Below are 57671 nucleotides of genomic sequence, written 5' to 3' on the forward strand. Positions count from 1 at the left end.
CCGAGTGCGGGTGCGGGGCTTGGCCTCGGTGGCTTCGGCCGTGTCGACCGCTGTTTCGGCGGCGGCCGTTGCCTTGCGGGTCCGGGTGCGGGGCTTCGTCTCCGTCGCCTCGGCCGGGTCGGTGGCGGTCTCCGCGGCTGCCGTCGACTTGCGCGTACGGCGGCGCGGGGCCGTCTCCGTCGGCTCCGGGGCCGACTCGGTGGTCCCCTCGGCCGTGTCGACGGCGGTCTCGGCGGCCGACGCGGTCTTACGGGTGCGGCGGCGCGGCTTGGCGGCGGGGGCCTCGGGCTCCACAACCGTCGTAGCGGCCGTAGCGGCCGTAGCGGCCGTAGCGGTCGGAGTCTCGGCAGTCTCCGTGACGGCCGGAGTCTCCGCGGCGAGCGTCTCCGCCGAAGTGACCGGCGTCTCCGCCGACTTGCGGGTGCGGCGGCGGCGCGGCTTGGCCGGGGTATCGGGGGCGTCGAGCGCGGGGCCCTCCGCCGTCGTGACGGCGGCTTCCGCCGCCTCGGGGACCGTTGCCGTGGCCGGCACCGGCTCCGAAGCCGCTCCGTTGCGGGTGCGCCGACGGCGGCGCGGGGTGCGGGGGCCGGCGGTCTCCTCGGGCGAGGAGGTCTCCGACGCGACCTCGGGCGTGGCCGTGCCGTCGAGCGGCGCTCCGTTGCGCGTACGGCGGCGACGACGCGGCGTACGCGCCGGGCGCTCACGGTCGGCGGAGCGGGACTCGTCCCGGCCGCCACGGCCGGCCCGGTCACCGCGACCGCGTCCACCGCGGCCACCGGTCTCGCCCAGGTCCTCCAGCTCCTCCGCGTCGAGGCCCGCACGCGTGCGCTCGGCACGCGGCAGGACACCCTTGGTGCCCGCGGGGATGTTCAGCTCCTCGAAGAGGTGCGGGGAGGTGGAGTACGTCTCCGGCGGATCGTTGAAGGAGAGCTCCAGCGCCTTGTTGATCAGCTGCCAGCGCGGGATGTCGTCCCAGTCGACGAGGGTGATCGCGATGCCCTTGGCGCCCGCGCGGCCGGTGCGGCCGATGCGGTGCAGGTACGTCTTCTCCTCTTCCGGCGACTGGTAGTTGATGACGTGCGTCACGCCCTCGACGTCGATGCCACGGGCGGCGACGTCGGTGCAGACGAGCACGTCCACCTTGCCGTTGCGGAACGCGCGCAGGGCCTGCTCGCGGGCGCCCTGGCCGAGGTCGCCGTGGACCGCGCCGGCCGCGAAACCACGCTGCTTGAGCTGGTCGGCGAGGTCGGCCGCGGTGCGCTTGGTACGGCAGAAGACCATGACCAGACCGCGGCCCTCGGCCTGCAGTATGCGCGCGACCAGCTCGGGCTTGTCCATGTTGTGCGCGCGGTAGACGAACTGCGCGGTGTTCGCGACCGTCGCGCCCTCGTCGTCCGGCGCGGTGGCGCGGATGTGCGTGGGCTGCGACATGTAGCGGCGCGCGAGACCGATGACCGCGCCCGGCATGGTCGCCGAGAACAGCATGGTCTGACGGCGGGCCGGCAGCAGGTTGATGATCTTCTCGACGTCGGGCAGGAAGCCCAGGTCGAGCATCTCGTCGGCCTCGTCGAGGACGAGGGCCTTGATGTGGTTCAGGTTGAGCTTCTTCTGGCCCGCGAGGTCCAGCAGCCGGCCCGGGGTGCCGACGACCACGTCGACACCCTGCTTGAGGGCCTCGACCTGGGGCTCGTAGGCCCGGCCGCCGTAGATGGCGAGGACGCGTACGTTGCGCACCTTGCCCGCGGTCAGCAGGTCGTTGGTGACCTGGGTGCACAGCTCGCGCGTCGGGACGACGACGAGTGCCTGCGGGGTGTCGGTGAGGTCCTCGGGCTTGGCGCGCCCGGCCTCCACGTCGGCGGGGACGGTGACCCGCTCCAGGAGCGGGAGGCCGAAGCCCAGCGTCTTGCCGGTGCCGGTCTTGGCCTGGCCGATGACGTCCGTGCCGGAGAGGGCGACGGGGAGGGTCATCTCCTGGATGGGGAAGGGGGTGATGATGCCGACGGCCTCGAGGGCCTCGGCGGTCTCGGGAAGGATTCCGAGATCTCTGAACGTCGTAGTCAGGGTGCTGCCTCTTCTGTGTGCGCGGTGCGAGGCGAGCGCGGGGGTCTTTGACGGACCGTGCCGGGGGACGTCGGCTGCCTTACGGGCTTGCCGTAGGGCACGGGACCACTGCCGACGCTCTAGCGCTCGTACCGCTGAGGGGTGTCCCTCCGGACGCCGTACGCAATGTGCCGTACGGATATGGAGGGCTGTCGGGTCGGAGCCGATCGGGCCACCGACCGGGCATCCTCATACGTGCGGCCCGTCGAGTAGTCGGCAGGCGCATTACCACCATACCCCGGAATCTCGCACACGCGGTGGCCGATTTGGTCACGTAGTCGTCGTCACACTGATTGACCAGGGCCTTCCGAGGCTCGGCAAGCGGACTATTGTGCGCTTCATGACGACGCCTGACAACACCTCTGACGCACCTGCCGAGCACACCGGAGTGGCCGCCCAGGACTGGGCCCGGGCCTCCGCGGACCCCCAGTACCGGGCCGCGGTCGTCGACCTCCTCGGGGCGCTCGCCTACGGCGAACTCGCGGCGTTCGAGCGGCTCGCGGAGGACGCGAAGCTCGCGCCGACGCTGGCGGACAAGGCGGAGCTGGCGAAGATGGCGTCGGCCGAGTTCCACCACTACGAGAAGCTGCGGGACCGGCTGACGGAGATCGGCGAGGAGCCGACGCTGGCCATGGAGCCGTTCGTCGCGGCGCTGGACGGGTTCCACAAGCAGACGGCGCCGTCGGACTGGCTGGAGGGGCTGGTCAAGGCGTACGTCGGTGACTCGATCGCCAGTGACTTCTACCGGGAGGTCGCGGCGCGGCTCGACACCGACACCCGCGAGCTGGTGCTGGCCGTGCTGGACGACACGGGGCATGCCGGGTTCGCCGTGGAGAAGGTGCGGGCCGCGATCGATGCCGAGCCGCGCGTGGGCGGGCGGCTCGCGCTGTGGGCGCGGCGGCTGATGGGCGAGGCCCTGTCCCAGTCCCAGCGGGTCGTCGCCGACCGGGACGCGCTGTCGACGATGCTTGTGGGCGGGGTTGCCGACGGGTTCGACCTTGCCGAGGTCGGGCGGATGTTCTCGCGGATCACCGAGGCCCACACGAAGCGGATGGCTGCGTTGGGGTTGGCCGCGTAGCGCTGCCCGCGCCCTTTGGGGCGCGGGCGCTGCGGTCCGTCAGGAACTCGCCGTCCGTTGAGGCCTAATGCCCTACGCCGGCGCCTGGCGGCGGAGTCTTCCCGCGGGGCGCAGGAGCAGGGACAGGGACGCCGCCGAGACGATCGCGGCGCCGGTGAGGACCAGGAGGAAGTTGCCGGGGGCGAAGGCGCTGTGGGTGAGGAAGGCGCCGAAGAGGGCTCCGGCCACGCCGGTCGCGAGGACCAGGGAGCGGGTCGGCAGACGGTGGGAGAGGCGGTGGTCCGCCGCCCACGCGAGTGCCAGACCGAGCAACGCCGAGCCGAGTGCTTCGAACAACAACATGGGGTCCCTCCCACACGGCCACACTGCGTATCACGGTCGTAGCCCGTCATACCCGTGACCTGCGGAATGCAATCCTCCTCTGTGTGTGACTTGTGCTCCACATGTGGAGGAGAAAATCTTGGTGAGAACATGAAGAGGGGCCCGGCGACGCGAAGTCGCCGGGCCCCTCTCGTGCTGTCTGCTCTGCTGTCTGCCTACAGCGCGCCGAAGCCCACCTTGCGCGGGGCCGGCTCGCCGAGCTCGACGTAGGCCAGGCGCTCGGCCGGGACGAGGACCTTGCGGCCGTGCTCGTCCACGAGGGAGAGCAGCTGCGTCTTCCCGGCCAGTGCCTCGGCCACGATCCGCTCGACCTCCTCGGCACTCTGACCGCTCTCCAGAACGATCTCGCGGGGCGCGTGCTGCACGCCGATCTTGACCTCCACGGCTATGTCCCTCCGACGGTCAGTGAAGTGCGCGACCTTTACGCGCCGTACCCAGCACACATTAGCCCGGTGAGGGGACGTACACGGTCCGCGCCTGCACGCCAGGAGCGAACAGGCGACGGGAACAAAGTCGCGTACGCGCGCGTGCGGGTCGGCCGCGTACCCGCGCGTGCCGTCAGTGGTGCTGATCGGTGCCGTGCAGCGGGAAGCCCGCGATGCCGCGCCAGGCCAGCGAGGTCAGCAGCTGCACCGCCTGGTCGCGCGGGACGCTGCGGTCGCTGTGCAGCCAGGAGCGGGCCACGACCTGGGCGAGGCCGCCGAGCCCGGAGGCCAGCAGCATCGACTCCGCGCGCGAGAGGCCGGTGTCCTCCGCGATGACCTCGCAGATCGCCTCCGCGCACTCGTTCGTGACCTTGTCGACGCGCTCGCGCACCGCGGGCTCGTTCGTCAGGTCCGACTCGAAGACCAGGCGGAACGCGCCGCCGTCGTCCTCCACGTACGCGAAGTAGGCGTCCATGGTCGCCCGTACGCGCTGCTTGTTGTCCGTCGTCGACGCGAGCGCGGTGCGGACCGCCAGGATGAGGGACTCGCAGTGCTGGTCCAGCAGGGCCAGATACAGGTCGAGCTTGCCCGGGAAGTGCTGGTAGAGCACCGGCTTGGAGACGCCGGCGCGCTCGGCGATGTCGTCCATCGCGGCCGAGTGGTAGCCCTGTGCCACGAAGACTTCCTGGGCGGCGCCCAGCAGCTGGTTCCGTCGGGCTCGGCGCGGCAGGCGCGTGCCCCGCGGGCGCGCCGCCTCTGTCTGCTCGATGGCTGTCACGCCGCCTCCCAAAATCGTCCACATGCGGTGTGCGCCGCGCGGCCATCGTACTTTTCGGTAACCCTGCTGTGCGCGGTGTGAGCGCAGAATTTCACGGACCGGACGGTGACGAAAGCCGGGCGGAAGGTTTTAAAACGGGTCGGAGCGGGCAGAGGTCCGCCTCCTTCCAGCTCAGCGGCGACGATCGGCGCCCTTGTGTCCCCCTTCAGCGGTAGTCGTCCTCGTCGATCGAGACCACGCGGTGCTGTTCGACGAGGTCGGCCTCGTTCCCGCGGGCCGGGTCCACGTCCTCCAGCGGGTCGTCGCGGTCCCCGGCGGCGTCCGCGTACTGCTCGGCGGCGTCGTTCTCGGGTGCCTCGACGTCGAACTCCGGCGCCTCAAGGGTGCCGTCGTCCTCGAAAGTCTCGGGATCCGTGGGGTCGATGGCCATGGTTGGGCTCCCTTCCTACGAATGTCCCTGGAAGAAGCAGGGGCCACAGCGGGTGCCCTCATAACGAGCCTAGGAGACACCCGATGCGGACGCCATGCGATGCGCATGTCACTTGTGACGGCGAACACATGAACCACTACGTGATCGTCTCGTAACATTGCCGCATGTCTTCGACCGAGCTGCCGTCCGTGCCGGCGACCAATGTGCTCCCGAAGGTGGCGCCCGTCAGGGTCGCCGAGGGCGAGCGGCTCAGGTCGGTCGGGTTGCCCGGAATCACGCTGACCATGCGTTCGAGACCGCCCGCGCGCGAGGGGCTGCCGCCCGCGCTCTACGTCCATGGGCTCGGCGGGTCCTCGCAGAACTGGTCGGCGCTGATGCGGGAGCTGGAGGGCGTGGTCGACGGAGAGGCCGTCGACCTCCCGGGTTTCGGTGACTCCCCACCGCCGGACGACGGCGACTACTCGGTGACGGGGCACGCTCGTGCGGTGATCCGGCATCTCGACGCGGCCGGGCGCGGGCCGGTGCACCTGTTCGGCAACTCGCTGGGCGGCGCGGTGTCCACCCGTGTGGCGGCCCTCCGACCCGACCTGGTCCGGACGTTGACCCTGGTGTCCCCTGCGCTCCCGGAGATCCTCGTCCAGCGTTCCGCGGTGCCCACGGCGCTGATGGCGGTGCCCGGAGTGACCGGTCTCTTCGCCCGGTTCAGCAGGGAGTGGACGGCGGAGCAGCGGGTCGGCGGGGTCATGGCGCTCTGCTACGGCGATCCCGGGCGGGTGACGCCGGAAGGTTTCCGCAATGCGGTCGAGGAGATGGAGCGGCGCCTCCAACTGCCGTACTTCTGGGACGCGATGACGCGTTCCGCGCGCGGGATCGTCAACGCGTACACGCTGGGCGGCCAGCAGAACCTGTGGCGCCAGGCCGAACGCGTCCTCGCTCCGACCCTCCTCGTCTACGGCGCCCGCGACCAACTCGTCGGCTTCCGCATGGCCCAGAAGGCGGCGCGCACCTTCCGCGACTCCCGCCTGCTCACCCTGCCGGAGGCGGGGCACGTGGCGATGATGGAGTACCCGGAGACGGTGGCCCGGGCGTTCGTGGAACTCCTCGGGGAGGCCGGGGAGTTGACGGGTGGCGAGGGAACGGCGGCTGCCGCGCGCGGCCGAGGTCGTGAGTCGGCTCCCGCGGCGGTCGTGGTGGACGGATCGGGCCGTGCGACAGCTGTCGGGAGTGCGGCTGTGGTGGATGGTCGGGGTCGTGGAGCGGCCGTCGAGGATGTCGCTGTGGTGGACGGTTCGGGCCGTGCGACAGCTGTCGGGAGTGCGGCTGTGGTGGATGGTCGGGGTCGTGGAGCGGCCGTCGAGGATGTCGCTGTGGTGGACGGTTCGGGCCGGGAGCCGGTTGCCGAAGCCGTGGCTGTTGTGGACGGCCGGGGTGGTGGGTCGGCTGCCGAGGGTGTGGCTGTCGCCGATGTTCGGGAGCGGGTTGCCGGCGAGGACGAGACCGCTGCCGAGAGCGCGGGGAGCTGAGGGGCGACGTGGGACGCCACAGCCGCCGCGGGGTCTCCGCGGCCGCGAAGGACGACGCAGGGGACATAGGGGCCAAGGGCGGCGCCGGGGGTGTGCGCAAGGGGCGTGGGCCCGGGCCCCAGGCTTCGTCGCCCTCGCCGGGGGCGCAGGCCTCGCCAGGTGCGCAGCGCCCACCCGGTGCACAGGGCTCGCAGGGCCCTCAGGGCGGCTCGTGGGCCCCGCAGGCCGGCGGTGCGGGTGGCCGCGGGCGCGGGGCGCCGGGGCCGCCGTATGGGCAACAGGGAGCGTCAGGGGGAGGCGCGCGAGGGTACGGGGCGCCGCCGCCGGCGGACGGCACGCCTGTGCGCGGGGTGCCGCGATTCCCCGACGGTACGCCCGCTCACGGGGTGCCGAGGATGGCCGACGGTACGCCCGCTCACGGGGTGCCGAGGATGGCCGACGGTACGCCCGCTCACGGGGTGCCGAGGATGGCCGACGGTACGCCTGCTCGCGGGATGCCGAGGCTCGCGGACGGTACGCCCGCGCGTGGCGTCCCGCGTTTTCCGGACGGTACGCCCGCTCACGGGGTGCCGAGGATGGCCGGTACGCCCGCTCATGGAGTGCCGCGGCTTCCTGACGGGACCCCTGCCCACGGCGTGCCGAGGATGGCCGACGGGACCCCCGCCCACGGCACCCCCCAGGTCCGCAGCGGTCACCCCCAGCAGCGTGAACCCGGCGGCGGCTGGGGTGAGTTGAGGGAGCCGGGCGGCCGAGGGGCCGGTGCTGCCGGGCCCGGTGTCAGTATTCCGCGGCAGCGGCACGCGCCTCCCGGCGGGCCGCGGCAGGACTATCTCGACGCCTTCGAGGCGGACGACGACGTCTTCGCGCCCCGTTCACCCCAGTCGCCCCACTACGACGTCTCCGCGCACGCCTCGGAGCCGTACACCTCCGCCACCGACTGGGACCCCGACACCGGCGTGGGCGTCGCCTCCGAGACCGACGGCGACGAGGACGACGCGCCGCCGACCGGCGTGCCCGCGCAGGCCAGGGGGGCGAAGGGGCGGACGTTCACGGGAATCGCGGCCGCCGCCGTCACCACCGTGCTGGCCGTCGTCGTCGCCGGCCAGGTCACGCACGGGCGCGACGACACCGCCACAGGAACACAGTCGGCCACCGGTCAGGCGCGGGACGTGCGGGACTCGGCCACGCAGGCGACGCCCTCCTCGGCGCCGAGCGTCGCGTCGCTGACGTACGACCAGGCGATGGGCGAGAAGTACGCGCTCAGCGCCACGCTCAAGGGCTCCGGGAAGTTCGACGCGGTACCCGGGACCGACAAGGCGCCGGGGAAGGGCCAGAAGTACACCTACCGGGTGGACGTGGAGCAGGGGCTCGGGCTGGACGGCAAGCTCTTCGCCGAGGCCGTGCAGAAGACGCTCAACGACAAGCGCAGCTGGGCCCACGACGGCGCCCGCACCTTCGAGCGCGTCTCCTCCGGCAAACCCGACTTCGTGATCACCCTCGCCAGCCCCGGAACCACGGCCACGTGGTGCGCCAAGTCCGGACTCGACACCACCGAGGACAACGTGTCGTGCGACTCGGCGTCCACGGCGCGCGTGATGATCAATGCGTACAGGTGGGCGCAGGGATCGAAGACATACGGTGATCGGATCCATGCGTACCGGCAAATGTTGATCAACCATGAGGTCGGCCACCGTCTCGGCTACAGCCATGTCACCTGTACCAAGAACGGCCAGCTCGCGCCCGTGATGCAGCAGCAGACCAAGTTCCTCGACCACAACGGAATCCACTGTCTGCCCAACCCCTGGCCGTACCCCGGGAGTTGACGGACGCCGCATACGTCACATTGACATGCCCAGAAAGTTCATACATATTTCTGGGCATGTCGACCCCCCACGCCCCCCGACGCGCCGCCATCGAGCTGGCGCTCATCGGCGTGACCCCGCTCTGCGTGGCCGACATCCACTGTCGCTGACGCTCGCCCTGAGGCGTTCGCGTCGCGATTTTTCCCCTTCCGTGACTCGGTCACGGTTTTCGACGACCTGACGCCCGGGCAGAGGTCTGTTCACTTCTGTCTCACTCCTCGTCAATCTGTCTCAGCATTCGAGCCATTCTGGCTCGATCACGCCGACTCACCCCGAGAGGTCGTCATTCCGATGCGTCAACCGTCCATCAGAGCGCGCCGCGTGGCCGCGGCATCCGTAGGCCTGGTTCTGGCAGCCGGCGCCGCCGCCTGCGGGCCGAAGGACAACGATGCCAAGGGCTCCGGTGGCGACTCCACGCCCCACAAGGGAGGCACCCTGACGGTCCTGAACTCCAGCCCGCAGGAGAACTTCGACCCGGCCCGTCTCTACACCTCCGGAGGCGGAAACGTTCCGTCCCTGGTCTTCCGTACGCTCACCACGCGCAACCGCGAGAACGGCGCGGCCGGCGCCAAGGTGGTCCCGGACCTCGCCACCGACACCGGGCGCCCCAACAAGGACGCGACCGTGTGGACGTACACCCTGAAGAAGGGCCTCAAGTACGAGGACGGCACCGCGATCACGTCCGCCGACATCAAGTACGGCATCGAGCGCTCCTTCGCGCCCGAACTGTCCGGCGGCGCGCCCTACTTGCGGGACTGGCTGGTCGGTGCCGCGGACTACCAGGGGCCGTACAAGGACAAGAAGGGCCTGACGGCGATCGAGACGCCGGACGCGCGGACCATCGTCTTCCACCTGAACAAGCCCGAGGGCGAGTTCCCGTACCTGGCCACGCAGACCCAGTTCACGCCCGTCCCCAAGGCCAAGGACACGGGCACGAAGTACGCGGAGCACCCGATCTCGTCCGGCCCGTACAAGGTCGTCAAGAACGAGAACAACGGTGAGCACATCGTCCTGGAGCGCAACACGTACTGGTCGACCGCGACGGACGCCGAGCGCAAGGCGTATCCGGACCAGGTCGACGTGAAGTCGGGCCTCGACTCGTCCGTGATCAACCAGCGGCTGTCGGCGTCCCAGGGTTCGGACGCGACCGCCGTGACGACGGACACCAACCTCGGCCCGGCCGAACTCGCCAAGGTGACCAGCGACAAGGAACTCGCTTCCCGCGTCGGCACCGGCCACTTCGGCTACACCGACTACATAGCGTTCAACCCGACGGTCAAGCCGTTCACCAACGTCAAGGTGCGCCAGGCGATCTCGTACGCCATTGATCGCTCGTCCGTGATCAATGCCGCCGGCGGCAGCGCGCTCGCCGAGGCCGCGACCACCTACCTGCCCGACCAGAAGTCCTTCGGCTACGAGCCCTACGACCTCTTCCCGGCGGGCAGGACCGGCAACCCGGCGAAGGCCAAGGAGCTGCTGAAGGAGGCCGGTTACCCGAACGGACTCACCGTCACGCTGACCCACTCCAACGCCAAGGACTTCGAGACCAGCCCGGAAATCGCGACCGCCGTCCAGGACGCGCTCAAGAAGGCCGGCATCACGGTCAAGCTGCAGGGCCTGGAGGAGAACGACTACTCCGACACGATCCACAGCGTGAAGACCGAGCCCGGCTTCTTCCTCGCTCACTGGGGTGCCGACTGGCCCTCCGGCGGCCCCTTCCTCGCCCCGATCTTCGACGGCCGGCAGATCGTCAAGGACGGCGCGAACTTCAACACGGGCCTGCTCAATGACAAGTCGGTCAATGCCGAGATTGACGCGATCAACAAGTTGACCGATCTTGACGCTGCCGCCAAGCGGTGGGGTGCACTGGACAAGAAGATCGGCGAGCAGGCGCTGACCGTGCCGCTGTTCCACCCCGTCTACAAGCGACTGGTCGGCAAGAACATCAGGAACGTCGTGATCAGCGACTGGACCGGTGTGCTGGACATCTCGCAGGTCGCGGTGAAGTAGCGCCATGAGCGAGGCACTTGTCGCCGCCGAGGCCGCCGGCACGGGCCCCGAGCCCGTCCCGGCGGGCTCGGGGGCCCGTCAGTTCTGGCGGCGCCTGCGTACGCAGCGCGCCGCCCTCGTCGCGGCGGGAGTCGTCGCGCTGCTGGTCCTGGTCGCCGTCGCAGCCCCGCTGCTCACGGCGATCGAGGGCCAGGACCCGACCACCTATCACCCCTCGCTCGTCGACTCCGCGCGCGGGGGCGTGCCGATCGGCTCCTTCGGGGGGATGAGCGCGGACCACTGGCTGGGCGTGGAGCCGCAGACCGGGCGTGACCTGTTCGCGCGGCTGGTCTACGGGGCGCGGGTCTCGCTGGGGGTCGCGCTGGCGGCCACCGTGATCCAGGTCGCCCTCGGGGTCGTCATCGGTGTCGCCGCAGCCCTCGGCACTGCATGGGTTGATCAACTGTTGAGCCGACTCACCGACATCTTCGTCGCCATGCCGCTGATGATCATGTCGTTGGCACTGCTCGCGATCGTCCCGGCGAGCTTCCCCCGCCCCGTACTGGTCACCCTCGTCATCGGGTTCATCGCGTGGGGCAGCATCTCGAAGGTCGTACGCGCTCAGACGCTCACGCTGAAGGGGCTCGACTACGTCTCGGCCGCCCGGCTCAGCGGCTGGGGCACCTGGCGCATCGCCCGCAGGGAACTGCTGCCCGGGCTCGCCGCGCCGGTCATCACCTACGCCGCGATCCTCGTGCCGGTCAACATCAGCGTCGAGGCGGCCCTGTCGTTCCTCGGCGTCGGTGTGAAGCCCCCGACGCCGTCCTGGGGACAGATGCTCACCGCCGCCGACGTCTGGTACCAGGCGGCCCCGCAGTACCTGCTGCTGCCGGCCGGCGCCCTGTTCGTCACCGTCCTCGCCCTGACCGTCCTCGGCGACGGCGTCCGCACCGCCCTCGACCCGCGCGCGGCCTCGCGCCTGAGCGCCGGCACGGGCCGCAGGCGTGAGGCCAAGGCCGCCGGACGGGACACCAGGGCAGGCAAGGAGGGCACCGTATGAGCGGCTTCGGAGGCTTCCTCCTGCGACGCGCCGTCGGCGCCGTGATCACCCTGCTGGCCATCTCGGTCCTCGTCTACGTCGTCTTCTACGCCACCCCCGGCAACGTCGCCCAGATCACCTGCGGCCCGCGCTGCTCCCCGGAACAGGTGCGCCAGGTCGCCGAGCAGCTCAAGCTCGACGACCCGCTGTACCTGCGCTACTGGCACTTCCTCGTGGGCCTGATCGCCGGTCAGGACTACTCGACCGGCACCTCGGTGGCGCACTGCTCGGCCCCCTGCCTCGGCCTCTCCTACCAGAGCGACCAGCAGGTCCTGGACATCATCCTGACGAAGCTCCCGGTGAGCCTCTCGCTCGTCCTCGGTGCCATGGTGCTGTGGCTGATCCTCGGCGTCGGCACCGGTGTGCTCTCCGCCTGGCGGCGCGGCCGGTTCACCGAGCGGCTGCTGACGGGGCTCACCCTGGCGGGCTGGGCGACCCCGGTCTTCGTGATCGGCCTGGTCCTGATGATCGTCGTCTGCGGCGAACTGCAACTGCTGCCCTTCCCGCAGTACGTGAACCTCACCGACGACCCCGAGCAGTGGGCGTGGAACCTGCTGCTGCCGTGGCTCTCGCTCGCCCTCATCGAGGCCGCCGCGTTCGCGCGGATGACCAGGGCGTCGATGCTGGAGACGCTGGCCGAGGACCACATCCGCACCTTCCGCGCGTACGGCGTCGCCGAGCGGACGATCGTCGTGCGGCACGCGCTGCGCGGAGCCCTGGCGCCCGTCATCGCGCTGAACGCCAACAACGTCGGCTCGGCGATCGGCGGCGCGGTCCTCACCGAGACCCTCTTCGGCCTTCCCGGCATCGGCCAGGAACTCGTCCACGCCGTCAACGTGGTCGACCTGCCCGTCGTCGTCGGCATGGTCCTGGTCATCGGCTTCTTCGTGGTCCTCGCCAACGCCGTCGCGGACGTTCTGTACGCGGTGGCCGACCGACGGGTGGTACTGACGTGAGTCTCGTCCAAGTCACCGATCTGACCGTCGAGTTCGGCGACCTCAAGGCCGTCGACGGCCTCTCCTTCACCCTGGAGCAGGGCGCCGCCCTGGCCCTGGTCGGGGAGTCCGGCTCCGGCAAGTCCACGGTCGCCTCCGCCCTGCTGGGCCTGCACAACGGCACGGGCGCGCGGGTCGGCGGCTCGATCGAGGTCGCCGGCACCGCCGTACACGAGGCGTCCGACGACGAGTTGCGGCGGCTGCGCGGCGCGAAGGCCGCGATGGTCTTCCAGGACCCGCTCTCCTCCCTCGACCCGTACTACGCGATCGGCGACCAGATCGCCGAGGTGTACCGCGTGCACACGCGCGTGTCACGACGAGCGGCACGCGCGCGTGCGGTGGAGGTCCTGGACCGGGTCGGCATTCCGGACGCACAACGCCGCTCCCGTTCCCGCCCGCACGAGTTCAGCGGCGGCATGCGCCAGCGCGCGCTCATCGCGATGGCGCTCGCCTGCGAGCCCGACCTGCTGATCGCCGACGAGCCGACCACCGCCCTGGACGTCACCGTCCAGGCCCAGATCCTCGACCTGCTGCACACGCTGCGCGAGGAGACCGGCATGGGGCTGCTGCTCGTCACCCACGATGTGGGCGTCGCCGCCGAGAGCGTCGGCGAGGTGCTCGTGATGCGGCACGGGCGTGTGGTCGAACACGGGCCGGTGGCGGACGTGTTGGGGTCGCCTGCGCAGGAGTACACGCGGGACCTGCTGGCCGCGGTGCCACGCGTGGACGCCCGGCGCGCGGCGCGGGAGAACGCCTCGTCGGACCCCGGCGCGCAGGACGCTCAGGACGTCGTCCTGGAGGCAACCGGCCTGCGGCGCGAATTCGGCCGCGGAAAGGGCGCGTTCGCGGCCGTCGACGACGTGTCGCTGACCATCCGCCGCGGCGAGACCCTCGGTGTCGTCGGCGAGAGCGGCAGCGGCAAGACGACGCTCGGGCGGATGCTGGTCGGCCTGCTGGAGCCCACAACCGGAGAGGTCCGCTACGAGGGCCACGCGCGCGTGGGCGTGAACCCGGCCGTCCAGATGGTCTTCCAGGACCCTGTCTCCTCCCTCAACCCCCGCCGCAGCGTGGGCGAGTCGATAGCCGACCCGCTCCGCGCGCGGGGCGAGCGCGACGAGAAGCGCATCAGGGGACGTGTGACGGAACTCCTGGAACGCGTGGGGCTCGAAGGGGCGCACTATGACCGCTACCCGCACGAGTTCAGCGGGGGCCAGCGCCAGCGCGTGGGGATCGCGCGGGCGCTCGCGGCCGACCCGCGCGTGATCGTCTGCGACGAGCCGGTCTCCGCTCTCGACGTGACCACCCAGGCCCAGGTCGTCGCCCTGCTCGGTGAACTCCAGCGCGAACTGGGCCTGGCGCTCGTCTTCGTCGCCCATGACCTCGCCGTGGTGCGCCAGGTCAGCGACCGGGTCGCGGTGATGCGCCGGGGCCGGATCGTCGAGTCGGGGCCCGCCGACGAGGTGTACGACAACCCCCAGGACGCGTACACCAAGCAGCTCCTGGCCGCCGTACCGGCACTCGACCCGCAGGTGGCGGCCCGGCGCAGGGCGGCCCGGCGGGAGCTGGCCGCAGCCTGACGTAACGTAACTGCTTGATCTCTTAGCGCGATCGAACGCGACCCGCACGGGAAAGTTACGAGCGTTCACCCCTTTTGGTGGCGCGATGGACAACCGTCCGTCGCGCCACCGCCTTGTCCGCATACGTTCTTCCCGCTGCGAGCCGCCGGGTCAACGGTGGCTCCCCAAACGGGAGATCGGGGGTGCGTACGTGCGCATCGGACTGCTTACGGAGGGTGGCTATCCGTATGTGAGCGGTGACGCCAGGCTCTGGTGCGACCGGCTCGTGCGCGGGCTCGGGCGGCACGAGTTCGACGTCTACGCGCTCAGCCGCAGCGAGCGCCAGGAGGACGAGGGCTGGCTCCCGCTGCCGCCGCAGGTCGGCCGGGTGCGCACGGCGCCGCTGTGGGCGGCCGAGGAGGACGGCGTGGTGTACGGGCGCCGGGCGCGTCGGCGGTTCGCCGAGTGTTACGGCGAGTTGGCGACCGCGCTGTGTGGTTCCCGCTCCCCAAAGGGAGCGGCGGCCGCTGAGGCGGACCGTTTCGCCGACGCGCTGTACGGCCTCGCCGAACTGGCCCGGGACGAGGGCGGCCTGGTGGGCGCACTCCGCTCGGAGTCCGCCGTACGCGCCCTGGAGCGCGCCTGTCGTGCGCAGGGCGCACGACAGGCGGCGCGCGAGGCGCGCGTACCGGATCTCCTCGCGGTCGCCGCACACCTGGAACGCGCCCTGCGCCCCCTCTCGCTCGACTGGTACCAGGACGACGGCCTCGGCGCGGTCGACCTCTGTCACGCAACCTCGGGCGGTCCAGCAGCCCTGCCCGCCCTGCTCACCCACCACTTCTTCGGCGTACCGATGCTCCTGACCGAGTACGGAGTCCGCCTGCGCACGCACTACCTCGCCGCGACGGACGCCCCATCCGCCGTGCGCACCCTCCTCGCCGCTTTCCACGGCAAACTCGCGGCCGAGCTCTACGACCGGGCCGCGATCATCACCCCCGGCAACGCGCACGCCCGCCGCTGGCAGGAGCGCTGCGGAGCCGACCGTGCCAAGCTCCGCACGGTCCACCCGGGCATGGACGCCTCCCGCTTCACCGAGGTCGGCGAGTCCACGGACCGCACGGCCCCCGACACGCTGGCCTGGGTCGGCCGTATCGAACCCACCAAAGACCTGGTGTCCCTCCTCCACGCCTTCGCGGAGATCCGCAAGGAGGAGCCGAAGACCCGACTCCGGATCATCGGCACCGCGTCCGGCCCCGAGGCCGAGGCCTACCTCGGCCACTGCAGGGCCCTCGCCGCCCAGCTCTTCCCCGACGAGGCCGAGGGCCTGCACTCGGTCGGCGACAACCCCGTCTCCTTCGAGGAGATCGGCGGTCCGGAGCTGCCGGCCCTCGCCGACGCGTACGCCGCCGGGGCGGTCACCGTCCTGTCCAGCGTGGTCGAAGGCTTCCCCATCAGCCTGGTGGAGGCCATGTTCTGCGGCCGCGCGACCGTCTCGACGGACGTCGGCGCGGTCGTGGAGGTCATCGGCGGTACGGGGCTCGTCGTGCCGCCGCGCAACCCCAGGGCGCTCGCGGAGGCGTGTGTAGCGCTACTGCGCGCCCCCGAGCGCCGCGCGCGCCTGGGTGCCGCCGCACGCGCCCGCGCGCTCGAACTGTTCACCGTCGACCAGAACATCACGGCATTTCACGGCATTTACCTGGAGATCGTCTCCCGCACCCCGGTGCGCCGGGTCGTCCTCGACGACACCGGAGAACCCCTGCCCTTCGCCGTCCCCGCCGAGGCCCACGTCCCCGGCCGCTGGACCGAGCCGACGGCCCGAGTCGTGGCAAGCGGCGGCCCCGCCTGGGCGGCCGGCGCCCCGGTCCGCGCCACCACCCCCCTCCCGGCCACGGAGGGCGCGCGATGAGCGACCTGGGAGAACTCGACCGACCGGACACACCGCGAGATGTCGGCGCCTGGGACGAGCGCCCGCAGGGGTGGGCGACGGAGAACACCGACGAAGGACCGGGCGCCGACACGCCGGCACCCCCGCGCGTGGACGACGAAACATCGGCGCGCACGCGTGCCGCCACCGAGAAGAACACCGAGCCGCGCCCCGCCCCCCGCCGCTCCGCCGCCGACCCCGTGAAGGCGCTGATGCACCGTCACCGTGACCTGTGCGAACGAGCCGTGGACCCCCTGGAGATCGCGGCCGGCCTGGAGGCGCACGGAATCACGGACCGCACAGCCGCACGCTTCCGCCACCGGGACGTCTTCTCCCTCGCGGAGGAGATGCACGCCCGAGCCACCCACACCGACGAGCCCCCCGCCCCCACCCCACCACTCCCAGCCCCCCGGGCCCGCGCCGACTGGATCCTCCTCACCCTCCTCCCCGGCGCCCTCTGCACAGCGACGCTGACCGGCTTTCACCTCACCCAGGACCAACCTCGCCTGGCCGTAGCGGCGGCAGGAACCCTGGCAATGGCCTTCGCCCTCCGCGCCGCACTCTCCCGCGGCCCCCTGGCCACCACCACCCCCACCGCCACCCCTCCCGGTCCCCACATCCCGACGTATTGGCTCATCGCCTACGCGGTCCTCGGCGACGGCCTCCTCAGCACAGCTCTGACCGGAGGCCCCGACGCTCCACCCGCACTCACCCCCCACACCCCCTGGCCCCTCACCACGGCCCCCCTCCTGGCCCTCACCTGGTCCTGCGCCCCCGCGGCCTGGACCGCGCACCTCCTCACCGCCCACGCCCGCCGCAGACTGACCACCAGCCGAGGCCTGGAGGACTTCGCAGCCGCCGTACGCCCCCTCCTCCTCGGCGCGTTCGCCCTCTACCTGTGCGCTCTGACCGCCCTGCTGGCCCTGTCCGGCACAGCCCTCACCGAGCCGGCCCCCTACGCCCAGGGCATCCCCCTGGGTGCCCTGCTCCTCCTGTCCCGCCTCCTCACCACGCACGGCTCCAGGCATGCCCCGGCGATCGCCCTCACCGCGGCAGCCACAACCGAGGCAATGGCCTTGGCCACGGTCTTCGCGAGCCGCCTCCCCGGGTGCGGCTTCCTCGCCACACCGGTGGAGACCCTCGTCGACGCCGCGGGCCCGGTCGGCGTCCCGGCACTCGCCTGCGGCGCGGCCGCACTGACCCTGCTCCTCCACGCGGCGCGCGCCCTCACCCGCGCCTCGGCCCATGCACCGACGGAGCACCCGTGCTGAGGCGAAGACACACCCCCATGCATCCGCGGCCGCCCGCGGCGGAAAGGCCCCGGGACCGTGGGCGTTCGCCGCACCCGCGTACGCCGGGAAGGGGACGGGGCGAGGGGCGTCCGCCCGCGGTGTCGGGCGTCAGGACACAGCACTTCACCGAGGAACAGCACCGCCCGGCCGAGGACGGACACCCCCCGCCGCGGCCCCGCCCCGCAACGCACCGCAGGCGCTGCACAAGCCCTCACCGAACCCGCGGCTGCGCCGCAGGCATCCCCGGCCCAACCGCCGGAGGCAGGAGCACCACATGACCCCTTCCCTCCTCACCCCCAGTCCCACGCCCAACCTCACCCCAGGAGCCTCCCGATGAGAGTCCTACTGATCGGAGCCAACGGCTACCTCGGCCGCTTCGTGGCAGACCGCCTCCTGGCCGACCCCGCCGTCCAGCTCACCGCCCTAGGCCGCGGCGACGACGCCGACGTCCGCTTCGACCTCGCATCCGGCAGCCCCGGCGCCCTCACCCGCTTCCTCGACGCGGTCCACCCCGGCGTCGTCATCAACTGCGCGGGCGCCACCCGAGGCGGCGCCCGCGAACTCACCCGCCACAACACCGTCGCCGTGGCCACGGTCTGCGAGGCCCTCCGCCGCAGCGGTTGCGGCGCCCGCCTCGTCCAGATCGGCTGCGGCGCCGAGTACGGCCCCAGCCAGCCCGGCTCCTCCACCGCGGAGGACGCCGTCCCGCGCCCCGGCGGCCCGTACGGCGTGAGCAAACTCGCCGCGACCGAACTCGTCCTCGGCTCCGGACTGGACGCGGTGGTTCTCCGTGTCTTCTCCCCGGCAGGCCCCGGCACCCCCGCCGGCTCCCCCCTCGGCCGCCTCGCAGAGGCCATGCGCCGAGCCATGCAGTCCGGCGACGGCGAACTCAAACTCGCCGGCCTCGGCGCCCAACGCGACTACGTCGACGTACGGGACGTCGCCCGCGCCGTCCACGCCGCCAGCCTTTCCGCCGCCCAGGGCGTCATCAACATCGGCTCCGGCCGCGCCATCCGCCTCCGCGACGCCGCCGCCACCCTCGCCCGCGTCGCGGGATACGGCGGCTCCCTCCACGAACTCGACGGCCCACCCGGCGTGTTCGGCTCGCACAGCCCGCTCCGCACCGCGATCGGCCACCCGCGCCCCGACCCCGACCACGGCGCCCCCGTCGCATACCCGTACCCCGACGGCTGTGGCAGCTGGCAGCAGGCGGACGTACGCACCGCCCGCGACCGCCTCGGCTGGCGCCCCCGGATCAACCTCGAAGAGTCGTTGGCCGACATCTGGATGGAGGCGGCATGCCGCATCTGACCAGCAGCAAACCAGGCACCCGGAGCACCGAACTCCGCACCGGCTTCGGCATCCCCGGCTACGCCCACCCCCTCGTCGCACCCGCCGAGTGGGGCGAGCTCACCCGCCCCGGAACCCCCTTGCACTGGGTCGTTCTCAATGTCGCCGACGGCCCCGGCAGTCGCCCCGACCCGCACTGTCTGGAAGCCACAGGCCGCCTCCGCAACGCCGGTGTCAGGGTCCTCGGCCACCTCGACGCCTGCAATGGCGCCCGCACCTTCGGCGAGATGATCTCCGACGCCCATCGCTACATCGACTGGTACCAGGTCGACGGTTTCCTTCTGGACCGCTGTCCGGCCGAACGGGCCTCGCTCCCGGAGATCCGCCGCACCGTCACCACGCTCCGCGGAATCCGTGACGGCGCCCACATCGTCCTCGGCCACGGCACCCACCCGTGCCCCGGTTATGCCGAGAGCGCCGACCAGCTGGTCACCTTCTCCGGCCCGTGGAGCGACTACCGCTGGTCGCAGGTGGCAGAGTGGACCGCCGACTACCCACCCGACCGCTTCTGCCACTTCGTCCACGGAGTGCCCCGCCCGCACCTCGACGAGGCCCTTCGCATCGCCCGCTGGCAAGGCGCGTCGACCATCTACTTCACCGACCGCACGGACCACGGCGGCCGCGTCGACCCCTGGGAGAGCATGCCCGGCTACTGGGACGAAATCGTCTCGCGGATCGATACGGGTGTCTCGGAATGAAGAAGGCCGTGGCAGTGTTACGAGGAGAACAACTGTAGTGATTGACCGATCAACGGAGTCCCCGTGTCGCTGCCACCCCTGGTCGAGCCAGCCTCTGAGCTCACCGTAGACGAGGTCCGCAGGTACTCCCGCCACCTGATCATCCCGGACGTCGGGATGGACGGGCAGAAGCGGCTGAAGAACGCCAAGGTGCTCTGTGTGGGCGCCGGCGGCCTGGGCTCGCCGGCGCTGATGTACCTGGCCGCGGCGGGCGTAGGCACGCTCGGCATCGTGGAGTTCGACGAGGTCGACGAGTCGAACCTGCAGCGCCAGATCATCCACAGCCAGGCCGACATCGGTCGCTCCAAGGCCGAGTCCGCGCGTGACTCCGTCCTCGGCATTAACCCGTACGTGAACGTGATCCTCCACGAAGAGCGGCTCGAGGCCGAGAACGTGATGGACATCTTCAGCCAGTACGACCTGATCGTCGACGGCACCGACAACTTCGCCACCCGCTACCTGGTCAACGACGCGGCCGTGCTGCTCAACAAGCCGTACGTGTGGGGCTCGATCTACCGCTTCGACGGCCAGGCCTCCGTCTTCTGGTCCGAGCACGGCCCCTGCTACCGCTGCCTCTACCCGGAGCCCCCGCCGCCGGGCATGGTCCCCTCCTGCGCCGAGGGCGGCGTGCTGGGCGTGCTGTGCGCGTCCATCGGCTCCATCCAGGTCACCGAGGCCATCAAGGTCCTGACCGGCACCGGTGAACCCCTGGTCGGCCGCCTGATGATCTACGACGCCCTGGAGATGCAGTACCGCCAGGTCAAGGTCCGCAAGGACCCGAACTGCGCGGTCTGCGGCGACAACCCGACCGTCACCGAGCTGATCGACTACGAGGCCTTCTGCGGTGTCGTCTCCGAGGAGGCCCAGGAGGCCGCCGCCGGCTCGACGATCACTCCCAAGCAGCTCAAGGAGTGGATCGACGACGGCGAGAACATCGAGATCATCGACGTCCGTGAGATCAACGAGTACGAGATCGTCTCCATTCCGGGCGCCAAGCTGATCCCGAAGAACGAGTTCCTCATGGGCACCGCCCTGGAGGCCCTTCCGCAGGACAAGAAGATCGTCCTGCACTGCAAGACGGGTGTCCGCAGTGCGGAAGTCCTCGCGGTGCTGAAGTCCGCGGGCTTCTCCGACGCCGTGCACGTCGGCGGCGGTGTGATCGGCTGGGTCAACCAGATCGAGCCGGACAAGCCGGTCTACTAGGCACAGGCCTTCCCGGAAGGGGCTCGGCACCACGGGTGCCGGGCCCCTTACCGCTGCCCGGGCCTCGAAGCCCTCGGCCCGCCCTACTGGGCGCAGACCTTCCCGTCCTTCGGCACCGTCCCGTCCAGCAGATACGCGTTCACCGTCGAGTCGACGCAGTCGCTCCCGTTCCCGTACGCACCGTGCCCCTCGCCCTTCCAGGTGAGCTCCACACCGACGCCCTTGCCGAGCTCGTCGGCCATCTTCCGGGCGCCCTCGTACGGCGTCGCCGGGTCGCCGGTGTTGCCGACCACCAGGATCGGCGCCGCACCGGACGCGCTCACCTCGGGGGTCTCGTACTGTCCGGCCACCGGCCAGTCGTGGCACCAGCCGGCCGTGTCCCATCCGAGGAAGTCCCCGAACACGGGCGAGATCTTCTCGAAGGTCGGCAGCTGCTTCTTCGTCTCCTCGGCGGTCGGCCGCTGCTTGTCGTCCAGGCACGATATGACTCGTTGCGAGTGGGTCGTCGTGCCGTAGTGCCCCGAGGCGTCGCGTTCGTTGTAGCCGTCGGCGAGCTGCAGCAGCTCCGAGCCGTCACCCTGCTCGGCCGCGTCCAGGGCACTGGTCAGGGTCGGCCAGCCGGACTTGCTGTACAGCGGCAGGACGATGCCGGTGAGCGCGAGGGTCTGCGTCAGCTTCCGGCCGGAGGACGTCGGCAGTGGGTTCGCGTCGAGCCGCTTCACCAGGTTCGCGATCTTCTGGCTGCCCCGCTTCGGGTCCTGGCCGGTCGACTTGAGGTAGTCGTCCAGTGCGCGCTGGAAACCCCGGGACTGGTTCTCCGCGTGGCCCACCGAGTCGGCGCTCGGGTCGACGACGGCGTCGAGGATCAGCCGCCCCACGTTCTTCGGGAACAAGTGGGCGTAGACGCCGCCGAGTTCGGTGCCGTACGAGATACCGAAGTAGTGCATCTTCGTATCGCCCAGCACCTGGCGCATCAGGTCCATGTCGCGCGCGGTGTCGGTCGTCGACACATGCGCCAGCAGCTTACCGGCGGCCTTCTGGCAGCCCTTGCCGAAGTCGACGGCGTCCTGGAAGTACGCCTTCTCCTCGGCGGGGGTGTCCGGAGTGGCGTCGATGTCCTCGGCGGCCTGGATCGCCTTGTCGCTGCGGCAGCGCACGCCCTCGCTGGACGCCACACCACGGGGGTCCCAGCTCACCAGGTCGTAGTGCTCGTGCAGCTTCGACACGGTGGCCGCGTACGACGGCATGTAGTCGACGCCCGAGCCGCCGGGACCGCCGAAGTTGAACAGGAGGGAGCCGACGCGGTCGCCCCCGGTCGCCTGCGAGCGGATCAGGGCCAGGCCGATCGTCTCGCCGTCCGGTTTCGACCAGTCCAGCGGCACCTTGAGCGTCGCGCACCGCCAGTCGCTACCCGGCGCGGGGGAGTCCGCGGTGGCCCTGCAGCGACCCCAGGCGAGCTTCTGCGCGGTCAGTGAGGCGGGCAGCGCCGCGGTCGTACCGGAGGAACCGGTCGACGGCGAGGCGGCCGAGCCGGTCCCCGCGCCCCCCTTGTCGTCGCCGGACGACGAGCCGCCGCCACAGCCCGCGACCAGCAGCGCGGCGACGCTCCCCAGCGCCGCCCACCGTACGAAACGTGCCATGTGCGTTCCCCCCGCTTCACAGGCCGTCCGCACCGAGCAGCGAACGGCGGTCAGGCCATAGTAGGCAGATCACGCGAAGCCTGCGGGGGCCTGTGGATAACCTTCTGGCCTGCACTTTCATCCGGAATGAGGGTCTGCTGCTAGGAGCAGACGGTTCCGGCGGCCGGCACCTTTCCGTCCAGCAGGTAGCCGTTCACCGCGCTCTGGACGCACTTGTCCTTGCTGTCGTAGGCGCCGTGCCCCTGCCCCTTGTACGTCAGTTCCACGCCGACGCCCTTGCCCAGTGCGTCCACCATCTTCCGCGCGCCCTCGTACGGCGTGGCCGGGTCCCCGGTGTTGCCCACGACGAGGATCGGCGCCGAGCCGGACGCGGTCACGTCGGGATGGTCGGCGGCGCCGGCCACCGCCCAGTCGGTGCAGCTGACCATGCCCCACGCGAGGAAGTCGCCGAACAGCGGTGAGGCGGCCCGGAACGCGGGCAGCTTCTGCCGCACGTAGTCGACGGTGTAGCGGGCCTTTTCGTCCGCGCAGTTGATGGCGACGTTCGCCGCGGCGATGTTGCTGTACTCGCCGTTCTCGCTGCGTCCGTTCATCGAGTCGGACAGCGCCATGAGGATCTTTCCGTCGCCGTCGTACGCCTCGTGCAGTCCCTCCGTCAGGTACTGCCAGAAGTCCTTGGAGTACAGGGCCTGGGCGATGCCGTTGGTGGCGGCGGTCTGGGTCAGCTCGCGCGGGAAGATGCCGGGGATCGGCTTCTTGTCGAGGTCCTTCAGCAGCTTGGCGATACGGTCCTTCACGTCCTGCGCGCTGTCGCCGATCTTGCACTCCTCGGCCTTCGACGTGCAGTCCTCGGCGAAGTTGTCGAGCGCGAGCTGGAAGCCCCTGGCCTGCCCGAGAGAGCCCTGTTCGGGGTCCTGCGTCGGGTCGACGACCGCGTCGAAGACGGCACGCCCCACATGCTTGGGGAACAAGTGGGCGTAGACACCGCCGAGTTCGGTGCCGTACGAGATGCCGAAGTAGTACAGCTTGTCGTCGCCGAGGACCTGCCGCATCAGGTCCATGTCACGGGCCGCGTCGGTGGTGCGCACCTGCGACAACATCTTCTCGGAGTTCTTCTCGCAGGCCGCGTTGAACGTCTTCGTGTTGCCCAGGAACTCGGTCTGCTCGGCGGTGTCGTCGGGGGTCGCGTCCTGCTGGAAGTAGGGGTCGAGTTCCTGGTCGCTCTCGCACTTCACGGGGGCACTGCGTCCGACGCCGCGCGGGTCGAAGCTGACCAGGTCGTAGCGGGTGCGCAGTTTCGCGTAGTCCTGCCCGAAGGAGGGCAGCGTGGAGACACCCGAGCCGCCCGGCCCGCCGAAGTTGAAGACGAGCGAGCCGATGCGCTCGCTCTTGTCGCCGCTCGCCCTCGCCCGGATCAGCGCGATGCCGATCGTGTCGCCCTTGGGCTTGTTCCAGTCCAGGGGCGCCTTCATGGTGGCGCACTGCCAGGTGCCGCCGTTCGGCAGAGGTGACGGGGCATCACCACCGCCCTCCGCCTGCGAAGGGGCCGGACAGTCCTTCCAGTTCAGCCTCTGCGCCGACAGATCCCCGTCCTTGGAGTCGTCGCTGCACCCGGTCAGCATGGAGGACAGGAGTACGGCGGTGACGGTCAGGGCAGCGGCACGCGCGCGGGGAGGCTTCGGCATGCTCCCATCGTGCGGGCGTGCGGGGCGGGGCGCTCGGGGCACGGGCCGTACGAGGTACGCGCGCGTACCGCCGTCGTACGACATGACGTCGTCCTAGAGCGCGCCCTTGCGCGAGAGCTGGTTGAAGGCGAGCCAGCCCGGCAGCACCGGCAGCCACAGGGTCAGCAGCCGGAACAGCAGCACGGCCGGGGCGGCGACCTCCTTGGGCAGGCCCACGGCGATCAGACCGACCGTCAAAGTCGCCTCCACGGCGCCCACGCCGCCCGGGGTCGGGGCCGCGGATCCGAGCGCGTTTCCGGCGAGGAAGACGACGGCGACGCTGGCGATGCTGAGCGAGGTCCCCTGCTGGCCGAAGGCGCGGATCGAGGCGTCCAGGCACATCACGAAGCAGGCCGTCAGCAGCAGCATGCCGCCGATGCCGGTGACGAGCTTCTGCGGCCGCTGCAGCACGTCCAGCATGCGCGGCACGACACCGGCGAAGAGCGAGCGCACGCGCGTGACGATGAATTTCCGCAGGAACGGCACCGAGGTGACCACCAGGACGAGCACCGCCACCGTCAACAGACCCGCGATGACCGTCCGGGACGGCGACAGGGACGGGGTCTTCTCGGTGCCGGTCAGATAGCCGAACGACAGCAGCATCAGGATGTGGCAGCCGAGCCCGAACAGCTGCGAGGCGCCGACACTGGCGACCGCCAGCCCGGGCCGTACGCCCGCGCGTTGCAGGAAGCGCGTGTTGAGCGCGACACCGCCCACCGCGGCCGGCGCGACGATCTTGACGAAGGACCCGGCGACCTGCGCCGCCACGGCCCGCAGGAACGGCACCCGCTCCGGCACGAACCCCATCAGAGCCATGGCCGCCGCGACGTAACTGGCCGCCGAGAACACGACGGCCGCCGCGACCCAGCCCCACTGCGCGTTCTCGATCAGCAGCCCGAACTCGATGTGGGTGAGCTGCGTCAGCAGGAAGTACGCGCCGATGGCACCGGCGATGAAACTGATCAGCGTCCGGGGCCGCACCCGCTCGAGACGGGCCGGCTCGACCGGGGCCTGCGGGCGGATCAGCAGCACCTGGTGCCGGATCTGCGTGAGCAGATCCTCCTCGCGCGCCTCGTCGATGGCCTCGTCGATCGCCCGCTTCTCGGCCCGCTGCTCCGCGCGCACGGCCTTCTTGTCGGGCTTTTCGAGGACGGGCCTGGCGTGCTCGTCGGCGGCCTCCAGCCGCGCCTGTTTGGCCTGCCGCGAGGCCTCCAGGACCGCGTCCCGCTCGCGCTGGGCGCGCTCCCGGGCCAGCCTGCGCAGGGTCGCGCGGGAGGTGCGGCTGAGGGCGATGGGCTGCAGCATCGGCAGGCAGTCGGCCACGGCGTCCGGGCCGAGCACGGCCACCGCCGAGGCGACCGCGCGCTCGGCGCCCACCCGCAGGCCGAGCGTCACCAGCAGCTGGGAGACGTCCATGCGCAGCAACAGTTCGCCGGCCGCGATCTCGCCGACGCGCAGGTCGGTGAGGATGACCGTGCCGGAACGATCCACCAGAATCGCGTCGCCCACCAGCCGGCGGTGCGCGATGCGCCGGGACTGCAACGCCCGTACCTGATGCCACGTGTCGTGCAGCAGCGCGTCGGTGATCTCGTCGTCCGTCAGGGAGTCGAGCGTGCGCCCGCCGGTGTGCTCGTAGACGAGCATCACGGCGTCGGGGCCGAGTTCGGAGGTCGCGATCAGCTTGGGGGCGTTGGCGCCGGCCGCGATGGCCGCGTAGGCGAGGAGGGCCTCCTGCTCCAGGGCCTGGCGCAGCGACTGGAGGCTGCTGCGGGTGGCGAAGCCACGCAGGGTCAGATTGCGATACGCGCGGTAGAAGAAGCCCTGGGCCTGCTGTTCCCGGTCGACGACCGTGACGTCCAGGGGCGGGCCGTCCTCGAGCGTGACGAAGTAGCGCCGGCCGCGGTCGCCGGTCTCCGGGGTCTCCGCCAGCTCCTCGCGAGCCGCGCTCACGGGGAGGAAGCCGACGTGCCGGAGACCCGCCATCAGTGTCCGTCCGGTAGGACGGACGTTGGGCGAGCCGACCGCGTAGAGCGTCCCGTAGGCCACGGTCCAGCCGATGAGAACCGTCAGGATGATCGAGAACGGTGTCGTGTACCCGGAGACGAGCATCGAGAACGCGTCGAGCAGCAGGACGGTCCACAGCACGGCCCGCCAGCGTGGCCGACGTGACATGCCGACGGCCGTCATATACGCGATGACCGGCGCGAGATAGCCGTGCACCGGGTCGGTCAGGGCGTGGATGTCACCGGGGGAGGGCTGGGTGAGCGCCTCCTGGATGGAACCCGGGGCGGCTTTGGCGACCCACAGGTCCGTGGCGAGCGTCACACCGTGCGCGAGCACCGCCGCGAGCACGCCGTCCGCGATGCGCAGCCCGTCGCGCTTGATCAGCCGCTCGATCGCGAACGCGACCGGCACGAGCAGGATCGCGATGCTGGAGGCCAGACCGGCGATCTTGATGAGCAGGTCGGGCGCCTGAGTGGTGCCCTTGTTGATGTCCTGTTCGAGGCCCGACGTGGTGCCGTGCGCGAACGCGGCGATCGCGAGCAGTACGACGATCGCCAGCACGCCCGCCAGAAGACGCATCAGATCGGAGGGGCGGTGCACGCGCGCGGGGAGCAGCGGTTCGTCGCCCTCGACCTCGTCGCTGTGCACCTCGTCGGCGCAGTCGGCGTCGTCCCTGGTCATGTCCTTCGCGGCCGCGTCCTCGCCGTCGGTGCCGGAGTCCGGGCGCGACGAAGCGTCAGAGGTGCTCTCCGCATCCTCTGGGTGCACACCCTGCTGCTTCATCGTCTCTTCTTGATCTCGTATCACCGGTCACCGCCCGCATGATGGTGGCATGCCCCACCGACACACGGGGGCATCAGGGTGCGGACGCGGGGGCGCACAGTCTGCCGGAAGCGCCGCCCCGGGGCGAGGGATACGCACAGTGGCGAGCGCGTCACACTGTCGGAGGGGTGCGGCAGGATGGGCCGGATGAGCGAGGAGAGCCTTCCGTACGACGATCGACCGGAGCACCCCGACGCGCTGCCGGAGTACGCCGAGCGCGTCCTCGAAGTCGCCGAGCTGATTCCGCCCGGGCGTGTCCTGACGTACGGGGACGTGGCCGAGTGGCTGGAGGAGGGCGGCCCCCGGCAGGTCGGCCGAGCGATGTCCCTCTACGGGGGAGCCGTGCCCTGGTGGCGTGTCGTGCGCTCGGACGGCGTCCTGCTGCCCGGACACGAGCTGGAGGCGCTTGATCACTACCGCGCCGAGAGCACACCTCTGAAGGAGGCGAGCAGGGCCGCGGAGGGCCACCTGCCCCGCCTCGACATGAAGCGGGCGCGATGGGACGGCGGCGGACGCGCGGAGGGTCACACCTGACAGCTTCCGCCATTCGGCAACCTCGTGTGTGACGCGTGATCCGTACGGGGGAGCAGGGGCACATCCGTGGCATGCCGTACGTTCGAGGGGCGAGGGACACGCGCGTCGCCAGTGACGTGAGGGAAGAAGAGGAAGGCATGCTTCCACACTCTTCGTCGGCGTAGCGTCGGCTGCACACGTCCCCCTCACCCCGCGATCACCGCCCTGCACGCACGGTGGTCCGACAACCAGCACACCCACCAGGACCGGCGAACCACGTGAGCTCCTCTTCCTCCACCCGGCGCCTGTCGCACCCCCAGGTGCGACAGGGGGCCCGTGGCGCTTACCGACTGGTCCGTACCCCGCCGGCCCTTCCGGATCCCCCTCATCTGGACGCCGCACAGCGCTCCGTGGTTGACCACAAGGCCGGCCCGCTGCTCGTTCTCGCAGGTCCGGGTACCGGCAAGACCACCACGCTCGTCGAGTCCGTGGCGGCACGAATCGCCCGGGGCGGCGACCCCGCGCGCGTGCTGGTGCTGACGTTCAGCCGCAAGGCGGCCGTCGAACTGCGCGACCGCATGGCGCTGCGCATAGGAGCGGCCCGGGCGCCCCGGGCGACCACCTTCCACTCGTTCTGCTACGCCCTGGTCCGCGCCCACCACGACAGCGACCGCTTCGCCGAACCGCTACGCCTGCTGTCCGGCCCCGAACAGGACGTGACCGTCCGTGAACTGCTCGCGGGCCAGCCCGACCTGGAGCGGCTCGGCCTCGCGCATGTGCGCTGGCCCGACGAACTGCGCGCCTGTCTGACCACCCGGGGCTTCGCCGACGAGGTCCGCGCGGTCCTCGCCCGCAGTCGCGAACTCGGCCTGGATCCGGGCGCTCTGGACGCCTTCGCCCGCCGTATCGGCCGCCCCGACTGGCGTGCCGCGTCCGCCTTCCTCGCCGAGTACCTCGACGTCCTCGACCTGCAGGGCGTGCTCGACTACGCGGAACTGGTCCACCGCGCGGTCCTCCTCGCGCGCCGCCCCGAGGTCGCCGAGCGGCTCGCCGCGCAGTACGACGCCGTACTCGTCGACGAGTACCAGGACACGGACGCGGCCCAGGTACGGCTGCTGCACGCCCTCGCCGGCGGCGGCCGCACCCTTGTCGCCTTCGGCGACCCCGACCAGTCGATCTACGCGTTCCGGGGCGCCGACGTGAACGGCATCCTGGAGTTCCCGTACGCGTTCCCGCGCGCGGACGGCCGCCCGGCACCCGTCGAGGTCCTGCGCACCTCCCGCCGCTCCGGCGCCGGCCTGCTCGCCGCGACCCGACTGCTCACCCAGCGCATGCCGCTGACCCGGCTCCCGGCGGAGAAGGTACGCGCGCACCGTGAGCTCGCTCCGGTGCGCGACGGCGGCCGCATCGAGGTGTTCACGTACCCGACGGCCGGTACGGAGCTCGACAACATCGCCGACATCCTGCGGCGGGCGCATCTGGAGGACGGCGTTCCCTGGCGCGAGATGGCCGTCCTGGTGCGCGCCGGGTCCCGCACGATCCCGACGCTCCGCCGCGCGTTGACGGCTGCAGGCGTCCCGCTGGACATCGACGGAGACGATCTCCCGCTTCGGCACGAACCGGCGGTGGCGCCTCTGCTGACGGCACTGCGGGCGGTGGCCGAGGCGGAGGCGGCGACGCACTCTGCCGAGGAGGCCGATCCCGCGGAGGCTCCCTCGGAAGAAGCCTCCGCGGAACAGACCACCTCCTGGCTCGACACCGAGACCGCCCTCACCCTCCTCGCCTCCCCCCTCGCCGCCATGGATGCCGCAGACCTGCGCCGCCTCGGCCGGGCCCTGCGCGACGAGGAGCGGGCCGCCGGCAACCCCTTGCCGCCGCCGTCGGACGAGCTGCTCGGGCGGGCGCTGGCCGAGCCGGAGCGCCTGGTCGCGCACGACCCCACGTACGCGCGTGCCGCCCAGCGGCTCGGCGCGCTGCTGCGCAAGGCCCGTGAGCGCCTCGCGGGCGGCGGTACGGCCGAGGAGGCGCTGTGGGACCTGTGGGAGGGCACGCCGTGGCCCGCCCGTCTGGAGCGGTCCGCCCGGCGTGGCGGTGCGGCCGGGCGCAACGCCGACCGTGATCTGGACGCCGTGTGCGCGCTGTTCGCGACCGCCGCGCGCGCGGAGGAGCGCACCGGCGGCCGGGGCGCCCTCAACTTCCTGGAGGAGATCGAGGCCGAGGACATCGCCGCCGACACCCTCACACGGCGTGCCGTACGCCCCGACGCCGTCCGCCTGATGACCGCGCACCGTTCCAAGGGCCTGGAGTGGCGCCTGGTGGTCGTCGCCGGTGTCCAGGAGGGCCTGTGGCCCGACCTGCGCCGCCGCGGCTCCCTCCTGGAGGCCGACCGCATCGGCCGCGACGGACTCGCCGAACCACTCACCCCGGGCGCGCTGTTGGCGGAAGAGCGCCGCCTGTTCTACGTGGCGGCCACGCGCGCGCGTGAACGCCTCGTCGTCACCGCGGTGAAGGCCCCCGCGGACGACGGCGACCAGCCCTCCCGATTCCTCACCGAACTCGGCGTCGAGCCCAAGGACGTCACGGGCCGCCCGCGCCGCCCCCTGTCGGTCGCCGCCCTGGTGGCCGAACTGCGCGCCACGACGGTCGACCCGCGCGTCTCGGACACCCTCAGGGAGGCCGCGGCCCACCGCCTGGCCCGGCTCGCGGCCCTCGCCGACGAGGACGGCCGCCCGCTGGTCCCCTCCGCCCACCCGTACCGCTGGTGGGGCATGTTCGAGCCGACCGAGAGCAAGGTGCCGCTGCGCAACCGCGACCAGCCCGTCGTGCTCTCCGGAAGCGCCCTCGACCAACTCGCCAACACCTGTGCCCTGCAGTGGTTCCTGGGCCGCGAGGTGAAGGCCGACGCGCCCGCGACGGTCGCCCAGGGCTTCGGCAACGTGGTGCACGTCCTCGCCGACGAGGTCGCCTCCGGGCACACCCCCGCCGATCTCGCCGTCCTCATGGAGCGCCTCGACTCCGTGTGGAACGCGCTCGCCTTCGACGCGCCCTGGAAGTCGGCACAGGAGAAGGAGAACGCGCGCGTGGCGCTCGAACGCTTCCTGAAGTGGCACGTCATGGACCGCACCGGCCGCACACCCGTGGCCAGCGAGCACGACTTCGACGTGACGCTGGAGGCGGGTGACTACGAGGTCCGCATCCGCGGCCAGATGGACCGGGTGGAGGCCGACGGCGAGGGCCGCGCCTACGTCGTCGACTTCAAGACCGGCAAGCAGGCACCCACCGCGCGCGAGGTGGAGCACCATCCCCAGCTCGCCGTCTATCAGCTGGCCGTCCGCGAGGGCGCCGTCGACGAGGCCTTCGACGGGCTGCGCCCCGAGCCCGGCGGCGCGGAACTGGTCCAGCTGCGGCAGGGCGCCGCCAAGCGTGACGGCGGCGAGACGCTGCCCAAGGTGCAGGCGCAGGAGCCGCTGGAGGGGGAGTGGGTGGGCGACCTGCTGGCGACCGCCGCCGGCAAGGTCCTCGACGAGCGGTTCACGCCGACCTCCGGACAGCACTGCGCACACTGCGCGTTCCGGGCGTCGTGCAGCGCGCGGCCGGAGGGGCGGCACGTGGTGGAGTGAGCACGCCGGTGTGATCGGTTGCACCACCCGTGCCGGCCTGCTCTTCTTCGCCCCCAGAGGCCGATCCGTCCGCCATTGTCAGTGGCCGCCGCTAGCCTCTCTGACGTGCCGCCCCGTATCACCGATCCCGATCAGCTCAAGGAGCTCCTCGGGATTCCGTTCACCCCGGAGCAGACGGCGTGCATCATCGCGCCGCCCGCCCCGCAGGTGATCGTGGCCGGAGCCGGGTCGGGCAAGACGACGGTGATGGCGGCCCGCGTGGTGTGGCTGGTCGGCACCGGCCAGGTCGCCCCCGAACAGGTCCTCGGCCTCACCTTCACCAACAAGGCGGCCGGCGAACTCGCCGAGCGCGTCCGCAAGGCGCTCGTCAAGGCGGGCGTCACCGACCCGGACGTCATCGACCCGGACAACCCGCCGGGCGAGCCCGTGATCTCGACCTACCACGCCTTCGCGGGCCGCCTGCTGACCGACCACGGCCTGCGCATCGGCCTGGAGCCCACCTCCCGACTCCTCGCCGACGCCACCCGCTACCAGCTCGCCGCGCGCGTGCTGCGCGAGGCCCCGGGCCCCTACCCCGCCCTCACCCGCTCCTTCGCGGACCTCGTCAGCGACCTGCTCGCCCTGGACGCGGAGCTCGCCGAGCACCTCGTACGGCCGGAGAACCTGCGCGCGTACGACGCCGGCCTGCTGCGCACCCTGGAGGGCGCCAAGCTCACCAACGCCGATCTGCGCAAGGTCCCCGAGGCGGCCGCCGCGCGCCGCGAACTCGCCGATCTGGTGGTGCGCTACCGCGCCGCCAAACGCGAGCGCGATCTGCTCGACTTCGGCGACCAGATCGCCCTGTCCGCGCAGCTCGCGCAGATCCCCGAAGTGGGCCGCATCCTGCGCGACGAGTTCCGCGTGGTGCTGCTGGACGAGTACCAGGACACGTCGGTGGCCCAACGCATCCTCCTGGCAGGCCTGTTCGGCGACGGCACCGGCCACCCGGTGACCGCCGTCGGCGACCCCTGCCAGGCGATCTACGGCTGGCGCGGCGCTTCCGTCGCCAACCTGGACGACTTCCCCGAGCACTTCGCGCACCCCGACGGCCACCCCGCCACCCGCCAGGCGCTCAGCGAGAACCGCCGCAGCGGCGGCCGCCTCCTCGACCTCGCCAACGGCCTCGCCGAGCCGCTGCGCGCCATGCACGCGGGCGTGGAGGCCCTCCGCCCGGCCCCGGGCGCGGAGCGCGACGGCATCGTGCGCTGCGCGCTGCTGCCCACCCACGCCGAGGAGATCGACTGGATCGCCGACTCGATCGCCCACCTGGTGAACACCGGCAAGGCACCCGGCGAGATCGCCGTCCTGTGCCGTACGGCGACCGACTTCGCGGAGATCCAGGGCGCACTCGTCGCCCGGGACGTCCCCGTCGAGGTGGTCGGCCTGTCCGGGCTGCTGCACCTGCCCGAGATCGCCGACCTGGTCGCCGTCTGCGAGGTCCTCCAGGACCCCGGCGCCAACGCCTCCCTGGTCCGCCTGCTGACCGGCCCGCGCTGGCGCATCGGCCCGCGCGACCTCGCCCTCCTGGGCCGCCGGGCGCGGCTGCTGGTGTCCCACGCGCGCGTGGACGCCGGCGACGACCGGGACCAGAGGCTCGCCGAGGCCGTCGAGGGGGTCGACCCGTCCGAGGTGATATCGCTCGCGGACGCCCTGGACACCTTCCTGGAGCTGCCGCTCGATGTCGACCAGGAGGACGACGGGCTGCCGTTCTCGCCGGACGCGCGCGTGCGGTTCGCCCGCCTGGCCGCCGAACTGCGCGACCTGCGGCGGTCGTTGGCCGACCCGCTGATGGACGTCCTGCACCGCGTCCTCGCCGTCACCGGCCTGGAGGTGGAGCTGTCGGCGTCCCCGCACGCCCTGGCCGCCCGGCGCCGCGAGACCCTGTCCAACTTCCTGGACGTCGCGGCCTCCTTCGCCGCGGGCGACGGCGAGGCGACCCTGCTCGCCTTCCTGGGCTTCCTGCGCACCGCGGCCCAGTACGAGAAGGGCCTCGACAACGCGCTCCCGGGTGGTGAGAACACCGTCAAGGTGCTCACGGCCCACAAGTCCAAGGGCCTGGAGTGGGACGTCGTCGCCGTGCCCGGCCTGGTCACCGGCACCTTCCCCAGCACCCAGGGGCGCGAGAAGTGGACCGCCCAGGGCAAGGTGCTGCCGCACGAACTGCGCGGCGACGCCGACACCCTGCCCGACATCGACGCCTGGGACTCGCGCGGCCTGAAGGTCTTCCAGGAGGCCATGAAGGAGCACCAGCACACCGAGGAACTCCGCCTCGGTTATGTCACCTTCACCCGCCCCCGCTCCCTCCTCCTCGGCTCCGGCCACTGGTGGGGACCCAGCCAGAAGAAGCCACGCGGCCCGTCCGACTTCCTGCAGGCCCTCCACGACCACTGCGAAACCGGCTACGGCGAGATCGAGGCGTGGGCGGACGAGCCCGCCGAGGACGAGGAGAACCCGGCCCTCCACGCGGCGAGCGCCGACCAGGTCTGGCCGCTGCCCCTGGACGAGGCGTCCTTCGACAGGCGGCGGGCGGCCGCAAGGACTGTCCTCGCCCACCTGGAGGACCTGGCCTCCCACGAGGACGGCCACCCCGCGGCCGTACACGACCCGGACCGCCATGAGGACCCGGACTGGCCGGCGCCGCCGGAGGAGGACGCCCTCTACGAGGAGGACGACCCCTTCCTGGAGGAGGAGCCCGGTGACTGGGACGACTGGTCCACCGACCGCCCGACCGTCCCGCACCAGGCTGCGGCTCCGGAGGGCGCGGCCGCGCGTGGGGGAGCCGACCATCGCACCGGACACGGGCCCGCACCTGCCGAGCCGGAACGCGGCACGCGCGAATCCGCCCCCGAGCACGCCAGCCCCGCCCCCGAGCACGCCCCCGCCCGCCTCACCGCCGAGGAAGCCCGCACCCTCGCCTCCTGGGACCGTGATCTCGACGCCCTCACCGGCGAGCTCCTCCGCGCGCGTGAAGCCGTCACCGACGTGCCCCTGCCCGCCTCGCTCACCGCCTCCCAGGTGCTGCGCCTGGCCGCCGACCCCGACGGATTCGCGCAGGAGCTCGCGCGTCCCATGCCGCGACCGCCGCAGCCCGCCGCGCGCCGGGGCACCCGCTTCCACGCCTGGGTCGAGGCCCGCTTCGAAGAGCTGACGCTGCCCGTTCTGGAGCCGGAGGAACTGCCCGGCGGCGAGGCCGAAATCGCCGACGAACGTGACCTGGAAGCCCTCAAGGACGCCTTCGAACGCACCGAGTACGCCCGCCGCACCCCGCACCGCGTGGAGGCGCCCTTCCAGCTCGCCATCGCCGGCCGGGTGGTCCGGGGCCGCATCGACGCCGTCTACCGGGAAGGCGACGGCGACGGGGCGACGTACGAGATCGTCGACTGGAAGACGAACCGCACCCGCACCGCCGACCCGCTCCAGCTCGCCCTGTACCGGCTGGCCTGGGCAGAGCAGCAGGGCGTCCCCCTGGAGTCCGTCAACGCGGTGTTCCTGTACGTCCGCACCGGTGAGGTCGTACGACCGGACGACCTGCCCGGCCGGGCGGCACTGGAGCGGCTGCTTCTGGAGGAGCCTGCCGCGCAAGCAAACTGTGAGGAACCGCCCACCGAGGATGTCAGTGCGGGCCGATAGGCTCGTGACCATGAGCCAGACCCCGGACAGCGCTGTCCGTACGTACATCGAGCAGCACCGTGCCGCCTTCCTCGACGACCTCGCGGAGTGGCTGCGCATCCCGTCCGTGTCCGCCCAGCCGGACCACGCGCCCGATGTACGCCGCAGCGCCGACTGGCTCGCCGCCAAGCTGAAGGAGACCGGCTTCCCGACCACCGAGGTCTGGGAGACCCCGGGCGCCCCGGCCGTCTTCGCCGAGTGGCCCTCGGACAGCCCCGAGGCACCCACCGTCCTCGTCTACGGCCATCACGACGTGCAGCCCGCCGTCCGCGAGGACGGCTGGGACAGTGAGCCCTTCGAGCCCGTCGTCCGGGACGACCGCCTCTACGCGCGCGGGGCCGCCGACGACAAGGGCCAGGTGTTCTTCCACACGCTCGGCGTCCGCGCCCACCTCGCCGCCACTGGCCGCACCGCCCCCGCCGTCCACCTGAAGCTGCTGGTCGAGGGCGAGGAGGAGTCCGGCTCCCCGCACTTCCGCGCCCTCGTCGAGGAGCACGCGGACCGGCTCGCCGCCGACGCCGTGATCGTCTCCGACACCGGCATGTGGTCCGAGGACACCCCCACCGTCTGCACCGGCATGCGCGGGCTCGCCGAGTGCGAGATCCAGCTCTCCGGCCCCGACCAGGACATCCACTCGGGCTCCTTCGGCGGCGCCGTGCCCAACCCGGCCACCGCGGCCGCCCGCCTGGTCGCGGCGCTGCACGACGAGCACGCACGCGTGGCGGTCCCCGGCTTCTACGACGGCATCGTCGAACTCACCGACCGCGAGCGCGAGCTCTTCGCCGAGCTGCCCTTCGACGAGCAGGAGTGGTTGCGCACCGCCAAGTCGTACGCCACCCACGGCGAGGCCGGGCACAGCACCCTGGAGCGCATCTGGGCCCGCCCCACCGCCGAGGTCAACGGCTTCGGCGGCGGCTACCAGGGCCCCGGGAGCAAGACGATCATCCCGTCCTCGGCCATGGTGAAGCTCTCCTTCCGGCTTGTCGCGGGACAGGACCCCGACCACATCGAGAAGGCCGTCCGCGCGTGGGCGGCCGAGCAGGTCCCCGCCGGAATCCGGTCCGAGATCACCTTCGGCGCCGCCACGCGCCCGTGCCTGACGCCGCTGGACCACCCGGCCCTGCAGTCCGTCGCCCGCGCGATGGGCCGCGCCTTCGACAAGCCGGTCCGCTTCACCCGCGAGGGCGGCTCCGGACCGGCCGCCGACCTCCAGGAAGTCCTGGACGCGCCGGTGCTCTTCCTGGGCATCTCCGTCCCGTCCGACGGCTGGCACGCACCGAACGAGAAGGTGGAGCTCACCCTGCTCCTCAAGGGCGTCGAGACCACCGCGTACCTCTGGGGCGACCTCGCGGAGACCTGGCGCCATGCGCCCTGAGCGTCCGTACGTCCCGCCGAACCGCCCGCCGAAACAACCCGTTCCACAGGGGGAGTTGGAAGCACCCGTGACCACCTGGACCGACCACACCGCCGACCGCCCCATCTCGCTCACCGCCCCGAGCGGCATCGACCGCGCCGCCCACCACCGGCTCGACGAAGCCTGGCTCGCGGCGGCTTGGAGCCACCCCACGACCCGCTGTTTCGTGGTCTCCGGCGGTCAGGTCCTCATCGACGAGACGTCCGACGGCCGTACCGAACTCGTCATGACGCCCTCCTTCGAGGCACCGCTGACGGAGGCGCACCGCTACTTCCTGGGCACCGACGAGGACGGCGTCAGTTACTTCGCCCTCCAGAAGGACGCGCTGCCCGGCCGTATCGACCAGTCGGCGCGCGCGGCGGGCCTGCGCGAGGCGGGGCTGCTGCTGTCGCCGCGCGACACGGGCCTGATGGTGCACGCGGTGGGCCTGGAGAACTGGCAGCGCACCCATCGCTTCTGCTCCCGCTGCGGCGAGCGCACCGTCATCGCCGCGGCCGGGCACATTCGCCGCTGCCCCGCGTGCGGCGCCGAGCACTATCCGCGCACCGACCCCGCCGTGATCATGGCGGTCACCGACGAGGCCGACCGCATCCTTCTCGGCCGCCAAGTGCACTGGCCCGAGGGCCGCTTCTCGACGCTCGCCGGCTTCGTCGAGCCCGGTGAGTCCATCGAGCAGGCGGTGCGCCGCGAGGTCTTCGAGGAGGCCGGCATCAGCGTCGGACAGGTCGAGTACGTCGCCAGCCAGCCCTGGCCGTTCCCGTCCAGCCTCATGCTCGGCTTCATGGCCCACGCCATCTCGACCGAGGTCGACGTCGACGGCGACGAGATCCACGAGGCCCGCTGGTTCTCCCGCGATGAACTGGGCGCCGCCTTCGAGTCCGGCGAGGTGCTTCCGCCGTACGGCATCTCCATCGCGGCCCGCCTGATCGAACTCTGGTACGGCAAGCCGCTGCCGACGAGGAGCGTGTGACTCCGGGCGGCACTCGCCGATGTGGTGCACACCGCAAGAAAGCGGTGCCTGAGTACACCTCAGGCACCGCCTCCCGTACGTCTCAGCGGAGCGTCACGCGCCGACCTTCTGCTTCACCTGCGCCAGCGACGGGTTCGTGAGCGTCGAGCCGTCCGCGAACAGCACGGTCGGTACGGTCTGTAGACTTCCCTCTTACCTTGTGGCGGCCGGGGAGGGCCGCCCATGTCTTGGGGAGGGGCAAGGGTGAGCGACAAGCCCAGGGCGCTCGGCGTGGTCCGTCTGTCTGTAGGCAACGAGAACCAGACCGGCGAGGAAACGCAGCGGACCCGCATCAGCAAGCGGGCGGACGCGGAGGAAATGGAGCTCGTCGACTTCGCCGTCGACATCGACGTGTCAGCGTCCATCTCGCCGTGGGTGCGCCCGTCCCTGGGGGACTGGCTCAACAACAAGAAGGACCAGTTCGACCACATCATCATCCTGAAGATCGACCGCATTGCGCGATCGGTCCGCCACCTCTCGGACATCATCGAGTGGTGTGAGGCGAACGGTAAGGGACTGATCTCCTGCGAGGAGGGATTCGACCTCTCGAAGCCGTGGGGCAAGACCATCGCCAAGATCCTGGCCGTGGTCGCAGAGGCCGAACTGGACGCCATCAAGGCCCGCAACAAGGCTTCCCGGGAGACCATGCGGAAGACCGGCCGTTGGCCGGGTGGCCTTGTCCCGTTCGGACGCAGAGCGGTGAAGGGCGACGCAGGCTTCACCCTCGAACTCGACCCTGAGTACGGCCCGACGCTGATCGAGATGATCCGGCGCTTCATCGAGAAGCCGAGCTTCTCGGCCGTCGCCGACTGGCTGAACGAGCAAGGCGTGCCCACGGCTCAGGACATCGCCCGTATCCGCGCGGCGGCAGGCGAGAGCACGACTCGGCTGGCGGACCCGAAGCCTCGGGGAGCCAGGTGGACGCCGACCACAGTGCAAGCCGTACTGGGCAGCCGCTCTCTGCTCGGGGAGTACGTACGCGCCAATGGCGCCGTGGTCCGCAACGACGACGGCACCCCCGTTATGCGGTCTGAGCCGGTGCTGAACGAGGAGGAGTGGGCGAAGCTGTCGGACGCCATCGCCTCGGTCAAGTACAAGAAGCAGAAGGGTTCTACGTCGCCGACGGTGGGTGTGACGTTCTGCATGCTCTGCGGCAGCTCCCTGTACTTCGTGAAGGGCGACCCCGCCAAGGGCAAGCGAGAGCGGTACCGCTGTCACGGCAACAAGAGCAAAGGCATCCAGGCATGCCCGAAGCAGCGGTTCTGGGCCGAAGACCTGTACCCCTGGCTGGAGTCGGCCCTGTTGGGCGAGATCGGCCACCTGGAACGGATGGAGTCGAAGACGACCATCGACGACAGCCGTGCGGCGAAGCTCGCCGTGATCGACGGCAAGATGAACCGGCTCCTGAAGGAACTCCAGCAGGACGAGATCAGCGCCGTCGCGTACGCCTCGCAGGTCGCCAGCCTTGCCCGGGATCGGGAGAAGGTCACCAACCAGGAGGGGCCGAAGCCGGTGACCGTGTGGACGGGTACGGGCGAGGGCTACGCGGAGTGGTGGGAGCGGTCGAGTGTCGACGAACGGCGTGAATGGCTGAAGAAGCACAAGGTCAAGGCGTACTTCGGACATGACGTCCTGGCCATCGATCCCGGCGACCTGATCGAGAACATCAAGCAGCAGGGCATTACGTACTGGGACGTGCCCTCCAAGTCTTCTCAGGTGCTCTCACCGATCACGCCGATCTCGTTGCACGGAAAGCCGTACGAGAAGCCGAAGCCGCTCACGGGTGTGGAGTGGGAGATCGTCAGCCGCTGGGAGGACTTCGATGCGGAACGGGCAGCGCAGCGGGCGAAGGCTGAGGAGGAAGCCAAGGGAGCAGAGGGAACCGAGATGGTTCCGATCTCTGCCTGATGCAGGCTGAGCAACCGAGGAAGGCCCCCGACCTGGGGGCCTTCTGTCTTCCGGTCAGAAGGGCGGCGGCTCGTGCCCTGCTTCTTGAAGCCGGTCGGTCAAGCCGTCGTAGTCGAAGTCCACCGGCGAGGGAGCTGCGTATGGCTCTCCAAACCAGCGTTGACGGCGCTCCTCCTGCTTGACCGTCTCCACGTCTACGAAGGAGAAGGAGGGGGCCGAAGGCCCCCCAAGGGAGCCAGCCCCTTCGTCTTCCTTCTGGGGGCCGCTTGCGCGGCCCACCTTCGCCGGCTGCTTGCCGTTGGCTCCTCACTCCTACCGCCGTCGCTCTTGAAGGTAGGTAGGTTGTATGGCTCCTCAGCCATACCCCCCTGCTTCGGCAACGTGAGCCGGTAGATCACCGGACCGTCCGGCACCTTGCCTGTCTTCGTGAGCCAGCCAGCCCTACGCAGCCTGCCAACGATCTTGTTGACCGTCTGCTCTGGAGCCTTCCCGCCGTAGCCGAGTTCCCTGGCGATCGTCCCGTTCGACGGGCACACGTTCTCGCCCGTCTCGTAGTCCGCGTACAACGCCATCGCGACGCCGACCAACTTCTCTGCGGGCTTCATGACAGAGCGCACCAGCGCACGACGCCACACGTGTTCCTGTATCTCGGGTTTCCCTTCTCCGTCTACAACATCTCCCCCGCCACCATCGCGGGGGAACCCGAAATGTACAGGGCGCAGAAGGGAAAAGCGCAGGTCACTGTCTGTGAGGCGCCTCTCAAGATGAGGCCGCGCACGGGCCCATCCTCGCTACGCTGGCGCGATGAGCCATCCAGACAGCGCCCCTGACTACGACCTTGCGTTCGCCCTCCAGGTCACCGGGTTTGAGCTGGCCGCTGAGCCGGCAGCCCCGGACGCTCCACTCGCGCGCATCCTGGCCTACGCCTCCGAGCACGGGTATGAGAGCTTGACCGACGAGCACTTCGAGCTGGCGAAGGCCGGCCTCCTCTGACCTCGTCGGTACCTGGCGGCGATCCCCTGTCGGGGCGGCACGTAGGGCCTGTTGCGAAAGCCTCAGACGGCCAAAGTGGCGGTGCGGGAGCTCCCGCGGTGCGCTCCTACTGCGGTCGCATCAGGTCCAAGTCCTCACCCCATGCGTCCAGTACCGCGCCGTGCCCGGCCCGCCGGGCCACTGCCTCGACCTGGGCGAAGAGACGACGCTGTGTGGACACGTCGCCCATTCCTGAGATGCGGTCCGCAGCGTCGAGCAGCATGCCGGTGTCCCAGCCGGGCAGTGGGAATCGGGCGAGCTCCCATTCCAGGTACTTGTTGTAGGGGCGGGGACGACGGTCGAGAGTGAAGAGCAACTCCAGCAGAAACCGGATGCTGTCGGCGGCGTCGAGGCGGGCCGCGAGCGCATGGCCGCCGCGGTCGTTCTTGACCGAGCGGTAGAGGGAGTTGGCGTAGGCATCGAGCCATTCGCCCGCCTCCCGGAAGGCTTCATCGCCGTCGAGCCGTGCCTTGCTGGCCAGGATCTGGGCGATGACTCCGTCGAGCCGGTCGAGCACGATCCGGGCGCGGGCGAGGGCGTACCGCTCGAAGCCGGGCATTCCGGCGGCGCGGAACTCGTCGAGGGAGAGGATGACGAGGTCGAGTTCTGGGGTGCGGTACCCCGTAAACCGGGTGAGGGCCGTCGTAGCGCCATCGGCGAGAACGACGTACAGGTCGTGGTCGGAGTGCTCAGTGGTCATGCCCTCGTGGGCCCGGGAACCTTTGAGGACAAGGCCGACGACAGCTGGATCAGCGGCGGCGAGTTCGACAAATGCGTCGTAGGTGAGGGGCTGCTGAGCAGTCATTGCGTGATCTCCGGTGTTGTGATGACGGGTATGCCAGCCGGGCGGCCCCAAACTCATCGGGGTCGCCCGCACCGTCTGCGGCGGCGCTTGGCCGCCGCCCGGAAGATCAACGCACGTGCGGACTCTACCGCCCGGCCAGCCGAGAGGTCTCGCATTCGGCCGCCTCAAGCACGGCAAGTACGCACGTCAGTCTTGAGCCCCCGAAATCCCGGGCACAGCCGAATTACCTGACTGTCGACACCCCCCTCAGATCGCCCCTGAAACCGTGGCGCAATCTCGGCCGGTAAGACACGGCGGTCGGGCAAGGCCCCTCCAGGGGGTCATCCCCCACCCCTTCCGCCGTCGCTCCCTCTCGCCTGTCGCCAGCCACAAGCCGTCGACCGTGGCGCAGCGTGACCAGGAACGGGCGTCTCGAAAACCATGGTTTGTGAGACGAAATGACATGCGCCCCGCGAGGGGGCGTAGTACTGTTCAAACCCGTCTCGAAACTTCCACCTCGGGCTGACGTATTGAGACGAGTTCTGAGACAGTCCGGCCATGGCGAAGAACACGATCACTGGCCAGCTCATCGGTTACGCCCGCGTCTCCACCGACGACCAGGAAGCGCAGCTTCAGCACGACGCACTGACGGCCGCAGGCTGCGCCCGCATCTTCGAGGACAAGGCCAGTGGGAAGAGCACCAACAGGCCAGAGCTCACGGCCGCACTGGACTACGGCAGACCCGGCGACACCCTGTGTGTGTGGAAGCTCGACCGCTTCGCTCGGTCGCTCATCGACCTTGTGACCATGGTCGACACCCTTCGGGGGAGGGGTATCGGGTTCAAGGTGCTCACGGGTGCGCTGGCCAACATCGACCCCTGTACGGCCGATGGCCGTCTCATGCTTCAGGTGGTCGGAGCCATGGCGGAGTTTGAGCGCAGCCTCATCAAGGAGCGCACCCGCGCAGGACTGGACGCAGCCAAGGCGCAGGGGCGTACCGGCGGACGTCCGTCCGTGGTGGATGAAGACGTGCTCACCGTGGCCCGTGCCAGAAAGGTGAAGGGTGAGAGCGTCAGCGCGATCGCCAAGGCGCTGGGGATCTCCCGTGCCACTCTGTACCGCCACCTCGGCGAGAGCGCCTGAGGCAGGCGTAACACAGGTGCATCCCCGCCGCTGGTGTCCGCTGCTCGCGCTCTCCGAGGCTTTCGCGACCGCAGCCCAGCTCCGGAGTGCGGTGGTCGCGAGCCGTGTCAGACATGCGTGCTGCGGTCCATGCCTCTCGCTGATCTCACTCTCGACCAGTGGCGGTCCTTCGAACTGCCTACCGCACGCCGCGTCGCTGAGGAGGCCGCTGGCTTGGTGGACGGCCGGGTGACCCTCATCGAGACCATGGAGCACCTTGGTGCCCCGCTGCATCGCGTCCGGATCGAGCGGAACGAAAAGGAATTCGCTCTGATACCCGGAGGGTCGGTGCCCCTCGGCTTCGACCTGGACAGCTGGCAACCGACTCCGCAGCAGACTGCCGACGCCGAGAGCCTGGGACAGGGCTTCGGCTACGGACCTGACCTGCGGGCCCACCTCGCGCAGGTGCTCAGCCCCCGCCGGAGCGTCGTCTTGGCCACTGTGCTCATGGCTGTGGAGGACGAGAACCTGACCGAGTTGCCTGCTGACATGCCGGCTGTTCTCGCGGCTCGTGGCCTGCGGATGCCGAGCCCCGACGAGTGGGAGCACGCTTGTGGAGCTGGGGCAGAAACCCTGTTTCGGTGGGGGAACGACTGTCCCCTCGACCGCATCCCCTACGGGGACCGCACGGGCCCGCAGAACCAGCTGAGCGCCTTCGGCCTACGCATCGCCTACGACACCTACCGTACGGAGCTGACGAGCGAAGCCACTGCGGTCCACGGCGGAGACGGTGGCGAGTCGGTGTGCGGCGGCTACGGCCACCTGCTTGCATGGCTGCCCCTGGCCACCGCCAATCGCAACCCATCCATGGTCGAGTTCGTGTATGGCCCGGACGGTGAAGACCTTTGCGAGGACTTCTCCACCCGGCCTGTGCTCACGCTCTGAACCTGCGGCTCTGGTATCACGCGCTGAGAGCTTCTGTTGGGCACACAAAACCCCCGATCAGCGTCTGGCTGGTCGGGGGTTGCGTCTCGCGAGGGTCAGGCGCCCAGCGCCTGCTTCACCTGAGCAAGGCTCGGGTTCGTCATGACGACCTCAGTACCACCGTTGGAGGGAACTACCTGAACGGTCGGAACCGTCTGGTTTCCGCCATTCGCCTTCTCGACGAACGCCGCGGACTCCGGGTCCAGTTCGATGTTGATCTCGTTGTACGCGATGCCCTCGCGGTCCATCTGGCTCTTCAGCCGACGGCAGTAGCCGCACCACGTCGTGCTGTACATCGTCACAGTGCCCGGCATGTCTCTCGCGCTCCTTGGCTGCTGGGGGATCGGTGGTCGCAGAGAGGGAACGTACTTGGAAGGGCCACCATTCCCACACGCGGGGCCCGGCCGCACGTGACGCCTGCCGCATTAGTACGACAAGAGGTGTCTGCCTGTGGACAACCGCCGCACCCGTCTCCGGCGACCTGGCAGCATGGCGGTGTGACAGCAGCAACGCACTCCACGCTCTTCCCGCAGGTACCGGACTCGGCCGACGCGGTGCTCGAAGGGCTCGACCCCGAGCAGCGCGAGGTGGCCACCGCCCTGCACGGTCCGGTGTGCGTACTGGCGGGTGCCGGCACCGGCAAGACCCGGGCGATCACCCACCGCATCGCCTACGGGGTGCGCGCCGGGATTCTTCAGCCTTCCAGTGTGCTGGCCGTCACGTTCACCAACCGGGCCGCGGGGGAGATGCGCGGCCGGCTGCGCCAGCTCGGTGCCGCCGGTGTCCAGGCGCGCACCTTCCACTCGGCCGCCCTGCGCCAGCTCCAGTACTTCTGGCCGAAAGCGATCGGCGGCTCCATGCCCCGGCTCGTCGACCGCAAGATCCAGCTCGTCGCCGACGCGGCGGCCGCCTGCCACATCCGCCTCGACCGGGGCGAGCTGCGGGACGTCACCGGCGAGATCGAGTGGTCCAAGGTCACCCAGACCGTCCCCGCCGACTACGCGGCGGCCGCCGCCAAGGCCGGCCGTGACACTCCCCGAGACCCGGCCGAGATCGCCCAGCTCTACTCGGTCTACGAGGATCTCAAGCGGGACCGCTCCGTCATCGACTTCGAGGACGTCCTGCTGCTGACCGTCGCCGTCCTCCAGGACCGGCACGACATCGCCGAGCAGGTCCGGGCCCAGTACCAGCACTTCGTCGTCGACGAGTACCAGGACGTCAGCCCCCTCCAGCAGCGGCTCCTGGAGCTGTGGCTCGGCGAGCGGGACAACCTGTGCGTGGTCGGCGATGCCAGCCAGACGATCTACTCGTTCACCGGGGCGACCCCCGACCACCTCCTCGACTTCCGCGCCCGCCACCCCGGCGCCACCGTCGTCAAGCTGGTCCGCGACTACCGCTCCACCCCCCAGGTGGTCCACCTCGCCAACGGCCTCCTTTCCCAGGCCCGCGGTCGCGCGGCCGACCACCGCCTGGAGCTCGTCTCCCAGCGCGAGGCGGGCCCCGAGCCCCGCTACACCGAGTTCACCGACGAGCCCGCCGAGGCAGAGGGCGCAGCCCGCCGCATCCGCGAACTGATCGACGCGGGCGTCCCGGCGAGCGAGATCGCCATCCTGTTCCGCACCAACTCCCAGTCGGAGACCTACGAGCAGGCCCTCGCCGACGCCGGAGTGCCCTACCAACTGCGGGGCGCCGAGCGGTTCTTCGACCGCCCCGAGGTCCGCAAGGCGGGCGTCGCCCTGCGTGGGGCGGCCCGCTTCGGCGGCAATGACTCCCTCCTGGACGACGCCGTCGACCTGCCCTCCCAGGTGCGTGCCGTGCTCTCGGGCGAGGGCTGGACTCCGCGGCCCCCGGCCGGCTCAGGCGCCGTCAGAGAGCGCTGGGAGTCCCTCGCGGCCCTGGTGAACCTGGCGCAAGACTTCGCCGTCGCCAAACCCGGCGCCACCCTCGCCGACCTCGTCGCCGAACTGGACGAACGGGCCGGCGCCCAGCACGCCCCGACCGTGCAGGGCGTCACCCTGGCCTCCCTGCACTCGGCCAAGGGCCTCGAATGGGACGTCGTGTTCCTGGTCGGTGTCGCCGAGGGCATGATGCCGATCACCTACGCGAAGACCGACGAGCAGATCGAGGAGGAGCGCCGCCTCCTCTATGTCGGCGTCACCCGCGCCCGCGAGCGCCTGCACGTCTCCTGGGCGCTGTCCCGCTCGCCCGGCGGCCGCCCGAACCGTCGCCCCAGCCGCTTCCTGGACGGCCTGCGGCCCGGCTCCACGGCCACCGCCGGCCGTACCGCGGTGGGCGGTGCCGGAGGCGTCGAGCGTGGCTTCACCGGTAGACCGGGCATCGCCCCCCCGCGCCGCACCCAGCGCACCCCGGCCCGCTGCCGGGTCTGCGGGCGCACGCTCACCGACGCCGGCGAGATGAAGCTGATGCGCTGCGAGGACTGCCCCTCCGACATGGACGAGGGCCTGTACGAGCGGCTGCGGGAGTGGCGGGCGGACCAGGCGCAGCGCAGCGGACAGCCCGCCTTCTGCGTCTTCACCGACAAGACACTGGTGGCGATCGCCGAGGCCGTCCCCGACGACGAGCACGAGTTGGCGCGGATCCCCGGGGTCGGACAGCGCAAGCTCAACCGCTACGGAGCGGATGTTCTGGCCATCTGCGCAGGCCAAGTCCTTGGAGGAGACGACGAGAAGGACTGATCTGAACTCGTCGAAAAAATAGTTTGCGCATGCCCCAGCAATCCCCATAGGTTCTTAGCCACGGGGACAGAGGCCTTCTCGGAGGCCCTGATTCCGTGTTCTACTTGCATATCCGTCGGACTGGTTCACCCCAGTCCCCGAAGCGCCGAGAGGAGGCGAGTCCAGTGATCAGCATCAACAGCAGCTCCACCAGCATCGTCAAAATGACCGATCGCTCGGTCGTCGTCTCCCTGTGCATGCTCGGCGCCTCGAACCCGGGCACCGGTCTGTCCGGCATCGCTGCCGTGCGTCCGGCGTCCTCCGTGTCTCTCACGGGTCTTCCCATCCGTGAGCGCAATGAGCGACCGACGAAGGCACTGGAAGCAGTAGCGGCGCAGGCGCAGGCCTATGCCTTTACGGCGGCCGGTGCCGGAGGCCGGAAGCAGACGAAGCAGCACCACCTGATGTGGGCCTTCCGTGGGCCAGAACCCTGGAGTGATCCAGCCTGATCGGCGATCAGGCCGGCGCCTTCAGGGCCGCGGAACCCCATCCGGGATCCGCGGCCCTTCTGTTTTCCCCGAACGGGGACGACGGAGCGAAGGGGCCTCGGGACAACAGCAGAACCCGGTACCAGCCGCCAACCGGCCCAACAGGGCCGGCACGACCAGACGAGGAAGACCAACCGTGCAACTCGAAGCGCACGCCCCGTCCGTACCGCCTTCCGAAACGATCCCCCCGCCCGGCCTCACGGAGGACTCCACCTTGACTCCGCTCACCGCGCTCACCGCGCTCGACGACGCCATCGAGAGCCTCGGCGTACCCGTCCCCTGCCGTTCCTACGACCCGGAGGTCTTCTTCGCCGAGTCGCCGGCGGACGTCGAGTACGCCAAGTCCCTCTGCCGCACCTGCCCGCTGATCGAGGCCTGCCTCGCCGGCGCCAAGGAGCGGCGTGAGCCCTGGGGCGTCTGGGGTGGCGAGCTGTTCGTCCAGGGTGTCGTCGTCGCCCGGAAGCGGCCCCGTGGTCGCCCGCGCAAGAACCCGGTCACGGCATGAACACCGCAGGAACGATCGACCGCCCCCTCACGAACGACCCCAAGAAGCAGGCCCCGATGAAGCCGTCCACTTACGAGCCCACCGGCTCCGCGATCGAAGACCTCACCACGACCGGCGTGACCGGTTCGCGTCAGAACAGGACCCGAGAGATGCAACTCATCCCAGAAGCCCTGGCTCGTGCGCATATGCACGAGCGGCTGCATGAGGCCGAGCGGGAACGCCGGGCCGTGCGCCTGGCGGCCGCCCGCAGGATGCAGCGCCGAGCGGAGCGCGCCTCGCTGCGCGCCCGCCGGGCGCTCGCCATGGCGGTCATGCAGTAACCCATCACACCTGAAGCGGTGGCCTCCCGAACCCGGGAGGCGTCAGCTCCCCGCGGGGGCCGGTCCGTCCGAACGGACCGGCCCCCGCGGTGCGTTGTGACCGCCGAACGGCCGACCACGGAGTTATCGTCACCGGGTGACGAGTCTTCCCGGAGGCAGTGACGACCCGGGCTCCCCGGCGGAGCCGCAGCCCTTGGTGTGCGCCCGCTGCGGCACCTGGGCCGAAACCCCGCAGCCCACCTGGACCTTCTCCGTGGAGGACGGCACCCGGCAGTACATTTGCGACAGCTGCTCCCGGGAGAACCTCAGAGCGATCGAGGGGCGGCTGGACTCGGCCTGGTGGTAGGTCAGGCCTCCGCGGCCGACTCGTCCTCCATGTCCTCCTCGAACAGGAACCCCGGCAGCCACTCCTCCAGTTCCTCGCGCAGCCGTACCGTCGCCCCCAGCTGGCACAGCACGCCGATCGTGCTCAGCGTCACCCGGTGTATCAGGAGGTAGGCGGGGGGCAGGTTCAGTTGCTTGCCCAGTTGGTGGGCGGGGGAGCGGGGGTCGGCGACGCGGGCCGCCTGGCTGCGCATCCAGCCGCGGGTGAAGGTGAACTCGTCGGCACGGGCCGGTTCGATGATCGGCAGGAGGTAGTCGAGGACGGCCGCGGGGTCCAGCTCTATGGAGTCCTTGACGAAGCCCTCCTCGCAGAGGAGTTCGTAGACGGCCTCCGCCTCCCCGTCGAGGGTCATGCGCAGGGAGTCGCCGATCGGGGTCGGCAGACCGCCGGGGAGGCGGTCGACCGTGCCGAAGTCGAGGACGCCCAGGCGCCAGTCGTCCTCGCCGTCCGGGCCGCCGGGCAGCAGGCGGAAGTTGCCCGGGTGCGGGTCGGCGTGCAGGAGGCCGGTTCGGGCCGGGCCGGAGAAGAGGAAGCGGGCCAGGAGCTGGCCTGCGCGGTCGCGCTGTTCCGTGGTGCCGTCCGCGATGATCTCCGAGAGCGGGATGCCGTCCATCCACTCCGTGATCAGAACCTGGTCGCACTGGTGGACCACCGCCGGCACCACGACGTCCGGGTCGTCCGCGAACTCCTCGGCATGCGCCTGCTGGGCCTGGGCCTCCAGCCCGTAGTCGAGCTCCTCCGAGACACGGTCCTTGAGCTCCGCGATCAGGGGCTTGATGTCCATGCCAGGGATGAGCGGACCCAGAAGGCGGGCGAAACGGCTTAGTTGGTTCAAATCAGACAGGAGTGCCTCGCCGGCTCCCGGGTACTGCACCTTGACCGCCACCTCGCGGCCGTCCTGCCACACCCCTCGGTGCACCTGGCCGATCGAGGCCGCCGCGGCCGGCTTGTCCTCGAACTCCAGGAACAGGTCCTGCCAGCCCTCGCCGAGCCGCTCGCCGAGCACCCCGTGCACGGTGCGCGTGGGCATCGGCGGGGCCGCCTCCTGCAGCTTCGTCAGCGCCGCACGGTAGGGGCCGGCGACCTCCTCCGGCAGGGCCGACTCGAAGACGGACAGGGCCTGGCCGAACTTCATCGCACCGCCCTTGAGCTCGCCGAGCACCTTGAACAGCTGCTCCGCCGTGCGCTGTTGCAGCTCGCGGCCGACGATCTCCGCGGACTCGCCGACGATCCGCTTGCCCAGTCCCCAGGTCGCCCGCCCGGCGAAGCCGAGCGGGAGCGCGGCGAGCTTGGCGGTCCGGGTGACCGCCTTGCGGGGAAGATCAGACATGCGCCCTCCAAGTCCCTGCCGGCCGCGCCGCGTCTGCCTTACGGCACAACGCCTTCGGCGACCGCTGCCCCGCCATTGTCTCGTGCGAATCCCCGTCCTCGGCGATGTGTTCTCCCTTACTTACCTTCTCCGTCGCCCCGCACGGGCATGCCGGATGCGCCCAGACCGGCCGGGCATGCCAGTTCAGCCCGGGCAGCGAGACCTCCCAGCGGGCGCCGGCGCTCGCCGGGAGATGACCGTCGAGGAACGCGAGCGCGTGTGCCGCCGCCAGCCCGGCCACCGTCGTGGCCAGCGTCAGGTCGCAGGGCCGCACCTGCCGTGACCTGCCCGCACCCGAGCGCCACTGCGTGACCAGGCGGGGCCAGGCCGGATCCCGGTCCGTGCGCCCCTCGTGCAGACAGCCCGCACAACCCGTCTCGCCGGGCAGGACGAGGGGGCCGACGACGCCGGTCGCTTCCACCACACCGGCGTACAGATGGGGCGTACCCGAGGTGACGAGGGTCTCGGCGGCGGACGGTGCCGGTGCATGGACGGAGACGTCGTCGCGCGGGGCCAGGATCACCAGCGAGAAGCCGGGGTCGCCGTCCGAGGGCGGTGTCGTGGGGCTGCGGCGCGGTCGGCGGTCCGGTGCGGAGCGGCGTACGGCCTGGCGGGCGGCCTCGTCCCTGCGCGCGCCGATCGATTCGGCGGGCAGTCCGCCCGGCGTGACGTCCCACCGCTCGACGCGGCCGATGTCCCGGACGTCGACCTCGCCGACCCCCGCGGCCGCCAGCAGTGAGGCCAGCAGCGCACCCACCCGGCCCGCGCCGCGCACCTGCACCCGCAGCGAGCGGCGGGCGGCCAGGCGCCCCATCGCGTCGCCCGGCTCGGTGGTGAGCAGGGACAGCGAGGCGAGGTCGGGACGCAGCCGGTCGAGGACGTCCTTCTTGCCGCGCAGGGCGTCGGCGGCCGGACCGCCTCCCTTCGCGTCGTCCAGGAGGCCGGCTCGCTCCAGCCGCTCCACCAGCATGTCGACATGGCCGTCGGGGAGATCCATGCGGCGCCCCTCCTCGCGCAGCAGCGACAGCCCGCGGGTGCCGTTGAGCAGATCGAGAAAGCTGCTCGTCGCCGGGTCCATCGGACCCAGCGTCATCGCGTGCGCCGGAGTCATCCCGAACTGCACCGTGTTGAGATCACGCCAGCCGCGCCGGAGCGCGGGTTTCACCAGTGGAGCGATCGCGGCCGTCCCGTCCGCCGCGCACGTCGATTCGATTGCATCCATGAACAGGCCCCCGTAGCCCTGAGAGAACATCCCCGTCCGCCGGTGAAGATTCGGTCGGTGACCGCCCGGCGGTCGGTCGATGGTCGGTCGACGGGCGATCGCGGCTTCCCCGGCGGGACCCAGCATGCCCGGACCGGGCGGCGGCTGCCGAAAGTTGTCCACAGGCGGTGGGTATTCGTCGTACAAATCAAACGCTCGGTGGGGGATCGAGACGGAACCGTCCGGGAGGCGGGACTTCCCCCGTGTGCAGCGGGTAACGTCGGGGCGTGCCCGCCGACCCACTGCACAGCGCCGGAATGCCACAGCGCAGCACGACGAGCCAGCCGCCGAGCGGCTCGGGGGCGAGCGCGATCGAGGTTCGCAGGAGTGCCCGGCGACGCCGGACGGTATCCGCGTACCGCGAGGGCGATCGCACCGTCGTACTCATCCCTGCCCGGATGTCCGAGGCGGAGGAACAGCGCTGGGTCACTGTCATGCTCGACAAGCTGGCCGCGCAGGAGAGCAAACGGGTCCTCGGCGACGCCGAACTGGCCGAGCGCGCCGAGCGGTTGTCCGCGCAGTACTTCGACGGCCGGGCGCGGCCCACCTCGGTGCGCTGGGTCACCAACCAGAACACCCGCTGGGGCTCGTGCACCCCGTCCGAGGGCAGTATCCGCCTGTCGCACCGGCTGCAGGGCATGCCGGAATACGTCGTCGACTACGTCCTCGTCCACGAGCTGGCGCATCTGCTGGTGCCGGGGCACGGGCCCCGTTTCTGGCGGCTGTTGGAGGCCTATCCGCGCACCGAGCGGGCCCGGGGCTATCTCGAAGGAGTGGTCGCCGCCGAACGGTTGCCGCATCTTCCGGGCGCTCGCGGGGAGTGACGACCGCTTCCGGCCACGCACGGGTGTTGTGTACCGGGTCTGTACCGGCTTCATGCGATGTCGGAGTTTGCCGTTAGCCTGGCGCGACGCACTCGCATTCGGGATGGGGGACGGTCGTTACGCATGGCCAGGGAATTCCAACGCGGCCACAAGGCCAGGATCAGTGACCTCACCGCGGGCACCGATCTGTACGTAGGCGTGCAGATCAGCGGCCCCGGACTGACGTTCGACATCAGCTGCTTCGGCCTCGACGCCGACGAACGGCTCTCGGACGACCGCTACTTCATCTTCTTCAATCAGCCGAAGTCCCCCGAGGAGTCCATCCAGCTCCTCGGAGCCCAGGCCGGTGACACGGAGTCCTTCCGGATCACGCTGGACAAGATCCCGCCGCAGATCCAGAAGTTGTCGTTCACGGCGACCATCGACGGCGCCGGGCAGATGTCACAGGTCGCCCCCGGATACGTCCGGATCGTCGCGGGCGGCGAGGAGGTGGCCCGGTACGCCTTCAACGGCTCCGAGTTCACCACCGAACGGGCCGTGATGCTGGGCGACTTCTACCTGAAGGACGTCTGGCGGTTCGCGGCCGTCGGCCAGGGCTTCGACGGCGGCCTGGAGGCGCTGCTGAAGAACTTCGGCGGCGAGGTCATGGAAGAGGAGGCGCCCGCCGCGCCTGCCCCGCAGCAGCCGCAGTCCGGCGCCGCTCCCGGCTTCGCACCGCCCGCGTTCGGCGCCCCGGCCGCCCCAGCTGCTCCAGCGCCGGCTCCCGTCCCTGCTCCGGCTCCTGCTCCGGCTCCGCAGGGCTTCGCCCCGCCCCCGGGTGCGACTCCGCCCCCGCCCGGCGCGCCCGCGCCCGTCCCGAACGTGCACGCCGCGCCCACCATCGTCGCGCCCATGGCCCCGCCCGGTGGCGCCCCCGTGCCCCCTCCGGGGCCGGCGCCCACCCCGTACGGCCAGCCGCCCCAGCAGCAGCCGTACGGACAGCCGCCCGGCCAGATGGCGCCGCCGCCCGGATACGGCCAGCCACCGGCGCCCCACGCCCCGGCCCCGCCGCCCGGCTACGGTCAGCCGACCGCGCCCCCCGGCTACGGTCAGCAGCCGCCCCCCGGCCAGGTCCCAGGCCAGCAGCCGGGCGGGTACGGCGTCCCCCAGGGCGGTGCCGGAGTGACCGCAGCGCTGTCGATGTTCAAGGAGACGCCCACCGGGCAGCGCTGGACCCTGCAGAACAGCAAGCTCGTCCGCGTCGACCTCGGCATGGGCGGCCAGCCCGTGCTCGCCCGTCAGGGCAGCATGGTGCTCTACCAGGGCAAGGTCGACTTCGGCTACAAGGGCGCGGGCTTCGCCGGCCGGATCGTGGGCAACGCGACCGGCCAGGAGATGCAGCTGATGCGCTGCACCGGCCAGGGGCAGGTGTTCCTCGCCGAGAACGCCACCTATCTGCACCCCATCGAGCTCCAGGGCGACGCGATCTGTGTCTCCGCCGAGAGCGTCCTCGCCTTCGACGAGAGCCTCCAGTACGAGGTCCGGCGCATCGAGGGACACGGCATCCCCGGGGGCGCCCTGTTCACGATGCAGTTCCAGGGGACCGGCACCATCGTCGTCAAGACGCACGGCACGCCCGTGGTGCTGCCCGTCACGCCCACGACGTTCGCCGACGCCAACGCGGTGGTCGCCTGGTCGGCAGCCTCCCAGGTGATCGTCTCCAGCCAGGTCCGTATGCGGCGCAATGCCTACCCGGGCGACACCGGCGAGAGCGTCAACTTGCAGTTCCGGGGAGCCCCCGGCAACTTCATCGTCGTCCAGCCGTACGAGGTCTGAGGGAGCCCGTCATGAACCAGCCGCTCGCGGGCTACGCCCCCGCACCCGTCACCGCCCGTATGGAGAACCACGGCGACCACATGCTCAAGGTCGCCATGCAGAGCGGGCAGGACCTCTTCGCGCGCGTGGGGTCCATGATCGCCTACGAGGGCTTCGTCCAGTACGAGCCCAACCCGCCGGCCGTGCGCCAGATCGCCCGTGACTGGATGACCGGCGAGGGCGCGCCCCTGATGAAGTGCTCCGGCGACGGACTGCTCTACCTCGCCGACTACGGCGCGAACGTCGTCGTCATCAACCTCAACGGCGACGGCATCTCTGTCAACGCCACCAACCTGCTCGCCTTCGATGCCCACCTCACCTGGGGTGTCGAGCGGGTCAAGGGGCTCGCGAAGTTCGCCGGACAGGGACTGTGGAACACGAAGATCTCCGGGCAGGGCTGGGTCGCGCTGACCTCCCGGGGCAAGCCGATCGTCGTCGACTGCGGCGGTGGCGAGGACGAGACCTACGTCGACCCGGACGCGCTCGTCGCCTGGTCCCCGAACCTCAAGGTGAAGGGCAAGCGCAGCTTCAAGGCGCAGTCGCTGATCGGCCGCGGCAGCGGCGAGGCCTACCAGATGGCCTTCTCCGGTCAGGGCATCGTCGTCGTCCAGCCCAGCGAGGACAGCACCGACCGCCTCCGGTTCCGGGGCTGAGGGGGAGCCAGAAACGCCATGCAGAGTCCGCTTTTCGCCTTGAACGACTCGCAGTCCCAGGAGCGCTACAGCCTGCAGAACAAGCAGCTGCTGCGGGTCGCCCTCACGGGCCACGACGACATCCTGGCCCGCAAGGGCACCATGGTCGCCTATCAGGGGCTCGTCGAGTTCGACGCCGAGTACCAGAGCACCAACCAGGCACGCGCGCGTGCGTACACCGGTGAGGGTCTCAGCCTGATGCGCTGCCACGGGCAGGGCACGGTCTACTTCGCCAACCTCGCCCAGCACATCCATGTGGTGGACGTGGAGCAGGACGGCCTGACCGTCGACAGCAGCTACGTCCTCGCGATGGACTCCTCGCTGCACCACGAGGTCATCGCCGTCGACAGTCTTTACGGCATCTCCGGCTCCGGGAAGTACCAGCTCAACATCACGGGCCGCGGCAAGGTCGCCCTGATGACGTCCGGCGCCCCGCTGATGATGCAGGTCACGCCGGACAAGTACGTCAACTGCGACGCCGACGCGATCGTCGCCTGGTCGACCGGGCTGCGCGTGCAGATGCAGGCGCAGACGCACTCCTCCGGGGTGTGGCGGCGCCGGGGCAACACCGGCGAGGGCTGGGAGCTCAGCTTCATGGGCAGCGGCTTCGCGCTGGTCCAGCCGAGCGAGCTGCTGCCGCCGCAGAACGCCCAGATCGGTTCGGGCCTCGCCGCGCAGTACGGCATGGGGCAGCACGGGGCTCGGGCGCAGAACCAGGGGAACGTCTGGAGCTGAGGGCCCAGCAGGCAGAGGTAAGGGGCGCTCGCCGGTGCGGGCGCCCCTTGCCCATGGCCGGGCTCAGAGCCTGGCGCGTGTCGCCTCCAGCAGTCTTACGACCGATTCGTCCGCTACGGACGCCACCTCGTCGTACGCGAACCAGCGCAGGTCGAGGGACTCGTCGCTGATCTCCTGGACGGCGCCGGGAGGGGCCACGACCGCGTACTGGACGTCGAAGTGCCAGTGGCAGGGGGCCGGGATCGGGTGGCGGTCCAGGCGGACCGGGCCGCCCGGCAGCAGCGTCAGACCGCTGATGCCCGACTCCTCGGTGGCCTCGCGCAGGGCCGCGGCCTCCAGGGAGGTGTCCTCCGGCTCGCAGTGACCGCCCATCTGCAGCCACATCTGCAGCTTCTTGTGAAGCGTCAGCAGAACGCGGTCCCGCGACGGATCGATCACCAGGGCGCTCGCCGTGATGTGGCCCGCCTGGCAGGCCTTCCACATGCCGTCCGGACGGGCCGCCAGATGGTCCAGATAGGCCTGGCGCAGCTCCTCCTGGCCCTCGTAGCCCTTGAGTACGAGGACCGCGTCGTCGTACAGGCTCACTCGGTGTCGTCGTCCTTGTCGTCCTCGTCCTTCTTGAGATTCCGCTTCTCGGTGGAGCCGCCCGCCGCCTCGCCGAGCATCTTGTCCAGCTCGGAGAAGTCCAGCTGCTCGCGGTGGACGAAGCCGTCCGGGTCGTCCAGGTCGGAGGCGGTGGGGAGCATGTCCGGGTGGGACCAGAGGGCGTCGCGGCCGTCGACCCCGCGCGCGTCCGTGAGCGAGGCCCACAGGCGGGAGGCGTCGCGGAGACGGCGCGGACGCAGCTCCAGGCCGATCAGCGTGGCGAACGTCTGCTCCGCCGGGCCGCCCGTCGCACGGCGGCGGCGCAGGGTCTCACGCAGCGCGTCCGCGGACGACAGGCGCGGCTTCGCGGCCGCGTGGACCACCGCGTCCACCCAGCCCTCCACGAGCGCAAGGGCCGTCTCCAGACGGGCCAGGGCCGCCTTCTGCTCGGGCGTGTCCTCCGGCTGGAACATGCCCTGCTGGAGGGCGTCCTGCAGCTGCTCGGGGTTCTGCGGGTCGAACTGGCCGACCACGTCCTCCAGCTTGGCGGTGTCGACCTTGATGCCGCGCGCGTAGCCGTCGACCGCGCCGTACAGGTGCGAGCGCAGCCACGGCACGTGCGCGAAGAGACGCTGGTGGGCGGCCTCGCGCAGGGCGAGATACAGCCGCACCTCCTCCTTCGGCACGCCCAGGTCCTTGCCGAACGACTCGATGTTCACCGGCAGCAGCGCGGCCTTGCCGGCCGGGCCGAGCGGCAGGCCGACGTCGGTCGAGCCGACGACCTCGCCGGCGAGCACGCCGACGGCCTGCCCGATCTGCGTGCCGAACATGGCGCCGCCCATGGAGCGCATCATGCCGATCAGCGGGCCGGCCATGGCCTGCATCTCCTCCGGCAGGACGTCGCCCATCGCCGCGCCCACGCGCTCGGCGACCGGGTCGACCAGCTCCTGCCAGGCGGGCAGGGTCGCCTCGACCCACTCCGCGCGCGACCACGCGACGGCGGAGGCGGCGCCGGACGGCAGGGAGGTGGCGTCGTCCAGCCACAGGTCGGCCAGGCGGACGGCCTCCTCGACCGCGGTGCGCTCGGCCGGGCCGACGCTCGCGTCCTTCGTGCCGTCCGACGTGCCCTGGGAGACCGTCTGACGGGCGATCTGCTTGGCCATGTCCCAGTTCACCGGGCCGCCCTCGTACGAGAGCATCTGGCCCAGCTGCTGGAAGGCGGCGCCCAGGTCGGTGGGGTTCAGCGAACCGAACATGGCAGCGAGCGGGTTGTCCGCACCGGGGCCGCCAAAGCCCCCGGCGCCGGGCAGCCCGCCGAAACCGAACGGGTTGGCCGGGCCCTGACCACCACCGCTCTGCTGGTCCTTCTTCTTGCCCTCGTCGCCGTCTTCCGGCTCCTCCGGCGGAAGGCCGAATCCGAATGGGGTGTCACTCACGGGATTCCTCGGCTGGTAAGGCCGCCGGTTGTCTCCGACGGCACGGCTGCCCGATAACACCACCCAGCGTAGACACCATGGGCGGTTCGGGCCTCGGTGCTTCGCCGACTCTTGGCCTGCGGCAGGATGGATGCCACCTGGTACGGACGCGTCACTCGCGTTCTTACTGAAGACAACCGCTGGAGACGCCCGGTGAGTTCCCCAGATCCGCAGGTTCGCGCAGCGCGAAACGAAGCAACCCCGCCGACGGTGCGCGGGCCCGTCGTCGCGGTGACCGGTGCCGCGACCGGCGTCGGAGCGCTGCTCACCGAGCGGCTCGCCGCGTCGGAGGAGATCAAGCAGGTCATCGCCATCGACGAGCGGCGCGGCGAGTGCGCGGCGGCACAGTGGCACATCCTCGATGTGCGGGATCCGGCCATCGCGGAGAAGTTGCGCGGGGCCGATGTGGTGGTGCATCTGGCGCTCGATCTCGACCTCGAGACCGACGCGGCCGCCCGAACGGCGTACAACGTACGGGGGACACAGACCGTCCTGACCGCCGCCGCGGCGGCCGGGGTCCACCGGGTCGTGCTGTGCACCTCCTCGATGGTGTACGGGGCGCTGCCGGACAACGAGCTGCCGTTGTCGGAGGACGCCGAGCTGCGGGCCACGGCCGAGGCCACCGGAGTGGGTGACCTGCTGGAGATCGAACGGCTCGCGCGGCGCGCGCCCCGCGCGCACCCGGGGCTCAACGTCACCGTCGTACGCCCCGCTGTTCTGGTCGGAGGCACCGACACCGCGCTGACCAGGTACTTCGAGTCGCCTCGGCTGCTTGTCGTCGCCGGGTCGCGGCCTGCCTGGCAGTTCTGTCACGTCGAGGACCTGTGCAGTGCCCTGGAGTACGCCGTCGTGGAGAAGGTCGAGGGGGAGCTCGCGGTCGGGTGTGACGGGTGGCTGGAGCAGGAGGAGGTCGAGGAGCTCAGCGGGATCCGGCGGATGGAGCTGCCGTCGGCGGTCGCGCTCGGCGCCGCGGCTCGGCTGCACCGGATCGGGCTGACGCCTTCGCCGGCCGGGGATCTCGCGTACACGATGTACCCCTGGGTGGTGAGCGGGAGCCGGCTGCACGACGCCGGGTGGCGGCCGCAGTGGACCAATGAGGAAGTGCTCGCAGAACTGCTCGAGGAGGTCTCCGGGCGGCACACGGTTGCCGGGCGGCGCCTGGGGCGGAAGGACGCGACGGCGGCGGGGGCCGCGGGGGCGACGGTGGCGCTGCTGGGTGCGGCGGCCGTGGTGCGGCGGGCGCGGAAGGCTCGGCGGCGGATCTGAGGGGGCGGGCGTCCGGGTTTCTCGCCCCCGCCGCCCCTGCCCATCCCCTCCCCAGGGGCTGCCGCCCCTTCGACCCCGTCCAGGGGGCTCCGCCCCCTGGACCCCCATCGGCCCGAAGGGCCTCGTCCTCAAACGCCGGACGGGCTGGAATACAGAGGCCCGGTGTGGAGA

At 70.9% G+C, this 57671-nt stretch carries 46 protein-coding genes and 2 pseudogenes; 32 read left to right on the plus strand and 16 right to left on the minus strand.

The window, feature by feature from the left end; genetic code table 11:
• On the minus strand, positions 1-1968 hold a 1968-nt coding region (locus tag ACWC09_RS24160; RefSeq protein WP_450852651.1), incomplete at its 3' end, for a DEAD/DEAH box helicase.
• A gap of 472 nt (positions 1969-2440) precedes the next feature.
• Between ACWC09_RS24160 and ACWC09_RS24165 the strand changes: the two genes are divergently transcribed.
• The gene (locus ACWC09_RS24165; RefSeq protein WP_450852652.1) at positions 2441-3178 is read left to right on the plus strand and encodes a ferritin-like fold-containing protein; all 738 of its coding nucleotides are present in this window, start codon (positions 2441-2443) and stop codon (positions 3176-3178) included.
• Between the two features lie 72 nt (positions 3179-3250).
• Here the strand turns inward: ACWC09_RS24165 and ACWC09_RS24170 are convergent, their stop codons facing one another.
• The 4 genes from ACWC09_RS24170 to ACWC09_RS24185 form a co-directional block, all read right to left on the minus strand.
• Positions 3251-3520, minus strand: coding sequence for a hypothetical protein (locus ACWC09_RS24170; protein WP_450852653.1), 270 nt, complete (start codon positions 3518-3520; stop codon positions 3251-3253).
• Positions 3521-3714: 194 nt separating this feature from the next.
• A complete protein-coding gene (locus ACWC09_RS24175) occupies positions 3715-3942 on the minus strand; it encodes a DUF3107 domain-containing protein (RefSeq protein WP_450852654.1) in 228 nt (75 codons plus the stop codon).
• 175 nt (positions 3943-4117) lie between these two features.
• On the minus strand, positions 4118-4762 hold the full coding sequence (locus ACWC09_RS24180) for a TetR/AcrR family transcriptional regulator (protein ID WP_450852655.1): 645 nt from the start codon (positions 4760-4762) through the stop codon (positions 4118-4120).
• A gap of 205 nt (positions 4763-4967) precedes the next feature.
• Complete coding sequence (locus ACWC09_RS24185) at positions 4968-5192, minus strand: hypothetical protein (RefSeq protein WP_450852656.1); 225 nt, start codon at positions 5190-5192, stop codon at positions 4968-4970.
• A gap of 164 nt (positions 5193-5356) precedes the next feature.
• Here ACWC09_RS24185 and ACWC09_RS24190 point away from each other — a divergent pair.
• The 12 genes and pseudogenes from ACWC09_RS24190 to moeZ form a co-directional block, all read left to right on the plus strand.
• Positions 5357-6290: pseudogene (locus ACWC09_RS24190) on the plus strand (alpha/beta fold hydrolase); the annotation flags it as partial.
• A gap of 856 nt (positions 6291-7146) precedes the next feature.
• The gene (locus ACWC09_RS24195; protein ID WP_450852657.1) at positions 7147-8538 is read left to right on the plus strand and encodes a DUF3152 domain-containing protein; all 1392 of its coding nucleotides are present in this window, start codon (positions 7147-7149) and stop codon (positions 8536-8538) included.
• Positions 8539-8594: 56 nt separating this feature from the next.
• A complete protein-coding gene (locus ACWC09_RS24200) occupies positions 8595-8687 on the plus strand; it encodes an Ms4533A family Cys-rich leader peptide (protein WP_450852658.1) in 93 nt (30 codons plus the stop codon).
• 181 nt (positions 8688-8868) lie between these two features.
• Complete coding sequence (locus ACWC09_RS24205) at positions 8869-10587, plus strand: ABC transporter substrate-binding protein (protein ID WP_450852659.1); 1719 nt, start codon at positions 8869-8871, stop codon at positions 10585-10587.
• Between the two features lie 4 nt (positions 10588-10591).
• Positions 10592-11626, plus strand: coding sequence for an ABC transporter permease (locus tag ACWC09_RS24210; RefSeq protein ID WP_450852660.1), 1035 nt, complete (start codon positions 10592-10594; stop codon positions 11624-11626).
• Positions 11623-12621 (plus strand): ABC transporter permease, encoded by a 999-nt coding sequence (locus ACWC09_RS24215; RefSeq protein ID WP_450852661.1) that lies wholly within the window; start codon positions 11623-11625, stop codon positions 12619-12621. Before ACWC09_RS24210 ends, ACWC09_RS24215 begins: the two co-directional genes overlap by 4 nt.
• Positions 12618-14237 carry a dipeptide ABC transporter ATP-binding protein gene (locus ACWC09_RS24220; protein ID WP_450852662.1) on the plus strand — a complete coding sequence of 540 codons (1620 nt, stop codon included), beginning with the start codon at positions 12618-12620 and terminating at the stop codon, positions 14235-14237. Before ACWC09_RS24215 ends, ACWC09_RS24220 begins: the two co-directional genes overlap by 4 nt.
• 190 nt (positions 14238-14427) lie before the next feature.
• On the plus strand, positions 14428-16122 hold the full coding sequence (locus ACWC09_RS24225; protein ID WP_450852663.1) for a DUF3492 domain-containing protein: 1695 nt from the start codon (positions 14428-14430) through the stop codon (positions 16120-16122).
• Positions 16119-17411 (plus strand): hypothetical protein, encoded by a 1293-nt coding sequence (locus tag ACWC09_RS24230; RefSeq protein ID WP_450852664.1) that lies wholly within the window; start codon positions 16119-16121, stop codon positions 17409-17411. Before ACWC09_RS24225 ends, ACWC09_RS24230 begins: the two co-directional genes overlap by 4 nt.
• A gap of 354 nt (positions 17412-17765) precedes the next feature.
• Positions 17766-18743, plus strand: coding sequence for an NAD-dependent epimerase/dehydratase family protein (locus ACWC09_RS24235; protein ID WP_450852665.1), 978 nt, complete (start codon positions 17766-17768; stop codon positions 18741-18743).
• Positions 18731-19480, plus strand: coding sequence for a spherulation-specific family 4 protein (locus ACWC09_RS24240; protein WP_450852666.1), 750 nt, complete (start codon positions 18731-18733; stop codon positions 19478-19480). Before ACWC09_RS24235 ends, ACWC09_RS24240 begins: the two co-directional genes overlap by 13 nt.
• 63 nt (positions 19481-19543) lie before the next feature.
• Positions 19544-20722 (plus strand): adenylyltransferase/sulfurtransferase MoeZ, encoded by a 1179-nt coding sequence (gene moeZ / locus ACWC09_RS24245; protein ID WP_450852667.1) that lies wholly within the window; start codon positions 19544-19546, stop codon positions 20720-20722.
• An 83-nt stretch (positions 20723-20805) separates the two neighbouring features.
• On the opposite strand, the gene ACWC09_RS24250 is transcribed toward moeZ, so the two are convergent.
• The 3 genes from ACWC09_RS24250 to ACWC09_RS24260 all read right to left on the minus strand — a co-directional run bounded on the left by ACWC09_RS24250 (position 20806) and on the right by ACWC09_RS24260 (position 26873).
• A complete protein-coding gene (locus ACWC09_RS24250; RefSeq protein WP_450852668.1) occupies positions 20806-22362 on the minus strand; it encodes an alpha/beta hydrolase in 1557 nt (518 codons plus the stop codon).
• A gap of 140 nt (positions 22363-22502) precedes the next feature.
• Positions 22503-24047 carry an alpha/beta hydrolase gene (locus ACWC09_RS24255; protein ID WP_450852669.1) on the minus strand — a complete coding sequence of 515 codons (1545 nt, stop codon included), beginning with the start codon at positions 24045-24047 and terminating at the stop codon, positions 22503-22505.
• A gap of 93 nt (positions 24048-24140) precedes the next feature.
• On the minus strand, positions 24141-26873 hold the full coding sequence (locus ACWC09_RS24260) for a lysylphosphatidylglycerol synthase domain-containing protein (RefSeq protein ID WP_450852670.1): 2733 nt from the start codon (positions 26871-26873) through the stop codon (positions 24141-24143).
• A gap of 186 nt (positions 26874-27059) precedes the next feature.
• Here ACWC09_RS24260 and ACWC09_RS24265 point away from each other — a divergent pair, with 186 nt between their 5' ends.
• The 5 genes from ACWC09_RS24265 (at position 27060) to nudC (ending at position 37137) form a co-directional block, all read left to right on the plus strand.
• Complete coding sequence (locus tag ACWC09_RS24265) at positions 27060-27446, plus strand: MGMT family protein (protein WP_450852671.1); 387 nt, start codon at positions 27060-27062, stop codon at positions 27444-27446.
• A gap of 257 nt (positions 27447-27703) precedes the next feature.
• On the plus strand, positions 27704-31045 hold the full coding sequence (locus tag ACWC09_RS24270; RefSeq protein ID WP_450852672.1) for an ATP-dependent helicase: 3342 nt from the start codon (positions 27704-27706) through the stop codon (positions 31043-31045).
• A 105-nt stretch (positions 31046-31150) separates the two neighbouring features.
• Positions 31151-34714: a UvrD-helicase domain-containing protein gene (locus ACWC09_RS24275; protein WP_450852673.1), complete on the plus strand. Its 3564-nt coding sequence runs from the start codon at positions 31151-31153 to the stop codon at positions 34712-34714.
• A gap of 10 nt (positions 34715-34724) precedes the next feature.
• Positions 34725-36128 (plus strand): dipeptidase, encoded by a 1404-nt coding sequence (locus ACWC09_RS24280; protein ID WP_450852674.1) that lies wholly within the window; start codon positions 34725-34727, stop codon positions 36126-36128.
• A 67-nt stretch (positions 36129-36195) separates the two neighbouring features.
• Entirely contained in the window at positions 36196-37137 is a 942-nt protein-coding gene (gene nudC / locus ACWC09_RS24285; protein ID WP_450852675.1) for an NAD(+) diphosphatase, read from the plus strand.
• Positions 37138-37230: 93 nt separating this feature from the next.
• On the opposite strand, the pseudogene ACWC09_RS24290 reads toward nudC, so the two are convergent.
• A pseudogene (locus ACWC09_RS24290) lies at positions 37231-37326 on the minus strand (NrdH-redoxin); the annotation flags it as partial.
• Positions 37327-37380: 54 nt separating this feature from the next.
• Here ACWC09_RS24290 and ACWC09_RS24295 point away from each other — a divergent pair.
• Positions 37381-39084 carry a recombinase family protein gene (locus ACWC09_RS24295; RefSeq protein WP_450852676.1) on the plus strand — a complete coding sequence of 568 codons (1704 nt, stop codon included), beginning with the start codon at positions 37381-37383 and terminating at the stop codon, positions 39082-39084.
• A 194-nt stretch (positions 39085-39278) separates the two neighbouring features.
• On the opposite strand, the gene ACWC09_RS24300 is transcribed toward ACWC09_RS24295, so the two are convergent.
• Positions 39279-39689: a helix-turn-helix domain-containing protein gene (locus tag ACWC09_RS24300; protein WP_450852677.1), complete on the minus strand. Its 411-nt coding sequence runs from the start codon at positions 39687-39689 to the stop codon at positions 39279-39281.
• A gap of 199 nt (positions 39690-39888) precedes the next feature.
• Here ACWC09_RS24300 and ACWC09_RS24305 point away from each other — a divergent pair, with 199 nt between their 5' ends.
• Positions 39889-40077 (plus strand): hypothetical protein, encoded by a 189-nt coding sequence (locus ACWC09_RS24305; protein ID WP_450852678.1) that lies wholly within the window; start codon positions 39889-39891, stop codon positions 40075-40077.
• A gap of 106 nt (positions 40078-40183) precedes the next feature.
• On the opposite strand, the gene ACWC09_RS24310 is transcribed toward ACWC09_RS24305, so the two are convergent.
• The gene (locus ACWC09_RS24310; RefSeq protein ID WP_450852679.1) at positions 40184-40921 is read right to left on the minus strand and encodes a hypothetical protein; all 738 of its coding nucleotides are present in this window, start codon (positions 40919-40921) and stop codon (positions 40184-40186) included.
• 537 nt (positions 40922-41458) lie between these two features.
• On the opposite strand from ACWC09_RS24310, the gene ACWC09_RS24315 reads away from it, so the two are divergent.
• Complete coding sequence (locus tag ACWC09_RS24315) at positions 41459-42043, plus strand: recombinase family protein (RefSeq protein WP_450852680.1); 585 nt, start codon at positions 41459-41461, stop codon at positions 42041-42043.
• 129 nt (positions 42044-42172) lie between these two features.
• Entirely contained in the window at positions 42173-42967 is a 795-nt protein-coding gene (locus tag ACWC09_RS24320; RefSeq protein WP_450852681.1) for a hypothetical protein, read from the plus strand.
• A gap of 95 nt (positions 42968-43062) precedes the next feature.
• Here ACWC09_RS24320 and ACWC09_RS24325 read toward each other — a convergent pair whose 3' ends face one another.
• Positions 43063-43320 carry a glutaredoxin domain-containing protein gene (locus tag ACWC09_RS24325; RefSeq protein ID WP_450852682.1) on the minus strand — a complete coding sequence of 86 codons (258 nt, stop codon included), beginning with the start codon at positions 43318-43320 and terminating at the stop codon, positions 43063-43065.
• 183 nt (positions 43321-43503) lie between these two features.
• Here ACWC09_RS24325 and ACWC09_RS24330 point away from each other — a divergent pair, with 183 nt between their 5' ends.
• From ACWC09_RS24330 to ACWC09_RS24350, 5 genes are all read left to right on the plus strand, one after another.
• Positions 43504-45702 carry an ATP-dependent DNA helicase UvrD2 gene (locus tag ACWC09_RS24330; protein WP_450852683.1) on the plus strand — a complete coding sequence of 733 codons (2199 nt, stop codon included), beginning with the start codon at positions 43504-43506 and terminating at the stop codon, positions 45700-45702.
• A gap of 164 nt (positions 45703-45866) precedes the next feature.
• On the plus strand, positions 45867-46190 hold the full coding sequence (locus ACWC09_RS24335) for a hypothetical protein (protein ID WP_450852684.1): 324 nt from the start codon (positions 45867-45869) through the stop codon (positions 46188-46190).
• Positions 46191-46365: 175 nt separating this feature from the next.
• Positions 46366-46734: a WhiB family transcriptional regulator gene (locus tag ACWC09_RS24340; protein ID WP_356356047.1), complete on the plus strand. Its 369-nt coding sequence runs from the start codon at positions 46366-46368 to the stop codon at positions 46732-46734.
• Positions 46731-47054 (plus strand): hypothetical protein, encoded by a 324-nt coding sequence (locus ACWC09_RS24345; protein ID WP_450852685.1) that lies wholly within the window; start codon positions 46731-46733, stop codon positions 47052-47054. Before ACWC09_RS24340 ends, ACWC09_RS24345 begins: the two co-directional genes overlap by 4 nt.
• A gap of 136 nt (positions 47055-47190) precedes the next feature.
• Entirely contained in the window at positions 47191-47400 is a 210-nt protein-coding gene (locus ACWC09_RS24350; RefSeq protein ID WP_450852686.1) for a hypothetical protein, read from the plus strand.
• A 1-nt stretch (position 47401) separates the two neighbouring features.
• Here ACWC09_RS24350 and ACWC09_RS24355 read toward each other — a convergent pair whose 3' ends face one another.
• Both ACWC09_RS24355 and ACWC09_RS24360 read right to left on the minus strand, forming a co-directional pair.
• Entirely contained in the window at positions 47402-48769 is a 1368-nt protein-coding gene (locus tag ACWC09_RS24355) for an ABC1 kinase family protein (protein WP_450852687.1), read from the minus strand.
• Positions 48762-49985: a TOMM precursor leader peptide-binding protein gene (locus tag ACWC09_RS24360; protein WP_450852701.1), complete on the minus strand. Its 1224-nt coding sequence runs from the start codon at positions 49983-49985 to the stop codon at positions 48762-48764. Before ACWC09_RS24360 ends, ACWC09_RS24355 begins: the two co-directional genes overlap by 8 nt.
• Before the next feature lie 311 nt (positions 49986-50296).
• On the opposite strand from ACWC09_RS24360, the gene ACWC09_RS24365 reads away from it, so the two are divergent.
• The 4 genes from ACWC09_RS24365 (at position 50297) to ACWC09_RS24380 (ending at position 54174) form a co-directional block, all read left to right on the plus strand.
• Complete coding sequence (locus tag ACWC09_RS24365; RefSeq protein ID WP_450852688.1) at positions 50297-50893, plus strand: M48 metallopeptidase family protein; 597 nt, start codon at positions 50297-50299, stop codon at positions 50891-50893.
• 123 nt (positions 50894-51016) lie between these two features.
• Complete coding sequence (locus tag ACWC09_RS24370; protein ID WP_450852689.1) at positions 51017-52708, plus strand: TerD family protein; 1692 nt, start codon at positions 51017-51019, stop codon at positions 52706-52708.
• 11 nt (positions 52709-52719) lie between these two features.
• Positions 52720-53400 carry an AIM24 family protein gene (locus ACWC09_RS24375; RefSeq protein WP_450852690.1) on the plus strand — a complete coding sequence of 227 codons (681 nt, stop codon included), beginning with the start codon at positions 52720-52722 and terminating at the stop codon, positions 53398-53400.
• Between the two features lie 18 nt (positions 53401-53418).
• Positions 53419-54174 carry an AIM24 family protein gene (locus ACWC09_RS24380; protein ID WP_450852691.1) on the plus strand — a complete coding sequence of 252 codons (756 nt, stop codon included), beginning with the start codon at positions 53419-53421 and terminating at the stop codon, positions 54172-54174.
• A 63-nt stretch (positions 54175-54237) separates the two neighbouring features.
• On the opposite strand, the gene ACWC09_RS24385 is transcribed toward ACWC09_RS24380, so the two are convergent.
• Both ACWC09_RS24385 and ACWC09_RS24390 read right to left on the minus strand, forming a co-directional pair.
• Positions 54238-54759: an NUDIX hydrolase gene (locus tag ACWC09_RS24385; RefSeq protein WP_450852692.1), complete on the minus strand. Its 522-nt coding sequence runs from the start codon at positions 54757-54759 to the stop codon at positions 54238-54240.
• On the minus strand, positions 54756-56195 hold the full coding sequence (locus ACWC09_RS24390; RefSeq protein WP_450852693.1) for a zinc-dependent metalloprotease: 1440 nt from the start codon (positions 56193-56195) through the stop codon (positions 54756-54758). Before ACWC09_RS24390 ends, ACWC09_RS24385 begins: the two co-directional genes overlap by 4 nt.
• A gap of 192 nt (positions 56196-56387) precedes the next feature.
• Between ACWC09_RS24390 and ACWC09_RS24395 the strand changes: the two genes are divergently transcribed.
• On the plus strand, positions 56388-57500 hold the full coding sequence (locus tag ACWC09_RS24395; RefSeq protein WP_450852694.1) for an SDR family oxidoreductase: 1113 nt from the start codon (positions 56388-56390) through the stop codon (positions 57498-57500).
• Positions 57501-57671: the final 171 nt, after the last annotated feature.

It is taken from the genome of Streptomyces sp. NPDC001617 (genome assembly GCF_053596855.1).

Excerpts from the sequence above, each read along its gene's own strand:
- ACWC09_RS24165 (WP_450852652.1), top strand. The coding sequence starts at position 2,441 with ATGACGACGCCTGACAACACCTCTGACGCACCTGCCGAGCACACCGGA.
- ACWC09_RS24170 (WP_450852653.1), bottom strand. The coding sequence starts at position 3,520 with ATGTTGTTGTTCGAAGCACTCGGCTCGGCGTTGCTCGGTCTGGCACTC.
- ACWC09_RS24185 (WP_450852656.1), bottom strand. The coding sequence starts at position 5,192 with ATGGCCATCGACCCCACGGATCCCGAGACTTTCGAGGACGACGGCACC.
- ACWC09_RS24195 (WP_450852657.1), top strand. The coding sequence starts at position 7,147 with ATGGCCGACGGTACGCCCGCTCACGGGGTGCCGAGGATGGCCGACGGT.
- ACWC09_RS24200 (WP_450852658.1), top strand. The coding sequence starts at position 8,595 with ATGTCGACCCCCCACGCCCCCCGACGCGCCGCCATCGAGCTGGCGCTC.
- ACWC09_RS24205 (WP_450852659.1), top strand. The coding sequence starts at position 8,869 with ATGCGTCAACCGTCCATCAGAGCGCGCCGCGTGGCCGCGGCATCCGTA.
- ACWC09_RS24210 (WP_450852660.1), top strand. The coding sequence starts at position 10,592 with ATGAGCGAGGCACTTGTCGCCGCCGAGGCCGCCGGCACGGGCCCCGAG.
- ACWC09_RS24215 (WP_450852661.1), top strand. The coding sequence starts at position 11,623 with ATGAGCGGCTTCGGAGGCTTCCTCCTGCGACGCGCCGTCGGCGCCGTG.
- ACWC09_RS24230 (WP_450852664.1), top strand. The coding sequence starts at position 16,119 with ATGAGCGACCTGGGAGAACTCGACCGACCGGACACACCGCGAGATGTC.
- ACWC09_RS24235 (WP_450852665.1), top strand. The coding sequence starts at position 17,766 with ATGAGAGTCCTACTGATCGGAGCCAACGGCTACCTCGGCCGCTTCGTG.
- ACWC09_RS24240 (WP_450852666.1), top strand. The coding sequence starts at position 18,731 with ATGCCGCATCTGACCAGCAGCAAACCAGGCACCCGGAGCACCGAACTC.
- ACWC09_RS24250 (WP_450852668.1), bottom strand. The coding sequence starts at position 22,362 with ATGGCACGTTTCGTACGGTGGGCGGCGCTGGGGAGCGTCGCCGCGCTG.
- ACWC09_RS24255 (WP_450852669.1), bottom strand. The coding sequence starts at position 24,047 with ATGCCGAAGCCTCCCCGCGCGCGTGCCGCTGCCCTGACCGTCACCGCC.
- ACWC09_RS24260 (WP_450852670.1), bottom strand. The coding sequence starts at position 26,873 with ATGAAGCAGCAGGGTGTGCACCCAGAGGATGCGGAGAGCACCTCTGAC.
- ACWC09_RS24265 (WP_450852671.1), top strand. The coding sequence starts at position 27,060 with ATGAGCGAGGAGAGCCTTCCGTACGACGATCGACCGGAGCACCCCGAC.
- ACWC09_RS24280 (WP_450852674.1), top strand. The coding sequence starts at position 34,725 with ATGAGCCAGACCCCGGACAGCGCTGTCCGTACGTACATCGAGCAGCAC.
- ACWC09_RS24300 (WP_450852677.1), bottom strand. The coding sequence starts at position 39,689 with ATGAAGCCCGCAGAGAAGTTGGTCGGCGTCGCGATGGCGTTGTACGCG.
- ACWC09_RS24305 (WP_450852678.1), top strand. The coding sequence starts at position 39,889 with ATGAGCCATCCAGACAGCGCCCCTGACTACGACCTTGCGTTCGCCCTC.
- ACWC09_RS24310 (WP_450852679.1), bottom strand. The coding sequence starts at position 40,921 with ATGACTGCTCAGCAGCCCCTCACCTACGACGCATTTGTCGAACTCGCC.
- ACWC09_RS24315 (WP_450852680.1), top strand. The coding sequence starts at position 41,459 with ATGGCGAAGAACACGATCACTGGCCAGCTCATCGGTTACGCCCGCGTC.
- ACWC09_RS24320 (WP_450852681.1), top strand. The coding sequence starts at position 42,173 with ATGCCTCTCGCTGATCTCACTCTCGACCAGTGGCGGTCCTTCGAACTG.
- ACWC09_RS24325 (WP_450852682.1), bottom strand. The coding sequence starts at position 43,320 with ATGCCGGGCACTGTGACGATGTACAGCACGACGTGGTGCGGCTACTGC.
- ACWC09_RS24345 (WP_450852685.1), top strand. The coding sequence starts at position 46,731 with ATGAACACCGCAGGAACGATCGACCGCCCCCTCACGAACGACCCCAAG.
- ACWC09_RS24355 (WP_450852687.1), bottom strand. The coding sequence starts at position 48,769 with ATGTCTGATCTTCCCCGCAAGGCGGTCACCCGGACCGCCAAGCTCGCC.
- ACWC09_RS24370 (WP_450852689.1), top strand. The coding sequence starts at position 51,017 with ATGGCCAGGGAATTCCAACGCGGCCACAAGGCCAGGATCAGTGACCTC.
- ACWC09_RS24375 (WP_450852690.1), top strand. The coding sequence starts at position 52,720 with ATGAACCAGCCGCTCGCGGGCTACGCCCCCGCACCCGTCACCGCCCGT.
- ACWC09_RS24380 (WP_450852691.1), top strand. The coding sequence starts at position 53,419 with ATGCAGAGTCCGCTTTTCGCCTTGAACGACTCGCAGTCCCAGGAGCGC.